The organism is Psychrobacter halodurans (genome assembly GCF_017498075.1).
Taxonomy (GTDB): Bacteria; Pseudomonadota; Gammaproteobacteria; order Pseudomonadales; family Moraxellaceae; genus Psychrobacter; species Psychrobacter celer.
Genome location: NZ_JAGBKN010000001.1, coordinates 173,015 through 230,685, shown reverse-complemented (window position 1 = coordinate 230,685; position 57,671 = coordinate 173,015). Strand labels below are relative to the sequence as shown.

Here is a 57,671-nt window from a genome sequence, read left to right as displayed (position 1 = left end):
CGGCATCTGTATCGGCGATATTATTATACGACAGCGCTTTGCCTTGCAACTGTGTGGCGGTCGCGATAGAGGCTTGCTGGCTCTTTAATGGGTGGTTTTCGACATAAAAAGCGGCGTTTTGATGCGGGTTTTCACCATAACGTAAGTCTTGTGCTTTTTCGAGCTGCACGTTAAAGGTGCGTGGGAAGTTTTCTGGCTCCTGCGTGGGGCTGAGGCGGCTGCCCAAGAAGTTGGCAATCATACCGTCATACTGTGCGGTATGCTCAAAAGCTTTGACCGCTAAGTCATAACGCAGCGCCGAAGTCAGCTCAGTGCTGTCACCGAGAGCGGTAAGGACGCGCTCATAGTCAGCAGGGTCCGTGACGATACCGACATGGACATGGTTTTTTGCTGCTGCCCGTACCATAGTAGGGCCGCCGATATCGATGTTTTCGATAGCATCAGCCATGGTCACATCGGCGCGCGCGATGGTTTGCGCAAATGGATATAAATTTACCACCACCAGATCAATACGCTCGATTTGATGGTCACTCATGACGCCATCATCAGTCCCGCGGCGACCTAAGATACCGCCATGGATTTTAGGATGTAGTGTCTTGACGCGGCCGTCCATCATCTCAGGAAAGCCAGTATAGTCTGATACCTCGGTCACAGCGACGCCATTTTCGGTGAGTAGCCGATACGTACCGCCAGTAGATAACAAACTAAAGCCTGCCTTGATGAGACCTTGAGCAAATTCAACGATATTGGATTTATCAGAGACTGATAATAAGGCGAGTGGGGTTGTACTCATAAAAAAACTTCCATAAAAAAGCCCGACATCAACGTCTGGCAAGATGATAACGACAATGGTGGCAGATAACCTCAAAAAAACTGAGATCATCACCGCTCAATTGCCCTGCATAATGATTGTCAATCAAAATAGATAGGCGCATATAGCTGATGCTACATTAAGTCATAAGTTTTGAGTTTTTTGCGTAGTGTACCGCGATTTAGCCCGAGGATTTGGGCGCATCTGGTTTGATTGCCGCGCGTTTGTTCGAGGACGACCGACAGTAGCGGTTCTTCAACTTGTCTTAAAATCAGCTCGTATAAGTCGGTTGGCACCTCATCACCTAACAAGGCAAAGTACTGGCGCACCACACGCTCAACATGTACACGCAGTGGCTCATGAGCAGTGTCGGTATGGGGTTTGGAGTAGTCGGCAGGATGCTCAGAGCTGGTAGCAAAATGGTGGGCATTATGCTGTGCATGAGGTGCCATAAGATAAAGTCCTTGGGTTAGAGAAAATCAAACCATCAGATATCAGGGTATTATATCAAATTAATGGCCTTTGGCGCTGATAGATTCGAGGTTATATCCGATACCCAGTTATCAAATACATGACCATCAAGTCGCTCAATGAAGCGTTATTTTTCGTAGTATCTGTCAGCGTAGCTAAAACATACCTTAACCATTTGATAAACACAGGTCTTAATACAAAGGCGTTATCTGAACGTCGCGAATCTGAGTATTGGCCACAGGGATGGTAAACAATAACTGCTGCTGACTATTGGCGGCGAGTTGTTTTTGCTTGCTTAATAAGTAATCTGCTGGCGCTGCGATAAACTCACCAATTATAGTATCTTTGCCGTACACACTGACCTTTACGCTCGGATAGAGCTGCGCTTTGGTGCTTTGATTATAAAGGGCGGCACTGACATCGCTAAACGCGCCTGTGGTATTGATACGGCTTTTTTGGTGAGTAATGTGACTAATGCTCAATGCTGTTAGGTCCGCACTAGGCAAGCTACAAACGGCAACGGAGCAGATGCGGTGTAGGCGCTCGGCGTGGGCAGGGTCTTTGACCAAGGTGTCTATATTAAAGATGACATATTGCGCCAATAAGAGCAGCGCCAATACCAAGCAACCAAGGGTCCATAGTAATGATGCCACTGAGCGCCGCGCAGGCGTTGGTGAAAACCTTGCTTGCGCCTCTTTTACACGAGCGTTTTGGCTTTTTTCTTCGTCACTAAACGGCACGCCCATTTTTTGTAAGATTTGTGATAGGTCGGTGTTGTCTGGTGTTTTGTGTGTGTTTTGGCTTTCTTCTTTCAACAACGCCTCAAGCCAAGCATTGTCCGCATTGTCATCGACATTGGCATGAATATCATTGGCGGCGGCAGAGCTTAGCGCTGCTTGTGCCGATGAGTCCGGGCTTGTCTGCGCTGCAGATGGCTGCTGGTTGGAGGTATGGTTGCGATGACTCGCCTGTGTCAGCCATGCATCCATACTGTCGAGCGAATCGTACTCTAATAAGTCGGTTTCTGACTCCCCTATATCCATGTCATCATGAATCAGCTCATCGTGGATGAGGTCGTCATCAATCAGGTCATCATGAATCAAATCGTCGTGAATAAGCTCATTGTGAGCCGCGGCTTTGTTTGCTGTAGAAGTGGCAGTATCGGTCGCAGCGTGAGGGCTGGGGGCAGTGTCGGCGGTGACGATGAGGTGCTGGTTGACTAAGAAGCTCTGATGACACTGCTCGCAGTTGACAGTGGCGTTTACTTTGTTCAATTGGGTTTGTTGTACTTTAGAGCAAGCGTGACAATGGGGGCACTGAGTTTTTATGGGCGTGGTCATAGGGTCGAGTCCAAAAAAGTATGGTGATCAATACCGCTTTTCCACTCACCAACAGCTGCCTATGGGGTATATACTGCGCATTAACAAAATATCTCATGTATGAATCATGGGCAAGGACAGAGTGGCGTCAAACACATAACATTTGACTGCCCTCTATCGTAACAGATGTAATTAAATGTTGCTAGCCTGTAAATGTACCAGATAATCGTTGCCAGTGCTGGTCTTCTTGGTCAGTAAAAGCATGCTTAGGATCCATAGCAAAGTAAGGCTGATAGGCGGCGACGACATCGTCGGTTTGCGATTCAATCAAGCCTGCCAGTACGATACGGCTGCTGGGTTTGACCAATGTAGCAAAGTACGGGGCTAAGCCGATCAGGGGTTTTGCCAAAATATTGGCGACCAGTACTTCGACTGGCACAACCTCATGCTCAGCACAGTATTCATTAAATGCTTCTGGCAAAAATGCTTGCAGACGATCACCAACTTGGTTGCGCTCTGCATTTTGATTGGTGGCCAGCACTGCTTGTGGATCGATATCGACAGCGTAGACTTTTCGTGCGCCTAGCAGCAAGGCGGCGATGCCCAAAATACCTGAGCCGCAGCCATAATCAATCACTACCTTGTCTGTTAGGTCTTGCTCTGTGAGCCAGTCGAGGCATAAACGCGTGGTGGCATGATAGCCAGTACCAAACGCCAAACCTGGGTCCATAATGATGTTGGTCGCTTCAGGGCTCGGCGGCGTAAGCCAGTTGGGCACAATCCAAAGATCGTTAGCGCATTCTATCGGCTGGTAGTTGCTCATCCATTCGCGTTCCCAGTCTTTATCGTCGACAGCGGTCAGCCAAATGCGGCTGGCTTGTACTTGTGCGGCGATTTCGTGGCTTAGCTGCTCGACGGCCTGCCGACTGCCGTCATCAGTGCTCGCATCAAAGAGCCCAGTCAAAATAACCTCGTCCCAAAGCGGCGACTCACCAGGCAGAGGCTCAAATAAAGGTTGATCGCCTGCGTCATCGAGCGCGATTGAGAGCGCGCCTGCTTCTAATAGCAGCGCTTCGGCCAAATCAACGTTTGCCTTTTCGCATTGTAAATGTAGTTGTTGCCATGCCATAACGATACCCTTAAATAAAAGAAAAAAGTGAGAAAAATAAATACGTATTTTAACAAGAAACAGTAGTGAAAAAGCAGCTCATGTATTGCTACGATGGCTACTTGATATCCATTGAGATAGGTGGGCTTTACCTCATTCGCGATATTTTACGCGTGTGCTTTTAGCTGCTGAGGTCATACGTTGACGCCGGATTAACGCAGTGCTCGTTTTGCTTCGTTAATCACTCGGCCATTGCCCTGAGCTTGCCCTGATTGCAGGATGACTTGCCATAGCGCACGTCTACGACTGGCGTCTTGCGACACGCTAAGGCCGCGGCGTGCCATGGCTTCTGCTTTACGTGGTTGGTTCTTTTTTAGCGCAACTTGTGCCAAATAAAAATAGACGGCAGAGGATCTGGGTGCCAAGCGCTGGGCGCGGGTAAAACTGTTTTCGGCATTGGTCAGGCTGCCAGCTTTGAGCTGACTGATACCCGCTTGCATCAGATTGCGAAATGCAGGCAGGTCGCTGTTATTGCTGGTGGTACTCTGGCCGCGTTGTTGTGAGTTTTTTCTAGCGCGCTCTAGCAGCTCATTGTGTGAGGGTGCTGCAGGCTCAGAGATCATATAGTCTTCACGAGAAGGCGTAAGAATGACCACATCTGGCTGACTGACGATGGGATCTTGACTGGGTAGGTGGGTCTGCGGCGTATCTTTTGTCAGTGGGTTTGCTGACTCAGAAGTGCCGTCATTTGGGTAAGCACCAGCGCTGCCTGTGCTGTCTTGTTTGACAATGGGGGCTTGTGTCACCGGATAGGTCGTGTCATGTCGCGCGGGGCTGGCGGTGCCTGATGCTCCTGATGGCGTCTGTTTAGCTGAAGTAGGCGCATCAGCAGGCGTGCTGGGTACCGTTTGACAAGCGCTCAAACTCAGCATACCTATCACAGCGCCAGAAAAAACCAAACGGCGTGTGGACTTAACGGTACTCAATGTGGTTTTTACAGAGGTTGGCATCAGGCGATGGTTACCTAAGACAGTGTGTTTGATCAATGACAGCATAGAGAGCCTCTTTATAAATTACCAAAATGTTAAAACCATTCAACAGCGCGGTCATACCATGTATCTGCACGACTTTGTGCATCATTGCTGTCAGCTTGATCCTCATCATTATCAGAATCGACCGCTTCGCCATTTGGAATCTCCAAGCCTTCGCGGCGACGTTGTTGATTGATGACGCCTTGCTGGCTTTGCCATTGTAGCTGCTCACGCGCTCGCTCTTGCTGGTATAATCCAAGGGCGCAGGCACTGGCTTCTTTTGGTAGGTGCGCGGATAAGACAGGCAAATAGCGTGCATCGGCACAGCGCTCATTAGAGAGTTTGCCTGAGTTGTTTTCTAGCCAGAGCCACTCGATGCCTTCAGGCTCCGGTAGCGCCACGGGCGTCAGCTTCAGGCGTTTCATGTAGTCAATCCAAACGGGTAGTGCGCCAGTACCACCGCTTAAGCCGATAGGTTTGTTGTCATCACGGCCAACCCATACCACGCTGACGTAGTTGCCACTATAGCCGGCAAACCAGGCGTCGCGATAGTTATTGGTCGTACCCGTCTTGCCCGCCAGATTTAAATGACTACCCAGCGACTGGGCGCGTCTGGCCGTACCGTTTGACACCACTTGTTGTAGGGCATAATTGGTCAAAAAGTTGGTCTCAGGCGGGATGCTGCGCTGCGTGTTTAGCCCCGTACGCTGCAAAATCCGGCCACGATTGTCGATCACCGTACGAATACTATGAATGGGCGTACGAAAGCCGCCGGTGGCAAAGACTTGATAAACACCGAGCATATCCATGGGGCTTAGATTGACAGAACCCAATAATGCTGAAGGGTAAGGCGGGATTTTTTCTTGTACACCCAGACGACGCAACTGTCTGGCAAAGGTGTCGACACCAAACTCCATGCCCAAACGTACCGTGCTTTGGTTATAAGACTTGGCGAGAGCGGTGGTCAAGGGGACATAGCCATGATCACGGTTTGAGTAGTTTTTGGGGTTCCACTTGGTGCCATCGCCTAGGGTGACGGTAATCGGCGAATCATCTACTGGACTTGCCAAGTTATAGCGGCCACTTTCGAGCGCGGTCATATAAATGACTGGTTTTAATAAAGAGCCGACCTGACGTTTGGCATCGACAGCACGGTTAAAGCCTGTAAACTCACTGCCACTGCCCACCACAGAGACCAGCTCACCTGTTTCAGGGTTGGCACTGACCAGCGCACCTTGCAGATCTTTGGTTTTGCTACTATTACGGCGCAGCTCGCTCAGTTTTTTATCGACCGCTTTGTCAGCGGCCAACTGAGCAATAGGGTCTAAGGTACTGATGATGATCAGACCTTCGTTTTTGAGATCGTCAGAATAATAAACAGTATTTAGCTCACGCTTGACGATATCTAAAAAGTCGGGGAATTGGCTTTTGCCTTCAACTGGCTTATCCACCACGCCCAGCGGCTGTTCCAAAGCTTTTTCGTAGTCTTCTTGGCTCAAAGTACCCATCGCCAGCATGTTGTTTAGCACGACGTCACGGCGCGCTTTTGAGTCGTTTGGATGACGGCGCGGATTATAGATACTAGGGCCTTTTGCCATACCGACCAGCATGGCTTGCTGATCTATACGCAGCTCTTTTAGGGGTTTGTCAAAATAAAACTGTGATGCCAACCCAAAACCGTTAATAGAACGGTTGCCGTTTTGACCCAAATAAATCTCATTAAGATACGTCTGCAAAATCTCATCTTTGCTGTAGTGCAGCTCCAATAAAACCGCCATCAATGCTTCGTTGGCCTTACGTTTAAGCGTGCGATCTGAGTTGAGATAAAAGTTTTTGATAAGCTGCTGGGTGATGGTCGAGCCGCCTTGCATTGAGCCGCCAGAGAAGTTATTGAGCACGGCGCGCGCGATACCGCGTATCGAGACCCCTTTATGCTCATAAAACGCCCGATCTTCGGTGGCAATCAGCGCATCAATCAATGGCTGCGGCACCTCATCTAACGACACCACCAAGCGATCTTCGTTGCTGTCTGGATAGATACCGCCGATATTTACTGGCTCCAAACGAATGATGCCACTTTTGGCCGGCAGTGTGCTTTGAATAGACGCAATCTTATTGCCTGAGATGGTCATTTTAATGACTTGCTCGGCGTCTTTGTCATTGGCACTGTAGGTAAAGCCGCGCGTGTGAATAAAATAAGTATTGCCCGAGCGGTGATAAGTCCCTGTGCGATCATAGGATTTGTTGCTTTGATAATTGAGCAGCTCAAGCCAAGTCTTCATCGTTTCGCGATCGACATTTGCCCCTTGATATAGCTCAAGCGGCTGCGAGTAGACTTTGGCTGGAATGTCCCAGCGCTTACCCTCAAACTTATGAGTAATAGTGCGATCAAGTTTGATCAAATAGAGCGCCAACAACACCATGCCTGCGATGATAACAAGTAAAATCAGACTACTAAAGACGATACCACGCTGCTGTGAAGGCAGCGTGCCGATAGCAGGTCTAGAAGACTGAGGCAAAGTAGTAGAACGCTTAAAATTGGATTTTTGCACTGATGTCGCACCGTTTTGGGATAAAAAAACTGCCTCATAATGACGCAAATTGACAACTTTTTCAATCTATCATCGTCAACGACAGTATTCATGGGTATTTAGCGGTCAGTAGTTACCGCTGCTTGAGGGAGCTGCTTATAGTATAATCGATAGTCAAACTGCACAGTGATTCTAAGTTGATAGATTCTAAGCTAATAGATTCCAAGCTGATACAGGTCATACTCTCGTCACCAGCAGAATTTTACGGGCAGTCTAAAGAGCATGTCAGCTGCTAACACACGATAGCAGTTTGTCTAGTCGACCATGATGTAATTTTTATGAATCCGCGGCAGCGTGGCCTACTTATATGAGCAAAGCATGGGTTAAAACAGCTATTTTAATCCTGTTTCGCATCGTCAATGCTAGGGCGTGTCCTCAGCTCAATCGGTATGTAATCGATAGTCATTTAAATGGGCTAAATGTGGCTAAACATTGTCATATGGCATCAGATAGCTCACCATTATCTCGGTATCATCTGCGCTCTTTCGTTGTTTGGCGATAGTGTTCGATGACAGTATTCGATGGCAGTGTTGAACAGATCATTGATCTCATTTTTATTAGCATTGTTACAATGCAGACACGACCTAGTCAGTTTATGTAACGCAAATTTAAAGCAAATAAGGTTCGAGCAAACCTGTCTAAAGGAAATAAGGGCGATTATGTCTAGTGTTCCATCACAAACGGCATCTACCAGTCAACGCTATGAAGATAGCTCTATCACCGAAGGTTTGGTATTGCCTCTTGCAGGCCACTGTTTTCACTGCGGAGACCCTGTACCTGAGCCGCCATTTTATACTGAGATATTGGGGCAATCGCGTGAAATGTGCTGTATGGGGTGTCAGCTTGCCTCTGAGAGCATCGTAGAGGCTGGGCTTGAGCAGTATTATTTGGACCGCTCAGAGATCAACCGCACTGCCAGCCTACCTACGCAGCTGACGCGTCTTGAAGCCTATGATCATGAAGAGATCAAGTCACAATTTGTCTACGCACAAGACGGTATGTCGGTGGCTGAGCTGTCGGTCAACAACCTGCGCTGCGCCGCCTGTACTTGGCTGATTGAGTCGCGCTTAGATGAGCTAGAGGGCATTAGCAAATGCCAAGTCAACTTGACCAACCAGCGCATGCGTGTGATCTGGAATGAAAGCCGCCTACCGATCAGCCGTATTTTGGCAGTCATCAACGAGATCGGCTACGAAGCCAAGCCATACCGTCAAGATACTCACGAGGCGATGCTGGCACGTCATAACAATCAAATGCTCCTGCGCTTGGGTATTGCAGCGCTGGGCTCGATGCAAGCGATGATGTATGCCGTTGCGATTTATTTTGGGGAATACAGCGATATGCTGATATTTCAGCGTGATTTTTTGCGCTGGGTGTCGTTGTTTGTCAGTACGCCGGTTTTCTTTTATGCAGGTATTCCGTTTTTTACCTCGGCATGGTCTGCGATTCGCGCCCGTCAGGTGAATATGGATGTGCCCGTCAGTATCGCACTGGTTGTCACTTTTTTTGCCAGTCTGTACGCCACCGTCACTGGACAAGGCGAGACATACTATGATTCGGTCAGTATGTTTATTTTCTTTTTATTGGCGGGGCGTTATATCGAGCATAATGCTCGCCTAAAAGCGGCGACCATGGCCAATGACTTGGTGGTGGTTGAGCCGGTATTGGTACAAAAAATTGCTGAAAACAAGGATGCCGCTGCACAGATATTACAGCATTTTGAGCAAAGCCCCTCGATACAAGATGGCGCGAAAAATCCCTCGAGTGCTGCTAAACTTGGTGACGCGAGCGCAGCAGCGGCCCAAAAAGACACAGGCGACGCATCAGACGCCATCGCGGACTTTACCCAAAGTATGGATACCAGTCTGCAGCAGATGACAGTGCGCATCGCGCAAGCGTGGCAAGCACAGCGCGCAAACGCTGCGTACGATATAGAAGACAAGCAGATGGTCACTGCGCATAGCTTGCAAGTGGGCGATATTATTTTGGTAGAGGCAGGCTCTGAGATCATCAGTGATGGGATATTGCTCAGTCAGACAGCCACCGTCTCGCAGAGTTTGTTGACCGGTGAGGGCGATTTGATTCTCAAAACGCAAGGCGACTATATCGTTGGCGGCGCACAAAACGACAGTCAGCCTTTTGAGATGTTGATTACCGCCTTGCCAAAAGACAGTCAAATCGGCTTGATCGATAGACTGATGAACCGCGCCATGAGCGAAAAACCCAAACTGGCTCAGCAAGCGGATAAGCTGGCACGCTGGTTTGTGGCGCGTATCTTAGTACTGTCGGTATTGGTGTTTGTCGGCTGGTATATCGTCGATCCTAGCCAAGCGATTTGGGCAACGGTTGCGGTGTTAGTGGCGACTTGTCCTTGCGCATTGTCTTTGGCCACGCCCATTGCCTTGACGGTTTCGACCAACCGTTTGGCAAGCTATGGGTTTTTGACCACGCGTGGACATACGCTACAGACGCTTGCAGAGATTACTCATGTGGCGTTTGATAAAACAGGTACCCTGACGTACGGCAAGCCCAACTTATTAAATATTGAGCTGATGACTCTGTTACCAGACAGCGCGCAAGCAGGGCAGACGCGCGCTGAGCAAAAAGACAAAGTGCTGGCGATAGCTGCCGCCTTAGAAGTCGGTAGCCGTCACCCGATTGCCCATGCGCTGTTGACCGCAGCGTATCAGTTGCATTTGCCTACCACTCAGTTGTTGCAGTACTATCCTGCAGGCGGCGTCGAGGCGGTGATTGATGATGTACGCTATCGTATTGGCCATGTGGATTTTGCCTTAGACAGTACAGATCATGGGCGACACATTGACTTGGTGGCTGCGCGAGCAAGCTCGGCGGTGGTGTTGTCTTGTCAGCAAAGTGTGGGCGCGTCATGGCAAGCGTTGGCCTGCTTTTATTTTAATGACAAAGTGCGTGATAGTGCCAAGCCGATGCTCGATGCGTTAAAGGATTTGGGTATCGAATCCGTCATGCTGACAGGTGACCCAAGCCCGCAAGCGCTGCGTATGGCTGAGAGTTTGGGCATGCAGGCCGCCTACAATGGTTTGTCGCCGACAGATAAGGTCGATCATATCCAAAGCCTACAGGCACAAGGGGCGGTGGTGCTGATGGTCGGAGATGGCATCAATGATGCGCCAGTGCTTGCTGCTGCCGATGTGTCAACCTCGATAGCAGGCGCGGCAGACTTAGCACAGGTATCAAGTGATAGTATTGTTTTGGATGGTCAAATCGAAGCCATTACCGCAGCCAAGCGTATCGCTGATAAAACCGAACGCATCATCAAACAAAACTTTCGCTGGGCACTTATTTATAATGGCAGTGTACTGATACCAGCGGCGCTCGGTTATGTACCGCCATGGTTAGCGGCCATTGGCATGTCGCTTAGCTCTTTGTTTGTGGTGTTAAACGCCCTGCGTCTAAAACGCGCGTAGCTGCCACCGAGTCACTGGGACTCTATCAGCTTATGCATAAAAAAACCGCCTTAGCCAAGGCGGTTTTTGTTCACGGTGATAGCGGTATGTATCATTTAGTCTTGTAGGTAGCTTAATAAGCGCATAAACTCAATGTACATCCAGACTAGCGTGGCAAGAATGCCGATACTAAATAGCCACTCGTAATCCTCTGATACGCCCATTGCCACACCGCGATCGATATTATCGAAGTCTAGTAGCAAGGTAAAAGAAGCAATGACGATGACAAATAAGCTAAAACCAATAGCGATAGCGCCGCCCTCAAACAAGAAAGGCAAGGTCGAGCCAAATACCAACGACAACACCCACTGCGCGACATAGACAAGCATAATGGCAATGACCGCTGAGGTGACGATAGAGCGGAACTTTTCAGTGACCTTTACCAGCCCTGAGCGGTATAGCCCCAGCATCACCGCTGCCGTCACAAACGTCGCACACATCGCCGTGACCGGCACGCTTGGGTACATGCGCATAAAAAACAGCGAGATACCGCCCAAAAACACACCCTCTAACAGAGCATAAGGGACCGCAAACGTCTTGGCTTTTTGTGGTTTAAAGGTGATAAAAATGGCAAGACCAAACGCGGCAAACATACTTACCATGGCGGCCATCGTGATAAAGCCTTGTGATAGGCCTGCCATCAGTGCATAAAAGAAAAAACCCACACCAGTGATGGCAGATAACCCGAGTAGCAGACTGGTCTTTTGAATCACGCCCTTGACCGTCATTGGGTTGCCGCCGATCGCAAGCTCTGCGCGACTGACAATAGGATTGGCCATACATATGTCCTTAATTAAATATAAAAATAGTAATGTCAGCTACTTTAGCAAAACCGCCATCATTGTCAACTGTGTTTGCGTGATGAAAAGCAAGGCTGCGCGGCGTTATAAAGCGCTGATCTACACCCAGCGGTGGCGGCATTTTGGTAGCCAAACAAGCACGTCTACAAACTCATTTAGTGGTAGCGTGCGCTGGTTTTTATCTGGGGTCGATTACGACTGTTAACAACGATAATGCATAAACATGCTAGTCTAAGCACGTATTTATCGCTATCATGAGCTGGTATTTTACCGTTATACCGAGTCTTTTTATGGAAAACTCAGCGCAGTCTGCAAGATTGCCACATTTACACGAATCAGAGCTGTTTCACGCCATCAAAAACCCAGCTTTTCGGCGTATTGGCCTCATGGGGCGTGCCGGCAAGCGCAGTGTGACCCAAAGTCTGGTGCAAATTGCCCAAACCATCAATGACATGAACTTGACGTTGATCATGGATGTGCAAACCGCCAATTTACCGACGTTAAACCTTACCGAAATAGAAAAAGTCAAAATCGTCAAACGCAGCTTGATCGGCGAGATTTGTGATTTGGTCATCGTCGTCGGTGGGGATGGCTCTATCCTGCATGCGGCCGAGGCGTTGGCACGCTACCGTGTGCCTGTCCTTGGGGTCAACCGCGGTCGCCTTGGGTTTTTGGCGGACGTCAAGCCGGACGAGGCGGCCTTTAAACTGCGCCAAGTACTGATGGGTAATTATCAGCTGGATCATCGGTTTTTATTGACCATGGAGATACGAGAAGGGCGCAACATCATTCATGAAGACATGGCACTCAACGACGTGGTGCTGCATGCCGGTAAGTCAGTCCATATGATCGATTTTCAGATGAAAATCGATGGTCAAGATGTCTATCGGCAGCATAGTGATGGCTTGATCGCGGCGACGCCAACCGGCTCCACAGCCTACGCGCTATCAGGCGGTGGGCCTATCATCCATCCAAGTATGGATGCCATTTGTCTGGTGCCCATGCATCCTCATACGCTCTCGAGCAGGCCGATTGTGGTGAGCGGAAACAGTGAGGTGTGTATTCGCATACATGAAGACAACCGCACCCAGCCGATGGTGAGCGCAGATGGCAAGCCAAGCGTACCCTTAGATCAAGAGCAGCGCCTATATATCCGTAAGCACCCCGACAAATTGACGCTACTGCACCCGCCAGGTTTTGATTTTTATGAGGCATGTCGCACCAAGCTACACTGGAACGTCCATGCTGAAGAATTCAGTCTGGATGTCGATGATGATATCATAGACGATGAATAAGCGTTTTTAAGACACAAATATCTTAGATGGTAAAAAACACAGTCAGACATAGTGAGAGTAGGCACGATGGATAAAAAAACGATATTAGCGAGTTTGACGCCAGAGGTGGTCGACAAGTTTCGTATGGCGATTGAGCTGGGTAAATGGCCAGATGGTCGTAAGCTCAGCGCGGAGCAGCGCGAGACCTGCATGCAAGCGGTGATGGTATGGGAACACGAGCATCTGCCGCCAGCTGAGCGTACCGGCTATATTCATAAGCCAGTAAAAGACGATGGCTCAGTCGTTGGGGCAGAGTGTGATGTTGAGCATGAGCATCACTATCCAAACATGCCCAATCCCAAAGGCGCGGTACAGCCTGTGAAGTTTCGCAATAAGCAATAAACAAACCGTAATAAACAATATAAGCCCTCAGTTGATTGCGTATTGAAGTTATCTTCGTATTGAGTTGACTGAGAGGGCACACAGCAAAAAGCCACGCTCATGAGCGTGGCTTTTTTTGGTTTGATAGATTAGGTTCTAAAGTGCAGTGGTATCCACACTAGGGCGAACCGTTAGTGGGTTTTTTTGCATCAAAAACCCTTGCCAGCCCCAATGTAAAAAGTTGCGAATATTGGCATGATCTGTGCCGTTAGGCGTCGCTAGGACTTTGGCATAATGCTCGCCAAACAGTTTTAGCGTGTCTAATTGGTTTAGGCCATGATGCTTGGCAAACCCAAAAATCTTGGCACTGCCTTCGTTTTCACCAGCAGCATTATGTACCATACCGTTGACAAAAGGCGCTGGCGCATAACGATAAAAATCATCAATAAAACTGATGACATCATTGAATCCAATGGCTTTTTTGTCCAAACCATTAAGTAGGGCCGATACATCTGATTGGCGGATACTCATAAATAAATGACCTCAGAGCAGATTAAAAAATAAACCTATTAGATTATATAATTATAAAAACGACAGTACTTCTAAAAACACAGCGTATTTATAAAAACACACTTCTACTAGATGCTCAATGATTATTCGTGATTAATCGTTCAGTTTTATGGTTCAACGATTAAAATAGTCTTCGTCATCAAATGAAGGCGCAAAGTTGCCTTGCTCAAGATGCTGCATTTGCGACTGTACAGAACGCTCATGCTGAATACGTTGGTAGATCTCTTCGCGGTGTACGGCAATATCTTTGGGTGCGTTTACACCGATACGTACTTGATTGCCTTTGACACCAAGGACAGTCACACTGACCTCATCGCCAATCATTAGCGTTTCGCCCACGCGGCGTGTCAAAATTAACATGCGTCACACTCCTTATGTCGCATCAACAGATTATTACTCATCAGATTACTTCTCGATTGCAGGACATCGCCGCAGCACAAAACAAACCATGTGTTGATCACAACATAATGATTGTGCCAATAACGGCGATGATAGGTAGATTCATTTAGCCCAAATGAAACCCCCATTATAGGGGGCATAACAGTTACTGTCACGGGTTTTCACAAAACTATTGGGTAAATACGCAGCCTAGTAATAATAAAAAATAAAAATAGGATCTAAAAAGACCCTATTTTATTAAGTATATTAGACAAAGTAATTGATACTGATTTAATTGATAACCGTTGATGCTAAGTTGATAGGTTTAATGGTTTAAAATCAATGACAGTTTCATCAATAATGGTGATATCAATTATAAATTATAGCCCAGCGATTTTACTATCGCCATCGTCGCGGTCTAGACCGAACGCTGTATGCAATGATTTGACCGCTTTTTCTAGATGCTGATCTTGAATCAAGACAGAGACTTTGATTTCACTGGTCGAGATCATCTGAATGTTGATGTTGTGCTCGGCCAAGGTTTGGAACATCAAGCTGGCAACCCCTGCGTGTGAGCGCATGCCCACACCGACCAAAGATACTTTGACCACTTCACTGTTACCCAAAATTTCTTTGGCACCGATGTCGTCTTTGACCTCGTCGTTTAGCACTTTCATGGCTTTGTCTAAGTCAGTACGGTTAACGGTAAAGGTGAAGTCAGTGGTGCCTTGATCCGATAGGTTTTGTACAATCATATCGATTTCGATATTGGCACGTCCAATCGGGCTTAAAATAGCAGAGGCAATACCAGGGTGATCAGGTACGCCGCGCACTACAATTTTTGCTTCGTCTCGGTTAAAGGCGATACCTGAGATGATTGCCTGTTCCATACTGTCTCCTTCGTCTATCGTAATTAGGGTGCCGACATTGTCTTGAAATTCTTGGTCAAAGCTACCGTCAGTATTTTCATCAAAGCTAGATAGCACACGCAGCGGCACGCCATATTTACCAGCAAACTCTACCGAACGAATCTGTAGGATTTTGGAGCCAAGGCTTGCCATCTCAAGCATTTCTTCAAAGGTAATTTTTTCAAGCTTTTTGGCTTTCGAGGTCACGCGTGGATCGGTGGTATAGACGCCATCGACGTCGGTATAGATTTGACACTCATCAGCGCCTAGTGCTGCTGCAATCGCCACGCCGGTGGTGTCAGAGCCGCCGCGGCCTAGGGTGGTGGCGTTGCCTTCTGCGTCGATACCCTGAAAGCCTGCGACGATGACGACATTGCCAGCATCGAGCTGTTCGCGGATGTTTGCGTCATCGATGCTCTCGATACGGGCTTTGTTATACGCGTTATCGGTTTTGATCGCCACTTGGCGACCCGTCAATGAGCGCGCCCCCACGCCCAGCTCTTTTAGCGCCATCGCAAGCAATGAGATGGAGACTTGCTCACCTGTTGAGACCATTTGGTCGTATTCACGTGGGTCAGGTTGGGTACTGATTTGGCGTGCCAAGTCGATCAAACGGTTGGTTTCGCCGCTCATGGCTGAGACCACGACGACCACTTGGTGACCGTTATCATGCCAGCGTTTGACTCGTTTGGCGACGTTTTTTATGCGGTCGATACTGCCCATCGAGGTGCCGCCATATTTTTGTACTATTAACGCCATAAAAATCTACCTATTATTCAATAATGGCCTTTTTTATCATCGCTGTGCATCTATGTGACGCCCAATCAATGTCTGCATAGATAAAGCCGTATTATAAGAGTTGTGCCCTATGCTGTTTGCTATGTTGTGCTGCTGAGCAAGTGAATGAACGATATGTTCAAACGTTGACCTTTATATCATATCTGCTAAGCAACGTTAAGTGCCAGCAGTGCTTAGATGCATGGCGATTGGTTATGAAGGCCATAACCAACCCGCATCATGCGATAAGGATTGCTCTATGACACTCAGATAGCATTTAGGCTGGATAGCATTTGGGTTAGATAGCGCTTGGGTTTTCGTCCCAGCGCCATGCCCGAGATGCCCTAACCTAACTGCTCGGCAATCCAAGCGGGTAGTGCGTCGATGACGGTTTTTGCACTGTCAGATTTTGGTGCGCCGCCTTGCGCATAGTCAGGCTTGCCGCCGCCTTTACCGCCCAGCTCGCCTGCTAGATGACGAATAATATCGCCCGCCTTTATCTTGGCGGTGACAGATTTTGCCACACTGGCTGCCAATGCCAATTGCTCGTTTTTATCACCGATCAGGACAATGACGCTATCTGGCAGTTTGGATTTGATATCATCCATCAGGGTACGGATGGATTTGCCATCGATACCGCTTAGGGTGCTGATGAGTACAGGTGTGTCTGCGATAGTCTGTACTTCATCGAGTAAGTTGGCTGCTTGGGCACTGGCCATCTTTTGCTGCAAACGCTCAAGCTCTTTTTCTAGCTCGCGCTGCTTGTCGACCATCGTACGTACACGCTGTGCCACGTCAGGGCGCTTGGCTTTTAGCTGACTTGCCAGCTCGCTGAGTTGCTGCTCGCCTTGCTGTATGTTTTTGATGGCGTTCATGCCAGTGACGGCTTCAATACGGCGGATACCAGCGGCGATACCAGATTCGCTGGTGATTTTGAGTAGGCCTATATCACCGGTGCGCTGCACATGCAGACCGCCGCACAGCTCGATAGAGAAGGGCTTGCGCTGACTATCGATAATGCGCTCTGTGCCCATCGTCAATACACGGACATCACTGCCATACTTTTCGCCAAACAGCGCCATCGCCCCTTGGTTCATGGCTTCATCGATGGACATATGCTCGATACGGATCGGGGTGTTGGCTTGAATTTGCTCATTGACGAGGCGCTCAATACGGCTAATCTCATCGGGCGTGACAGGTTTGTCGTACGCAAAGTCAAAGCGCAAAACCTCACTGGATACCAATGAGCCTTTTTGGGTGACCGCATCGCCCAGCACTTCTCTTAGGGCGGCGTGCAATAGGTGAGTGGCTGAGTGGTTTTTGGCACTTGCCGCGCGGATGCTTGAGAGTACTTGAGCATTGGCGGTTTGTTTGCTACAAATCTCGCCCATGGTCACGACGCCATGATGAATGATGGCTTGCCCAGATTTTTTGGTGTCTTGCACGGCAAACACGCCCGTTGCGGTGTGGATTTCGCCCAGCTCACCGACTTGACCACCGCCTTCAGCATAAAACGGGGTGCGATCAAGAACCACGACGCCTTCCATCCCTTCAGCCAAACGCTCAGCAGGGTTGCCATCTTGATAAAGGGCATCGATGCTCACGCCATCTTCTTCTAGCTGCTCATAACCAATAAACTCAGTAGGACTCTCAACTTGAATGACGCTGCTATAGTCCACATCAAACTTACCAGCATCCCGAGCCCGCTCGCGCTGTGCTTGCATGTGCTCATCGAACTCAGCCTCATCGATGGCGATACCGCGCTCGCGTGTGATGTCAGCTGTCAAATCAAGCGGGAAGCCATAGGTATCATAAAGCTTAAACGCCGCTTCGCCAGAGAGGATATCACCATCTTTTAGGCCTTCAAGCTCAGAGGCGAGCAGGCGCAGACCTTGCGCGAGTGTCTTAGCAAACTGCGCTTCTTCTTTTTGAATGGCGCTCTCGATCGCGCTTTGTTTGTCTTTTAGCTCGGGATACGCGTCGCCCATCTCCGCCACTAAAGGCGCGACCATTTTATAGAAAAACTCACTATCAGCGCCCAGTTTGTTGCCATGACGTACCGCGCGGCGAATGACACGGCGCAGTACATAACCGCGGCCTTCGTTGCTTGGCGTGACGCCATCTGCAATCAAAAACGCCACTGCCCGGATGTGGTCGGCGATGACTTTGAGTGATGACTGCTGCTGATTGTCAATCTCTAAAATCTCAGCCGCTGCCTCCATTAGATGTACAAATAAATCTATCTCATAGTTGCTATGGACGCCTTGCATAATGGCGCTGATACGCTCAAGCCCCATGCCCGTATCAACACTTGGCGCAGGCAGCGGCAACATGGTGCCGTCTTTTTGGCGATTGAACTGCATAAAGACGCAGTTCCAAATCTCGATATAGCGGTCGCCGTCTTCCTCAGGCGTACCCGGCAGGCCGCCTTCGATATCGGCACCATGATCATAAAACACCTCAGTACATGGGCCACAAGGACCGGTGTCGCCCATGGTCCAAAAGTTATCTGACGCGTAAGGCGCGCCTTTATTATCACCAATACGGATAATACGGTCGCTTGGGATGCCGATGTCATGATGCCAAATATCGAACGCTTCATCATCCGTTTCGTAAATGGTCACATACAGACGGTCTTTATCAATGGCCAACCACTTATCTGAGGTCAAAAACTCCCAGATATATTCAATACCAGATTTTTTGAAGTAATCGCCAAACGAGAAGTTACCGAGCATCTCAAAAAACGTATGGTGGCGCGCGGTATAGCCCACGTTGTCCAAATCATTGTGTTTGCCGCCAGCCCGTACGCATTTTTGCGAGGTCACCGCACGCGTATAGTCGCGCGTTTCCATGCCCAAAAAGGTTTCTTTAAACTGATTCATGCCCGCGTTGGTAAATAACAGTGTCGGGTCATTGTGCGGAATCAAGCTAGACGATGACACTTGGGTATGCTGCTTGCTGATAAAAAAATCGATAAAGGCTTGGCGAATATCGGCTGTTTGAGATGGCTGGCTCACAGCGGCTCCTTACTGACGGATAGAATTGAGTAAAATAATTTTGCAAGCGATTTTAGCACAAACGCCCAAGCTCTTGGTATAAGAGTTATCACTGTTGGGATATTGTGCCAAGGTCAATGAGGCTTTCATTTACAAACAATCAGCGTGAACGTCTTACCGCAAATGACGGCATGAGTCGTCCAACTGCTAACTTGATGTTTGAGCTTGCGCTTGTATAGGCTGCTTGCGGTTGCGAACCCACACCCAAATAATAGCCACGATCATGATGAGACCAATAATGCCCAGCATGGGATACACGGTGCCAATGAGTGTGCTAAAACCGAGCTGGCTTAAACCAAGACCCACGATAGCAAAAAACGCGCTAAGTGCTTTGAAGCGGTTTGTCCCTGGTGTTGCAAAGCGGGTACTAAAGGCAAAAAACATACCCACGGCGGTGCTGTATATCATACAAATGAGCGTCGCTGACATGATGATCGCCAACACGGGTGAGATGTTTGAAGCCAGTCCTAGAGTAGGCATCTCAACACCGATGAGTGTGTCAATGTTAGCAAAAAGGCCAATATTGAGTAAAAATACTAACAAGCCCAAGCCGAGTCCGCCCATCGCGCCACCGCTGGCTGCTGTTTTTTCGGAGCGAGTCATACCGCCAATGACTGCCAGCATAGGAAAGCCAACCGCGATATTAAATGAGGCATAAAGCACTGCCCCAAAAAACCAATTTGAGATCGGCCAGTCTGAGCTGATAGTAGGTATTTCTTGCGCTACCTTATTTAGCGTCTCACTTGAGGCGGTGCTGTTAAAAAATGAGTAGGTGGTAATCGCCAATATCAATAGCAGCAGCACAGGCATGATGATACTGATTAGCCTAATAATGCCTTTTACTTTTAAGCAGAGTGTGGCGACGACCAGTACCGTCATAAAAACACTGCCTACTAGTGGTGGCCAACCGTACTGCTGCGTAAAGATGGAACCACTACCAGCCAGCATGACCACGCCCACACCAAATAAAAAGAATGATAACACCACATCCACAACCAACCCAGCGCGTGTACCAAATAAGGTATACAGTACTTTTTTGTGTGAGTTGGCCTGCATGTTTGAGCTCATGCGCGCAATTTGCATACCCAAAAAAGCAAACAGCGCGGCACTAACCAGCGTGCCAATAACACTTGCCATCCCATATCCGGTAAAAAACTGAAGGACTTCTTGGCCAGAGGCAAAACCACCGCCAACGACTACTGACATATAGGCTGCGGCTATTTGCCAAGATTGTTTGTTCACTATGATGTACTCCTATCCCTGAAGTCTAGGTTGGTGAGGCTAATCTGCCTGAGTTGTTGCTGCGGCGCAAAGTATAGTATCCAATGCTTTATTGACAGACGATTGCGCGTCAGACAACAAAATTATGGCAGTAAGGCTGTAAAAAAAGCCTAGATACTAACACGGCATTGAGAAGTCAGCAATCGAGTACAGCCGATACGTTTGGTTTACACGCCCTCAGCATTAATTGGTCAAAATCGCGGCATCTGTTTTGTCGAGTTTGTCTTGTGTCAGCGGATTGGACTCAATGACCTGTACGGGTAGGTAACGCAGCTGGAGTTTTATCGGCAGATAATAAGGGAAGTTTTTTGCCATATCTTGGGTGATGCGGGTTTCTATTTGCTGCACGTCATAAGCGCTCGGTGTTGTCTCACCGCGGATGACAGCGCGGACTACTTGGTTTTGCTCAGTGCTATCAAACTGAGTGTTGGTCAGCACATTGCCTTTATCAATAAAATAGTGATTGATGGCTTCTTTGACACTGCTTTCAAACACTTGCTGCTTGGCGTTGGTTTGTAGGTTGATGGTTAGATAGGTACCGAGGCCGCCTAACAATAACAACGTCACCGCGTTACGCTGCAAAAAAGTCAGGTAGTTGCTGGACTTGTAGTCGTCATCGACCAGTCGCCGAAACCCAAGCACCCACAGCACCAAGGCGTTGGTAAACTGAATCGCAATGATGTTGGTCACTGCCAGTAACAGCGCGCCAAAGCCTAGCTGCATCTCACCGTTGGCAAACAAAATCCCGCTGGCGGCCAGTGGTGGTACCAAAGCAGTCGCCACCGCCACCCCAACAACGGCAACCGAAAGATGCGGGGATACCATGGCATAAGCGCCGGCTGTGCCACCTGCTAAGGCAATCATCAAATCCATAGAGGTCGGCTGCGTACGCGATAAAATCTCGGCGGTGAGAGGTTGGTCTTTGTGCAGCCAGCCGACGATAAAACCAACCACCAACACCAAAGTGATGCCCAAAAGTACCGTAATCAGCGACTTACGTAGCAGCGGCATCCGGTGATCGATAATGGCCAATGCCACACCCGTGATGGGTCCGAGCATCATAGCCACCAGCATCGCACCAATCACCACCGCAGCTGAGTTGGTCACCAGCCCATAGCTGGCAATGATGGCTGAGAGGATATTCATGATAAAATACATCCTACTGGGCAGGGCGTTGGCCTCTATCTTTACCCGAACCTCAGGATAGTCGACTTTTTGGTTGCTAAACTGCTCCGCTGCAAACTGCTTATAAGACTCTAGTTTGGCTTCTTTTTCTTCTTTTATCTCATCTTCTTGCTGGTCGCTATCATCTGTTGCTGGCTTGTCTGTTGTTTTGTTCGATTTCAGCTGCTCTGCGTCGGTAGTTTTGGTTTGTTGCTCAGCATTCTCTGGGTTTTGCTGCTCCTCATTTACTTCGCTGTTATCGTGTCCTTGGTCATTTTTTTTATCATATTCTTGGTCAGGGGCATTGGTATCTGTCTGTTGCTGAGATACGGGTGTAGAGGCTTGCTCGGCTGTTTGTGTCGGTGTTTGCTCATCATCGGCATCAGGGTTTAAAGGCTCTGACTCTGAGGTTGGCTGGTCGTTTGCTGATGGTGCATTGGGGTCCGTGGTCTCTAAGGTCGCAACGACGACATCAGGTGCGATGGACTCCATGTTAATTTTAGACTCAGGGGGTTTGGCACATGCCATATCGTCATCATCGTCCTCATATCCATTATCATTACTTCTATTGTCATCGCCTCTACTGTTATCAGCGCTATTTTCTATTTCGGCGTCATCAGTGATAGTAGGTTCGACATCAGTGTCTGTCTTAGTCGTTGGCGTCTCTAAGCTTTTATCCGTGCGAGATGGTGCCGTTGTATCAGCGGTGTGGCTGGATGAGTGGTGGGCTTTTTGTTTATCAACAGACGTCATAATAGGTAGCTTTCTATCAAAAAAAGACACTCGTTATTGTAATGATAAATGGCCGCAGCTGTGTGGGTTTTTTGCGAGTCGTCATCGAGCAGCATCAGAGCAGGCAGCATGGAAGGTAGTAATGAATGAGTGGTGGTCATGTAGCGCAATACGGTTGACAACTATGAACTATGGACGGTGGACTCAGTCAGAGACGCGGCAATAGGAAAAATCGGTAGCATAAAAATGCTGTAGAAATAATGATAGAGCGGTTTATTATAAAAACCTTAATAATAGCAAGGGCTTTGCCCGTTATCAGTTGCTATGACTGGCCTGAAGGCTTGTAAGAAACACTTACTTTTTTTGTGGATTTAGTGTATAAAGGAGTTATACCCACAAAAAAAGTAAGGAGTAATTCATGAATTGGCCATTATTCTCTGTTATTTACTCAATCGCTGCGACCGTGACAGTCGGTGTCTTTATCATTGGTGCGTTGGTGACAGGTTTTAATCAAATCCCGCATATACAAATCGCGGTCGTCGCCGGTCTTTTGCTCTCTATTCCTGCAGGTTTGTTTTTTACCAAAAAAGTCGGCAGTATCACGGGTAATGAGGAAGGCTATAATACGTAATCGCATCTTAGCTGAGTTTGTGACTTTCTGTTTTTGGGTTTGTACCAAACATATACCTAGCCACTGCTTTACGCCTCTTGTTTTAGATACGCCAAAAAAAAGACCTTGCAAGCAAGGTCTTTTTTTTGGCGTATACAATACCAGTTAAGTAGTTATTTCAACTCGACGGTTGCGCCATTTTCAATATTGGCATATACCTCGAGCACATCCCAGTTGGTCAGACGCACACAGCCTGCTGATGCTTGACGGCTGATGCCTTCAGGCTTTGGCGAGCCGTGTAGACCATATGATGGCTTAGACAGACCCATCCATACGACGCCGACTGGATTGTTTGGGCCTGGTGGCAGCATGTGTACTTTTTTCTGCGAGCCTTTACCGACAGTCGCTTTGTACCAAGGCATTTTGACCTTATTGATGATTTTGAAGGTACCTTGCGGAGACGGGGTGGCGTCACTACCTACGGTGGTAGGATAAGTGGCCACAAGCTTGTCACCATTATAGGCATACAGTGTTTTGTCGGCTTTGTTGGCGACCACGCGGTTGATACGTTGGTTGAGAGGGTCTCGGGTGTTTAGGACAGTGATGGTCTCGCCCGCTTTGTAGGTTTTGTTTTTATTGAGTTTGTCCAAGTAGCGAATGTCCATATGAAAGCGCTCAGCCAGCATCTCTTTGATGTCTTGGTAGTATAGGCCTTTCATTTTTGACTTGGCTTCTGAGCCTGCAGGTGTACTGGCAAAGTTGGTTTTGATGTCGTCATCAGTCAGTGTGTAAGTCACCAGTACCGGCTTATTGGCGGGGATGTTTTTGGTTAAGGCATCCCACGTTTTTTGATCCATCCTGCCGGTGGCGGGCAAGCCTTTCATGGTTTGAAAGTTGATCAATGCTTTTTTGCTGTTCATGCCCCAGCCACCATCGATAGGACCAGGAGAGGCATGGTTCCAATCTAGCAGCGCCTGCATTTTTATCGTCATCGCTGAGTTGACTTTCATGTTCGGCGACCAAACGGCGTTGTTGACTTGTTTGGCATAGCTTGACAAGTTCAGCGTGGTATAGCGCTTACCGTTTTTGTCTTCGATGCTCTTGATGGTAGGATCGTCGCTGAAGTCTTGGCGTTTTTCGTTGTCTGGTAGCTCAAAAGACAACGGGTCAGAGGAGTCGATAGTATCGATATTGCTGGGCGCAGCAACGGCTTGGCCTTCACTGATGTCATCTGTGCGCTCAGACTGCTCATCCTTTAGAGTCAGCTCGGCGGCACTCATATTATCAGCCGCGTTTGCCTTGGGAGCGGCATCTGAGGCTTGTTTTGAGTCAATCAGCTGCGTCATGCTGTCGCTTGAGGTCGATTTGTTTGGCTTGACGCTGGGCGTCGCATCAGTCGTTCGCGGCTCAATCGCGTGACTCCGGTTTTCTTGCACATCAAGACTGACTTTTTGGGCAAGACTTGGTAGGGTCTCAGCCGTACGTACTGGCAATGTGCGCGCGGTCTCATCGGGCGCGGCAAACGCGCTAACACTGGCGCTAATGATAGCGATTGAGATAGCGGTAATAAGTGGCTTTTTTTTCATCATATGACGTTACTTGTGGTTGCTACTAATGGGGTTATTATGCGCATAATTGTGGCGCTTCGCAAACTTTTGATACATGTTTTTCTATCTTAAGACGTCTAAACGTCAACTGCTGACGTATTCACTACAGTTGGGCAATAATATAGTGAAAATGTGTAGACGGCCAAGTAAGCTGATGAGGCAATCTGATACATAAAAGCAAATAGAAACAAAGATAAATGTGACAGTATAAATGCAAGTATTGGCGCAAGTTACGGTTTGCGTCTATAATGGTAAACGAGATTTTTATTTAGTAAATCGGCTTTTATTATCAGGCGATTTAATCCATCCGCATGCTATCCGTGAGCATGCAATCAGCAAGGTGCGATATGTCAGAAGAGCAAACAATGAGCGCAGAAGCGTTTCAAAATCAGTACTTCAATGAAGAGGGCGCGCAGGTCGCAGAAGGTGATATAGCGTATGATTTAGAGACCGGTCTGCTCGGTGAGCATGAGCAATTTGCCAATTTACATGCTGAGCTTGCAGAAGCACGTGAGCAGCTTGTGAGTATTCGTGATTTTATCCGTTTTTCGGTCACCCAGCTGCGCAATTATGATGTGGTCGTCGCTCAGGGCACCACGGATGAGTTTGCTGAGGCCTCTGCTATCGTCTTACATTCTTTGTCTTTGGACTGGTCGGCCAATGAGCAAATCCTCGATTGTCGCCTGACGTCTTCAGAAAAGCAGCTGGTGCTTAGCTTATTAGAAGAGCGTATCGCTGAGCGCAAACCGTTAAGCTACTTAATCAACTTATCGTACTTTTGTGATTTACCGTTTTATGTCGATGAGCGTGTGCTCATCCCGCGCTCGCCCATCGCCGAGCTGATTCGCCAGCAGTTTCATCCGTACTTTGAGGTCAATGAGCTGGCCAAACCGCTCGGCGTCGATGTCAATGAGCAAACCTCGGTATTTTATGACCATGGTTTGGACATCAAACAGCTATCACAGCCTGAGCGTATCTTAGACCTATGTACAGGCTCTGGCTGTATTGCCATTGCGCTTGCGACCCGTTTTGTCGATGCGTTGGTCGATGCAGTCGACATCGATAAAGGGGCGCTAGAGGTGGCGATGGTCAACGTTGATCATCATGAGCTTGGTCATCAAATCAATGTCATTGAGTCAGATTTGTTTGCCAAGATACCTGCTGAAAATCAATACGAGCTGATCGTTACCAACCCGCCATACGTCGATGCTGCCATCATGGCTGATTTGCCGCCTGAGTTTTTATATGAGCCTGAGCATGCATTGGCGGCAGGTCAAGACGGTTTGGACTTGGTACATCGTATCTTATTTGAAGCGCCAGATTACTTAAGCCCTGAAGGCTTGCTGGTCTGCGAGGTGGGCGATAGTGAATGGGCGCTAAAGCAAGCCTATCCTGATATCAGTTTTGACTGGTTAAAATTTGCTCGTGGTGGTCATGGGGTATTTGCCATGACTTATGATGAGCTGGTGGCAAACCGCGAGCTGTTTGCCGCTTATGTGCAGTTATTGGATAGCGCGCAGTAGTCGTATGTAGGCGGTGCTGTTAGATGACAAATAAAAGCGGCGACCATGCGTCAATACCTCAATAGGATAGCGCGCAATAGATTTTACGGATTTAAGGACAGATATGGCAGGCAATAGTATTGGGCAGGTTTTTACCGTCACGACGTGCGGTGAGTCACATGGCGCTGGATTGATGGCCATTGTCGATGGCGTGCCACCTGGTTTGGCACTGTCGGCAGAGGATTTGCAGGTAGATCTGGATCGCCGCAAGCCAGGCACCTCTAAATACTCAACCCAGCGCCGTGAGGCCGATGAAGTCGAGATTATCTCGGGCGTCTTTGAAGGTAAGACCACAGGCACTTCGATCGGGCTGCTGATTCGAAATACCAATCAAAAATCCAAAGATTATAACGACATCAAAGACACCTTTCGCCCCGGTCATGCCGACTATACATATAGTATGAAATACGGTTTTCGCGATTATCGCGGTGGTGGACGCTCGTCAGCGCGTGAGACGGCGATGCGGGTAGCGGCTGGTGCTATCGCCAAAAGATACCTGCAAGATCGCTTGGGCGTGCAAATCCGTGGTCATGTGACGCAGATAGGCGATCAATATAGCAGCGTCACTGATACTAGCCAAATTGACTGGGAGTTTGTCAATAGCAATCCGTTTTTTACGGCGGATAAAGACGCTATTGGTCGGTTTGAGGCTTTGATAGACAGTCTGCGCCGCGAAGGAAGCAGCTGCGGTGCGCGTCTAGAAGTGATCGCCAGTGGGGTGCCTGTGGGTCTGGGCGAGCCGGTATTTGACCGTCTGGATGCGGATATCGCTCATGCCATGATGAGTATCAATGCGGTCAAGGGGGTGGAGATTGGCGATGGCATGGCGGTAGCAGGGCAGTTCGGTCATCGCTCTCGTGATGAGCTGACGCCAGAGGGTTTTACGGCCAATCATGCTGGTGGTATTTTGGGCGGTATTTCATCAGGACAAGATATCCGCGTGAGCATCGCCCTCAAGCCAACTTCTAGTATCACCACGGCTGGCAAGAGTATCAACACCCAAGGCGAAGCTGTCGACATGCTGACCAAAGGTCGTCATGATCCTTGCGTTGGAGTACGTGCCACCCCGATCGCCGAGGCGATGCTAGCGATTGTGTTACTCGATCATTATCTGCGCCACCGTGGTCAAAACGCCGATGTCGAGCCGCCGGTCTCCTCAATTACGTAATATCGTGAGATAGCATCAGTTATCTAGCGTATCAGCCCTTTAGCGTCTTTAGTATGCCATGACTAAAAATGCTAAAGGGCTTTTTTGTGAGTGGTCAATCAGTTACGCTGCCAGCGGATAGGTATCAATCGCCACGCACTGCTGATGCCGAAATATCAATAGTAGCTGCTTACTGGGTATGGCAAGCCAATGACCAAACGCGATACTATCTATCCCTTGGCCGGATAAAATCTGAGCACAGCACTGACGGCTTTGCCCCACTAAGTTTTTGACAATAGACGGATGCATTAATAACTGTGACATGCGGTCTCTACTCCTAAGATAAGTGATGAATGTGTATAACGTCATCGTAAGACAAGCGAGTAGAAATCCTGTGCAGTTCTGATGAAAAATCTATGAATTGGTATAACGGGTGTGTTTTAAGCCAGCGGTAAGGTAATGCGTACGCTGACACCAGCGTTTGGACTCTTGTCATGTCTAGCAAAGGCTTGCTCTGTGCCGATATTACTGATCTTCACATGACCGCCATGGTGTTCGATCACTTGCTTGACTAAGGTGAGGCCCAGCCCCGTGCCTTTTTTAAGGGCTGTATTAGCCTGATCAGGTGCTGTCTGCGGGCTTTGATGCGAGAGACTAAAATAGCGATCAAACGCTTTAGAGAGGGCATATTCGGGCAGTGGTTTGCCATCATTAAAGATATCAATGGTCACGGTTTTGTCGCTACTATCGTGAGAGTGGCTATACACAGTAAGGGTGACCTCAGTGTTGGCAAAATAAATGGCATTATCTAACACATTTTGTAGCGCTTGTACCAACCAAAACGGATCAGCAAAGACATGCGGATTTGTCAACGAATCGGCCTGTAGTGGAGCCTCGGTGATAACCAAGTCAGTCACGCATTTATCCTCACTATAAATCTTGATAGGTGGTAGGTTTTGCTGTTGTAGTTTGGCGCTATTGTTTTTTGTGAGGGTTTGCAATACTGGCAGTAGAGCTGTCAGCTGCCGATTGAGCTTAAAGGTAGGTTGCTCGACCTTGGCCAGTAGTAATAATCGATCAATCAGTTGCTGCATTTTGATGCTTTGTTCAGCGACCGAGTGGTTTAACATCTGCCGATCTTCTGCATCTAGTTGCTCATCTTCTAATAGCTCGCTACTAGCACGAATGGCGGTTAGCGGGCTTTTGAGCTCGTGAGTCAGGGTATGGACATAGTCGGTGACATAGGCGCGGTTTTCTAACCGATGTTTCATAGATTCGATCGTATCTGTCAAGCTGTTGAGCTCATGACCGAAATAAAAATATGGTTTTTTGGTGTCTTCAGCTAAGGCATTGGTGTAGTGCGTGACCAAAGTAATGCTCTGTTTGAGCCACCATGCCACCAGTCCTGCGAGGATAAGAGCGGCAATGCTCATCAGCAGCGCGGTGATGAGCATGCGATTGCGGGTATTATCAAGATACGGCAGCACACTATCGACCGGTTTGCCAACACTGACGACACCGATCACGGCACCCTTGCTATCGATGATAGGCTGCGCTACATACATAATAGAGCTACCACGAGTGCTATCGATATCTGCCGTGCTCCTCGCGCCGTAGCGACCCTGCAGCGTAAGGTACACATCATTCCAGCGGCTATAGTCCTGACCTTCGGCATTGAGCGGGGTAGGCAGAGAGTCATATATGACCACGCCATTCGCGTCTGTTACATAAACGCGAGAGTTGCTATTGTTTGAGGACTCTTGGGTAGGCTCGAGGGTAGAGCTCGCGGCTGAAGTGTGCTTGAGCGTCGCATCAAGGGTGGCTTGATAAGTATCATCGTACAATTGCCCTGATGACAATGGCAGCTGCAGCGTCGCAGCCAGCAGTTTACTGGTATCTAGCAACGTGTCTTCGATGACTTGTTGGGCGGTGGGTTTGACGTAGCCAAACAGCTGTGTGAAAGCGACCACACCGCAAATGCTTAACACCAATGCGACTGCAAGCCAAATCCGAAAAAATATGCTCAAATTTAGCAGGCGTTTCGGACTGCGGGTTTGTTGCGCGGTCCCAATGGGGTGCAGTTTGGCATACCAATTGCTCTGATTGGCAGGTGTTTTTTCAAGATGACGATGACTCTTATCAGGAGCGTTCATGTCTTTAGCACTTTAGTAATATCATAAATTGAGTATAGCGGATGAGCTAAGCTGGGCATAAGGCATACCCCAAACCGCGATGCGTGTAGATAACATCGCGGCTAGGATCGACGATCGCCAGCTGCTTACGGATGGATTTGATATGACTGTCTATCGTCCGCGCGAGGCGATGATCAGGATAGTCGCTTACCGCATTTAGCAGCTGCTCACGGCTAAAGACTTGGTTGGGCGCTTGTAATAAGGTTAATAAAATCTTACGCTCGGTATTACTCAGCTCCAGTTTTGTATCTTGCCACATCAAAGAGTAATTGAGCGGCTGGTAATGCCAGATGCCAGATTGACACTCAAAGCTCAAGGCTTGCCCTGATAGATGGTGAGCAGGCGTGCTGCCAGAGGAACGGGCAGATACATGCTGATTGGCGTTCTCAGTCGCCTCAGTAACAGTCGCCGTGGCCGCTGATTGCTCAAAGAGCAGCTGCTCACGACGCCAAATGGCTTTTAGGCGTGCGACTAGCTCACGAGGGCTAAAAGGCTTGGCGCAGTAGTCATCGCCGCCCATTTCTAGTCCCAAGATACGATCAACCTCATCGCTACGCGCGGTCAAAAACACCACAGGGATATCTTTTAATCGGCCGATATCCGGTGTATGGCGTATCTGCTGGCAGAGACTGAGCCCATCACCATCGGGCAGCCCAACATCTAGAATAATAGCTGATAAATCTTGCGCATCATTACTGTGTAGCATCGGCAATACACTACTGGCGTTATCGAGCCACGTCATCTGCCACCCCTCACGCTTGCAAGTAACTTTGAGCGACATAGCAATCGCCGGATCATCTTCTACCAGTAAAATATGAGTCATAAACGTAATATCTTTATTAAAGGGTGCCTGCTATATAGGGCACTGGTGATATGAGATTGAAAAATATAAATAAGGCGTCATACAGTAGTGAGCGCAGTGTTTGATATCCGTCGTACTTACTATGTAGCAATTGGTATCAGTAGTAGCAGAGTCTATAATTATCGTAGCACAAAAGCGTGGCTGGATTTTGTCAGTCAGTGCAAAACACTGTGAAAAATTGATGAAAATAATAGGGATAAAGGCGATACAAACGCCATCTCAGTTCTATATTTGATGCATATTTTATGCTTTATAAAAGGAAACTAGTGATAATGAGTAAGTATCTAGACGTGGTCACCGCCGAGCACAATCCGGCACAAAAAAAGATAGACAGAGCGGTCATTTGGCTACATGGCTTAGGGGCCAGCGGTCATGATTTTGAGCCTGTGGTGCCGCAGCTCGGACTGGCTGACGACATGGCAGTACGGTTTATCTTTCCGCATGCGCCCAAGCGTCCTGTCACGGTCAATGGTGGGATGGTAATGCCGGCTTGGTACGATATTTTGGAGATGAGTCTTGAGCGCAAAGTTGATGTGACACAAATTGAGACATCCTCGCAGCAGATTCGCGATTTGATTGCTCGTGAAATTGAGCGCGGCGTCAAGCCTGAACATATCGTTATCGCTGGGTTTTCACAGGGCGGGGCGGTCGCTTATCATGTGGCACTCAGTCATCCAGAGCGCTTGGCGGGTCTGATGACGCTCTCTACCTACTTAGCAACCAATGACAATATTGAGTATAGTGCTGCCAATAGAGACCTACCGATTTTGATTGAGCATGGTACGCATGATCCAGTCGTACCCGTGATGCTAGGCGAGCAGGCGCAGCAGTTATTAGCGAGCAAAGGCTACAATGTTGAATATCATACTTATCCGATGGCACATCAAGTCTGTATGCCGCAGATTCAAAACATCGGCAAATGGCTAAACACCGTCTTGGCTTAAGATGATTCGCTGTAACGTAATGTAATAAGGGTTATGTATAGGTTGAAAAACCATCAATAAATCCTATATAATAGTCAGTCTTATTGGGGATGTTCTGGCTTCGACGCTGGTGATGAAACTCAATGATGCATGTCGAGAGTGTATGTCCTCTCGTTAATCAAACATATATTGTTATAGTCGCAAACGACGAAACTTACGCTCTAGCAGCTTAAACCCTGCTTACTGCGCTGCCGATTACCTATAGTTGGTTAGCCCAGTTGAAGCGTCCGCATATAGGTTCGCCACAAGTGATTGTCTCAATCGCTTGGGTTCAAAAGTAGAGAATCGTCCAATCCATCCTGACTGTCGGATCGGTGCGGATTAAAACCAAAGACAGAAACTAAACATGTAGATTCATGAGCGTAATGCTGGCGGACGCGGGTTCAACTCCCGCCATCTCCACCAAATATTTTAAATAAAGTCAGTCACTTAGGTGGCTGGCTTTTTTTATGACACACTTTTAGGTAATGCTGACAGACGACCGTTGCCTTGGTTTTTTCTTGCATGGTCTGCATGCCAAGTAGGTCGTAGTGCGCGAGGTGATAAATCAGCTCGGTGCTTTGTTGCAGCGGCTGCCAAAAAACCAAAGGGAATGTGTAAAAATAAGCCAATACGGTTACGCATACCAAGCTACCGACTTTTTGATACCCATGCTTGTTATTGAGGGAGAAGGGCGATCTGTTAGGTGATTTTTGATGAATGGGCTAGGAGTGGCGCTGTTCATGATAGCTATTTATGCCCTGTTAATGTAAAAAGCCAGATACACAGGGTATCTGACTTAGTAAAAAACTATTAATTTATTTTAGGATTGGAAAGGCTTTATAAAGATAGCGATAAATCCTTAAAACGTAAGCTAGAGTCAAAATATTGCTCTTATGCCAGTTTATCCGCTCTAGGTTTAGCCCTACTGACTAGGGCTTGAGTTTGGTAATTATCAATAACGATAATTCGGTATTGCGAAAGTTAGTCAGTTTTTCAACTCTTAAACCGTTAAAGGAGAAGCTGGTTTTCTGCCATGTCCTAAGAAAATGCTTATACAACTTATATGACAATACATCTCACTATTTATCTAAATTTATTTTGATAGATCAACGCCTTGTGGGTCTTTTTTAATCGTATAAAGTGTGATTAATGAAATTAAAGAGACGATAGTAATATATAAGCCAATCATCCATGATTGTTGATAAGTTGCCATAACCCATTGCGCAATCATCGGAGCGAATGCACCACCAATAATAGAACCTAATGCATAACTAATGGATACACCTGAGAAACGTACTTTTGCAGGGAACATTTCAGCAAATAGGGCTGATAATGGACCATAAGTGAAACCTAAGGGAATACCCCAAATCACTAATGCGAGCATAAATAAAACAGGGTTTTGTGTATCAATCAAAAACCACATTGGAATTGACCATAACGACAATAAGATATAGCCTAATTTAAAAGTTTTTAAACGACCAATCTTATCACCTAGCATGCCTCCCCAAAGGGTTGATACTAACCAAGAAACAGCCGCCGAAACTACAATTAGCATGGTTAAAGTAGGGCTAAAACCTAAGACTTTTTGGCCATAACCCACCATATAAGCGATGAGAATATAACCACCTGCATTTACTCCCATAAAAATTAAAGCCGCTTTAAGAACTGTTGGCGTATGATCTTTAAATAACAATGACAGTGGTGCAGAGGCTTCTGCTTTACGACGATGCATGGCTTCAAAAACCGGTGATTCTTTAACTGAACGACGAATAAAGGTACCCACGATTATTAATGCGACCGATAATAAAAATGGAATGCGCCAGCCCCACTCGAGGTAGGCTTCTTTACCTAAAATTAAATTTAAAAGTAGCAGTACACTGGTCGCTAAAATCATGCCTATAGGTACGCCAATCTGTGGGTAAGCACCAAACAGCGAGCGTTTGTTAAGGGGGGCATGCTCTACAGATAACAATGCTGCACCACCCCACTCACCACCCGCAGAAAAGCCTTGGATAATACGTAAAAATACTAAAGCTAGCGGGGCTAATATGCCAATCTGCGCATAAGTCGGCAAAAAACCAATTAAGGTCGTCGACGCACCCATCAAAACCAAGGTGAATACCAATACCATCTTACGACCGTACTTATCACCCAAACGACCACACACGATTGCGCCTAATGGGCGAAATAGGAATGAGATACCAACGGTAGCAAAAGCGATGATTTGGGCTAATATAGGGTTGGATTTACTGACTTCAGCGAAAAATAGGGGAGCAAATACGAGACTTGCAGCTTGTGCGTAGATGAAAAAATCATACCATTCAACTGCCGTGCCAACCAAGGTGGCAGTAAGTACTTTTTTATCCTGATGCACAGCAAGCGTGGCATTTCCAGCCATCGTTGTAGTGGTTGTCATTAGTGACTCCTTGTCTATAAGTTATCCTAGAAATAACTGCTTAGCTGTTTTAGCTAAGAATTATCTAGTGATACTTTTTAATCCATTAAATAAAAATTATGTATCACATGTTCCATAATTTAGTCATTCTGTAAGCTGACGTCAATATGTTTTTTCAATAAATTTTACTTTAGTTGAAAAAAAAGGAATCATGACGATTCCTTTTTTTTGCAAATTTGTATGGATATCAAGCACTACGTTCAACTAATGTCAGGATGTCATAAGTTGCGACCAATTCATTATGTTGGTTCTTGACTTTGATATCCCATACTACAACGCCATGAGCTTTTTCAGCTGGGTCGCGTTGTGCTTTTGGCGTTTTTTGTTTACAAGTGAACTCAACTTGGATGGTGTCACCAATCTTGACTGGCTCAACGAAGCGTAGGTTTTCCATACCGTAGTTAGCGATAACCGGACCAGGCGTGCCATCAACAAATAGGCCTGCGGCCGCTGATACGATAAAGTAACCATGAGCGATACGCTCACCGAACAATGAATCTGCTGCAGCAATTTTGTCCATATGTACATAGAAGTGATCACCACTTAAACTGCCAAAGTTTACGATATCCGCCTCGGTCACCGTACGTCGTGCGGTCAATAGACGCTCACCAATACGAAGTTCATCGAATGATTTTTTGAACGGATGGACACGGTCTTCGAACACTTGCGCGCCAGCCGTCCAGCTGTGACTGACTTGAGTCATGGCATCGGGTGAACCTTGAATGGCGGTACGTTGCATGTAGTGTTTAACGGCTCGCAATCCACCAAGTTCTTCACCACCACCGGCACGGCCTGGTCCACCGTGCACAAGTAATGGGATAGGTGACCCGTGACCCGTACTTTCACGAGCGCTTTCGCTATCTAAGATATGGACACGACCATGCCAAGGGGCAATTTTTTTCAATACAGCTTCGATGTTTTCATCTGCATTGCGCACGATAGAGGCAACCAAGCTGCCTTCGCCACGTGCTACAAGTGCGCCGAGTTCAGCTTGGTCCCTGTATGGCATCAGGGTGACAACTGGGCCAAATGCTTCGATGCGATGGATGTTTTCAGCTTGGCTTGGATTATTACAGACCAGTACGGTAGGTGGGTAACAGGCTGATTTTTCCTCATCATCTACTTGTAGGGAGAAGTCTTTACGTAAGTGACTACCGAATATTACTTCGGCCTCTTGACTTAGTTGCTCGACTTTTTCGGCGACATCAAGTTTTTGCTTCACGCTAGCTAATGTACCCATGGTCACCTCTTCACGGCTTGGGTCGCCGACCACGACTTTTTGTAGTTTTTCAACTAGCCGGGTTTGCACTGTTTCCAGCAAGTCGGCAGGGACAAACGCGCGACGAATCGCAGTACATTTTTGACCCGCTTTGGTAGTAACTTCACGGAACACTTCGCGGACAAATAAATCGATAGTTTCATCGTTAGCGGCTGGGCTTAAAATTGCACTATTCACCGAATCGGCTTCCATGGTGAATGGAATTGAATAGGCATTTAAGTGTGGATGGGCTCGTAGTTTTTGACCCGTTGCTGCGGAACCTGTGAAGGTTACAGTGTCTTGGACATTTAGATGATCAAACAAGTCATAGGTTTGACCACATATCAACTGCAATGAACCTTCGGGCAATAGGCCGCTTTCATTGATCGCTGTTACTACAGCATGAGTCAGCTCAGCGCCTTCTGTTGCTGGCTTGACAATACAAGGGACGCCCGCTAATAGAGTTGGTGCGATTTTTTCTAACATGCCCCAGACAGGGAAGTTAAACGCATCAATATGAATGGCCACGCCCGCTTTTGGGCTTAGGATATGCTTAGCGCCGAACGTACCATTTTTTGATAAAGGAATCCAAGCGTCTTCGACTAAGGTAGTTTCATCGCTTAGCTCACGGCGCACGAGGCTTGAATAAGCAAATAAGGTACCGATACCTCCTTCAATGTCAATCCAAGCGTCTTTACGCGTCGCACCAGTTGCTGTAGCTAATGCATAAAAATCTTCTTTACGTTGAAGCAAATATTGTGCAACCAGTTTTAGGGCGTTAGCGCGTTGGTGGAATGTCCAATTGGCAAGCGCTGAGCCATATTCTTTGGCGTAGTCAACCACAGCTTTGGTATCGATACCAGCACTGCTGACTTGATAAATGGGCTCACCGGTGATCGCATGGTTCACGGTTCGAAAGTCGCTTTGTGCGACGTAGTCTTTGCCGAGGACGAGCGAGCTTAAAGTTTTGATGTCTAACATGTAACAATTCCTTTTAAGATACATTTTGGTAAAAAACAAAAATAAAGAGTATCATAATCTGTATCTAAATCACTAAAAAGTCAAGTTTATTTATAATTTAAAAGGCTTTTTTGAAAATTTAATTAGAAATTACTTATATAAAACAACAACTTGGGTTTAATATTAGAGGAAAACAAAGTGATACGTAAAAATAGATGTTGATTTAAAATTGGTATCGCTTTATATTATATGACACTAACACTTAAGGATGAGGGATTATATGAATACGCAAGTAGAATTGTTTGATAACAAGGTTGAAAATGACATTTCAATTGAACCAAAGGATTGGATGCCAGATGCTTATCGTAAAACGCTTATTCGCCAGATTGGTCAGCATGGGCATTCAGAAGTGGTTGGTATGCTACCTGAGGGTAACTGGATTACACGTGCACCAACACTCAAGCGTAAGGCTGTCTTGTTGGCCAAAGTTCAAGATGAAGCAGGTCATGGATTGTATCTATACAGCGCCGCTGAAACCCTAGGTGCAGATCGTGACGATATGATGGAAAAGCTGATTGCCGGCCGCATGAAATACTCATCAATTTTTAATTACCCAACTTTAACATGGGCTGATATCGCTGCTATCGGCTGGTTGGTCGACGGTGCTGCCATCGTCAATCAAGTAGCGCTTTGCCGAACGTCATATGGCCCATACGCTCGCGCTATGGTGCGTATCTGTAAAGAAGAAAGCTTCCACCAACGCCAAGGCTTTGAAGCCATGATGGTATTAGCGAACGGCACACCTGAACAAAAAGCCATGGCACAAGATGCAGTCGATCGTTTCTGGTGGCCAGCGCTCATGATGTTCGGTCCAAATGATGATAACTCACCCAATAGTGCTGCTAGCATGGCTTGGAAAATCAAACTATTTAGTAACGATGAGCTCCGCCAAAAATTCGTCAATAATACCGTCCCACAAGTGTTGCAACTTGGTCTAACCATTCCTGACAAAGATTTAACGTTTAACGAAGAAACGGGCAACTACGAATTTGGTGAAATTAACTGGGACGAATTTTTTGCCGTTATCGCTGGTAAAGGCCCGTGTAACCATGAGCGTATCGAAGCCCGACGTAAAGCTTGGGAAGATGGTAAATGGGTTCGTGATTCTGCTGCTGTCTATGCGCAGAAACAACAAGTCAATGCTCAAAAAGCTGCTTAATATTTTTTAAAGGAAAATTAGCCATGGAAAACAAAAACAATTGGTCACTTTACGAAGTGTTTATCCGTAGCAAGCAAGGATTAAGCCATCGTCATGTTGGCAGTTTGCGCGCACCAGATGATGAAATTGCCCTGCAAAACGCACGTGATGTCTACACGCGTCGTAACGAAGGTATAAGCATTTGGGTAGTGAAATCAGAGTTGATTACTTCATCGCAACCTGAGGAAAAACCAGAATTTTTTGAGCCATCACTCGACAAGGTATATCGTCATCCTACCTTCTATCAAATTCCGGACGGTATTGAGCATATTTAAGGTGGGAGATAATCGATGAATAATCAAGCATTAACACAGTTTTTACTTCACGTTGGTGACAGCCAACTGATTCTATCGCACCGCTTGTCTGAGTGGTGTGGACATGCCCCTGAGCTTGAGATTGATATTGCGTTATCAAATATCGGTTTAGACTTATTGGGTCAATCGCGTACTGTGCTAAGTCTAGCTGGACAAATCGAAGGCTTGGGCCGTGATGAAGATAAAATGGCTTTTTTACGTACCGAACGTGAATATCGCAACCTATTGCTATGTGAGCAACCCAATGGCGATTTTGCCCAAACTATCGTGCGCCAATGGCTGATGGATCAGTACCATGTGTTGTTACTTGATGCTTTAAGCCAAAGCAGCCACTTAGATATCGCAGCTTTTGGTGTGAAATCATTGAAAGAAGCAAAATATCACCTACGTTTCTCACAGGCATGGATGGAGCGCTTAAGCCTAGGCACCGATGAGGCACACCAAAAAGTGCAACAAGCTCTCAACGAACTATGGCGCTTTACTGCTGAATTGTTTGAACTCACCACTGACGAACAAGCTTTGGTTGACAGTGGCGTCTTACCAAAACTCAATTTCCTAAAAGATGAGTGGTCAGCGCAGATTGAAAGTGAGTTGGCACGTTTTAACTTAACGTTGCCTGAGATTGGCGCATACCGCCGTGGTGCGAAACAAGGTGTTCATACCGAACACTTGGGCTATATTTTGGCAGAATTGCAGTACATGCAACGTGCTTACCCAAATATGAATTGGTAAACATACACGACAGGGAGTCAAAGTATGCGTTTAATTCCACAAGTCACAGATGCCTGCTGGCAAGCCCTTAATCAGGTTCATGATCCAGAAGTACCTGTTTTGACCGTGCTTGATTTAGGCATGATTCGTGGCGTTGATATCAACGCAGATAACGAAATCGTGGTGCGTTTAACACCAACCTATAGCGGCTGCCCAGCAACCGATATGCTAAAAGATGAGATTACCAACACGTTTACCGAACGTGGGCTGACCCCTGTAAAAGTGGTGATTGACTTGTCTGAAGCTTGGACGACTGACTGGATGAGTGAGGCAGGTAAGCAAAAGCTGCAAGAATATGGCATTGCACCGCCGCAAGGCGATTCACACAGCTGTGGTACCCACGTGGCGCTAACCGATGGTGTGACCTGTCCCCATTGTCGCAGTCAAAAAACCCAACTAATTAGCGAATTTGGTTCAACTGCGTGCAAGGCATTCTATAAGTGTCTCGATTGCCTTGAGCCGTTTGATTATTTTAAATGCATCTAGAACAAGGATAGTTGCAAGATCGCACGTGACGGTCAGCTCTCTAAATATGCAATATGAAAGAAGGATTTTCGCATGAGTCAATTTTTACCTTTAACCATCAAATCTATCCAACCGCAAACTGAACAAGCGATTTGCATTGCATTTGACCTTGCTCCGGAAGTCGCGGCAACCTTCAAGTACCAACCAGGTCAACACTTGACTATTCGTCACATGACAGATAATGGTGAAATCCGTCGCTGTTACTCAATCTGTAGTGATGTACAAGAAGATATGAGTATTGCCATCAAGAAGATTGATCAAGGTCAATTCTCTACTTGGGCAAATGAACACCTAGAAGTAGGCCAAACCCTAGAAGTTATGCCACCCCAAGGGGTTTTCTTTCAAAAAGCCGCTAAAACGGGTGGTCAAAACTACCTAAGCTTTGCTGCAGGTAGTGGTATTACCCCAATTTTATCCATTGTTAAAACGGTGTTAAACACACAACCAGATGCTACCTTTACTTTGGTATACGGTAATCGCTCATGGAAACAAACCATGTTCTCTGAGCAAATTATGGACCTCAAAGATCGTTTCAAAACGCGCCTACAGCTAGTCAATATTTTCTCACGTGAGATGAGTGACAGTGAAATCTTTAACGGCCGTATCGATGCGAATAAATTACAACAGTTGTTTGATTCACGACTTATCAATGCTGATGTCGATCACTGCTTTGCCTGTGGCCCAGAAGATATGATGGAAGCTGTTGAGACTGTATTACCAAATTATGGTATTGATCGCAATAAAATCCATACAGAGCGTTTTCACACTGGGACCGTCAACAAACCAACCCCACAGCAAATTGAAAAACGTAGCGAAGAGCGCGTTAATATTGTTTTGGACGGACGTGAATTGATAGTTGAAGTATCAAAACAAGATGACAGCATTCTAGAGGCTGCGTTACATGCGGGTGCTGACTTACCATATGCTTGTAAAGGGGGTGTTTGTGCCACTTGTAAGTGTAGGGTAATGGAAGGCGAGGTAGAAATGGCTGTTAACTATAGCCTTGAGCAAGAAGAGTTAGATAAAGGCTACGTACTCAGCTGCCAAGCATTACCTGTATCACCCAACGTACGCTTAAGCTTTGACGCATAATCGTTAGATGTTAGCCAACTTACATATCTATAGTTTTTGTATCCAAAGTAGGGCTTAGCAAAAACTCCTTATTTCATTGTTTGTATTAGGATTCAGGGATGAATTACATTAAAACCTCCAACCCAGAGGAAGGTGTTGCACTGATTGTGCTTAATCGTCCAGAAAAACGTAACGCCTTAAATAACGCCACATTACAAGAAATCGTTGAACAGCTTCAAGCCTATGAAGCTGATACCGATATAAGAGCGGTCGTCATTACTGGCAATACCCAGTGCTTCGCTGCGGGTGCAGATCTTAACGAACTTATTCAACTCGATACCGTTAGCCTACAAACCGACATTCGCCCAACCTTATGGAAGCGAATCGATGAATTTAGCAAGCCGTTATTAATCGCGGTCAATGGCTACGCACTCGGTGCTGGTTTTGAGCTGGTACTGCATGGTGACATCGTGGTCACGGGCGAAAATGCCCAATTTGCGCTGCCTGAAATTGGCTTGGGCATGCTACCAGGAGCAGGTGGGACACAGCGCCTCGCCCGCCTAGTGGGTCAGCAGCTTGCTATGCGTTGGGCGATGACAGGTGAGCGGATTAGTGCGTTGAGCGCGCAACAACATGGGATTACCACCCAAGTTTGCCCAACCGAACTGACCGTACAATACACCATTGATCTGGCGACAAAAATTGCCAAACAAGCCCCTTTAGCCATTCGCGCCATCAAACAATCACTCAAAACTATCCATGAAGTGAACTTAAGCCAAGGGCTTAAGCAAGAACGCCAGCTATTTGTTTGGCTTGCCGCTACCCAAGATCGCCAAGAAGGCATCAGTGCGTTTTTAGAAAAACGTCAACCAATTTTTAGAGGTATATAATGGACTATCAAACGATTCTCGTCGAAGAAAAAAATGCCGTTGGCTATCTTACTTTAAACCGCCCAAAACAGCTTAATAGCTTTAATGAAGCCATGCACAAAGAAGTAGCCAAGGTGCTAAAAGCATGGTCAAAAGATAGCACCATTCGTGCTGTAGTGCTCTCTGCTGAGGGTCGCGGTTTTTGTGCAGGTCAAGATTTAGGCGATCGCGCAGTTGCCCCGGATGCTGATGCGCCAGATTTAGGCTTATCTATTGAGACTTACTACAATCCACTGATTAAGCTGATTACTGACATGCCAAAACCAGTAATCTGTTCGGTAAATGGCGTAGCAGCTGGTGCTGGAGCGAATATTGCCTTGGCGTGTGACTTGGTATTGGCCGCCAAATCAGCCTCATTTGTTCAAGCGTTTTGCCGTCTTGGTCTGGTACCCGATTCAGGTGGTACATGGTTTTTACCACGCGTTGTTGGACGCGCTCGAGCGATGGGCTTAGCCATGTTAGGCGATAAGCTATCGGCTGAACAAGCGTTGGCGTGGGGCATGATTTGGCAAGTGATCGAAGATGACGCGCTACGTAGCGAAGCCAGTACGTTAGCCGAACACTTGGCCAGCCAGCCGACCTATGGCCTAAGCCTAATTAAAAAAGCCATCAATACATCCGCGGACAATAGCCTAGAAGACCAGCTATGCTTAGAGCGGGACTTGCAGCGCCTTGCTGGTCGCTCAGCCGACTATAAAGAAGGTGTCCAAGCCTTTATGCAAAAACGCACCCCAATTTACCAAGGACGTTAAGCATGGAAACGAGGGATTTATCAAAAGCTGCCATTGCCGTTATAGGGGCAGGCACAATGGGGATTGGCATTGTACAGCTAGCTGCCATGCACGGTCACACGACCTATCTTTTTGACGTGGATGCTGCCAAAAGCCAAGCCGCCTTAGCGGGCCTAGAAGGCCTACTTGCAAAAAGGGTCGAAAGAGGAAAAATGTCTCAAGCGCTACTCGATAGCACCCTAGCGAATTTATCGATTATTACAGATATTAATGAGCTGGCAGAGGTGCAGATGGTCGTTGAAGCAATTGTTGAACGCCAAGAAATTAAGCAGCAGCTCTTTGTCCAATTGGCTGATATTTGTGCGTATGATACGATTTTTGCCTCAAACACCTCATCAATATCGATTACAGCGATTGCCTCAGCAATACCAAACCCTGAGCGAGTGGTTGGCTTACACTTCTTTAATCCAGCCCCAGTGATGAAACTTGTTGAGATTGTTCGCGGTTTACGAACTGCGCCTGAAATTGTAGATGGCTTGTTTAACTTGATGCGTGCTTGGAAAAAAGTGCCAGTAACTGCCAAATCTACCCCAGGCTTTATCGTCAACCGTGTGGCGCGTCCATACTACGCCGAAGGCTTTCGCGCATTACAAGAAAATGCCACCACGCCAGAGCAGCTTGACTTTATCATGCGTGAATCAGGTCGTTTTGCCATGGGCCCATGTGAGTTGACCGACTTGATCGGTCAAGATGTTAACTTCTCGGTGACCCAAAGCGTATACCAAGCCTTCTTCTATGAGCCTCGTTACCGCCCATCATTGGTACAGAAAGAATTGGTCGATGCAGGTTGCTTTGGCCGCAAATCCGGTCAAGGGTTCTATGACTATCGCCAATCCACAAAAGCCTCCACCTATGAGTTACCAGCTGTTGAGGTAAACGATGCTGAGTTACCTGTAATTAGCGTGCGCGGTAATTGGCTTTATGCCAAAGGTTTGGTTGAACGCCTACAAGCTGCTGATAGTCTCACAATGACCTTTGAAGAGGCAGACCAAAACAGTATCGAAATTGGTGATGTCAGCATCCGTTTATCACTTGGTGAATCAGTGGTGATTGATCATAGCAATGCCAAAGTCATGCTAATGGACTGGCATGCGGACTGGTCACAAGCCCGTGCCGTTGTATTGGCTGCTTCTACGGCCTGTGATGACAACGACCGTGAGCAAGTGGCACAAGTCTTTGCCCGTCTTGATTTGGGTGTTATTTGGTCTGCCGACCATCCCGGTCTATATGTTTTACGTACCATTGCAATGCTCATTAATGAAGGCTGTGAAGCAGTATTACATAACATCGCCTCTGAAGCAGACATTGACGCTGCTATGAAGTACGGCGTGAATTACCCCCAAGGTCCGTTCGAATGGGCGCAAATGCTCGGTTACGACACCGTTCTTAACACTCTCAATAACTTGCAGCGTATTTATGGGGAAGAGCGTTATCGTGCCAGCATGTATCTAGTAAAAAAAGCCGTCACCTGTCACATGGCGACCGCTTAAGCTTATTGGTTTATTGTAAAGGGAAATTATGATGCAACAAGTATATATCTATGATGCCATTCGCACCCCAATCGGGCGTTATGGCGGTGCTTTAAGTAGTGTTCGTACGGATGATTTGGCAGCCTTGCCGATTAAATATCTAAAAGATCAAAACCCAAGCTTGCCATGGAATAAAATCGATGAGGTAGTACTTGGCTGTGCTAACCAAGCCGGCGAAGACAACCGTAACGTAGCGCGAATGGCAACGTTACTTGCAGGCTTGCCTGATAGCGTGCCTGCTATCACGGTTAACCGTCTCTGTGCCTCTGGTATGGACGCGATTGGCATAGCCTCACGTGTGGTAAAAACCGGTGAGGCCGAGTTTGTATTGGCCGGTGGTGTTGAGAGTATGAGCCGCGCCCCATATGTCCAATCGAAACCGACCAGTGCCTTTCACCGCGCACCAGAGATCTTTGACACTTCAATCGGTTGGCGCTTTATTAACCCATTAATGAAAGTAGCATATGGCGTTGATAGTATGCCAGAAACTGCCGAAAACGTTGCGGAAAAATACCAAATAAGCAGAGAAGACCAAGATCTATTCGCGCTACGCAGCCAACAAAAAACTGCCGCTGCCCAGCAGGCAGGTATCTTAACCGAAGAAATTTTACCGGTTGAAGTCAAAGTCAAAAAAGACATAGTGATTGTTGATAAAGACGAACACCCACGTGCAGATACTAGTATAGAAGCTCTTGCAAACCTCAAAACCCCGTTTCGAAAAGAAGGTGGTTCAGTGACGGCAGGTAACGCATCAGGTGTCAATGACGGTGCAGCTTGTGTGCTGATGGGTAGCGAACGCTTTGGTAAAGCACACAATCTAACGCCGCAAGCTAGTATTGTTGGTATGGCGAGTGCTGGTGTCGAACCACGTTATATGGGTATCGGCCCTGTGCCTGCGGTAATAAAAGTACTTGAACAAACCGGACTAACGTTAGATCAAATGGATGTTATCGAGCTTAATGAAGCATTCGCAGCGCAATCCCTTGCCGTAATTCGTGAATTAGGTCTTGCTGATAATGACGTACGCATTAACCCAAATGGTGGTGCAATTGCACTAGGTCACCCTTTAGGAATGAGTGGTACACGTTTAGTCATCACCGCAATGAAAGAGTTAAAACGTCGTAACGGTAAGTATGCGTTATGCACCATGTGTGTGGGTGTGGGCCAAGGCGTGGCACTGGTGATAGAAAACATCTGATCACGGCTTTCACGAATTTTTTAATTGGAAATGTAGTCAGGATGACTACGACAAGGAGTTTTACATGAATCATAACGTTATGGAACACATCGAAACCGCGTCAGTAGACGAATTACGCAGCGTACAGTTGGAACGTTTGAAAGAAACACTCACACGCGCCTACGAAAATAGCTCTGTTTATAGAAAGAAGTTTGACCAAATCGGTGTCCACCCAGATGATTGCCAATCATTGGAGGATTTAGCCAAATTCCCATTTACCAGCAAGTCAGACTTGCGCGAAAACTACCCATTTGGTATGTTTAGCGTGCCAAATGAACAAATTGTCCGTGTTCATGCATCATCAGGTACTACTGGCCAACCTACGGTTGTTGGCTATACTAAGCAAGATATCGTAACTTGGTCAGATGTAGTAGCACGCTCGTTGCGTGCAGCTGGCCTTACTAGCAAAGATACTATCCAAGTATCCTACGGCTACGGCCTGTTCACCGGTGGTTTGGGTGCGCACTATGGTGTTGAGCGACTAGGTGCAACGGTTGTACCTATGTCAGGTGGCCAAACTGATCGCCAAGCTCAGTTAATCCATGACTTTAAACCAACCGCCTTAATGGTTACTCCCTCCTACTGCTTAAACATCGTTGAAGCGTTAGAGAAAAAATTTGGTACGGCCAAAGAGTGTTCTCTCAAAACCGGTGTCTTCGGGGCAGAACCGTGGACTAATGCTATGCGCCAAGAAATCGAAGCGCGCTTAGGTATTGACGCTTTAGATATATATGGCCTGTCAGAAGTCATGGGTCCAGGCGTCGCCATGGAATGCTTAGAATCTAAAGACGGCCCAACCATTTGGGAAGACCATTTTTATCCAGAAATCATTAACCCCAAGACTGGGGAAGTACTGCCAGACGGAGAGCTTGGCGAATTGGTGTTTACTACCATTACTAAAGAAGGTATGCCCGTCATTCGCTACCGTACCCGAGATCTGACCCGCTTATTACCAGGCTCTGTACGCACTATGCGTCGTATGGACAAGATAGTTGGCCGTAGTGATGATATGATGATCATCCGTGGCGTTAATGTATTTCCCTCGCAAATTGAAGAACAGATTTTACAAATACCAAAGTTACTGCCAAACTATCAGATTAATATCACCAAACACGGCCACTTAGACACCCTGCATGTCCGTGTTGAGTCGCGTATTGATACCAGTGATGTCGAAGCAACGCAATTGGCTAATAAGCTTAAACAAAAAATCAAAACCATGGTGGGTATCAGCATTCATGTAGAAGTCTTACCACAAGGTATGTTACCTCGTTCTGAGGGTAAGGCTCAACGTGTTATTGACTTACGACATACCGCTGTGCCTGCTTAATGTAGTTAACTCCGCGCGATCGTCTCTTGGATATTATCGCGCGCTTTTTAGATAACGAATAAATGATATGAATGCTAAACTAAAACACTGTCTTAATGAGCTTACCTGTGAAAACGTATTAAGTGGCACCTCGTTAATTATGTCAATCTTTGGTGATTGTGTCTTTCAACGAGGCGGGGTGATTAGTTTAGCTAGTCTGATTCAACTTATGGATGTGTTCGGTTTTAACGAACGCTCTGTGCGTACTGCAGTGTTTCGCTTGGTGCAAAATGACTGGTTAAGCTCCGAAAAAATCGGACGTACCAGTTACTACCGCATTACCGAAGTTAGCCGTGAACGCTTTGCTGCTGCCCACGAAAAAATTTACGACTTAGATCAGTGTGAGTGGGATCGTAAATGGGACTTAGTGTTATTAAGCTCGGTTGATCTTGAAAACAAAGCCTTCCTTAAAAAAGAGTTGGAGTGGTTAGGGTTTGCCAATATTGCCACCAATCTTATGGCCTATCCGGGCTGTGATGAATTACAGCTACAAAACTTACTACTTAATCTCAACATGACTGAGCAAGTGGTGGTGTTTCGCGCCGAAGCCTTGCACTTGTGGCAAGAGTCATACCCAACACTCAAGCGTATGGTTGAGGTGAATTGGCCCATTGAGCAGCTGCACCAACGCTATGATAAATTCATTAACGACTTTCGTAATGTTTTAAGCCTCATCGAAGATGGTGAATTTAATGCACTACAAGCGTTTCAAATTCGAATTCTACTGATCCACCAGTATCGCCGTATCTTATTAAAAGACCCGAATTTACCTCTAGAACTATTGCCATCGGATTGGCTAGCACTAACCGCGCGTAATTTGACCAGTAATGTGTATCAAATGACTATTAGTTCGTCTGAAGAGTTTTTTCTTAATGTTGCTCGCACTGCTGAGGGGACCATGCCACCAGCACGCCCACAGTTTTATCAGCGCTTCGGCGGGTTAAAGTTTGCTGAAGGAACTTAAGAAAATGATGACTTTGAACTTTGTTTGATATTTCTTGATAAGGAGGCGATTATGCCTTGCTATGCCATTGACGGGGTAATACCGGTTATTAGTCCAGATGCTTATGTTCATCCAACAGCTGTAATTATCGGTGATGTTGTGATTGAAGCAGGTGTATATATTGGTCCGTTCGCTTCATTACGTGCTGATTTTGGTGGTATTCGTGTCAAAAAAAACGCCAATATCCAAGATAACTGCATTATACATGGCTTTCCTAACAATGTAGTGGTGGTTGAAGAGTATGGCCATATTGGACATGCAGCCATTCTCCATGGTTGTATTGTAAAAAAGAATGCACTGGTTGGAATGAACAGTGTAATTTTAGACTTAGCAGAAGTTGGTGAAAATAGCATTATTGGTGCTAATAGTACAGTCAAGGCGAAGATGGTCCTTCCGCCAAATGTCATGGCATTAGGCAGCCCTGCAAAAGTGATAAGAGAGCTTGAAGAAAAGGAGCTGGCTTGGAAAGCTCATGGTACTCAGCAATATATAAATCTGACCAAACGTTGTTTGTACTCTTTAGAGGAAGTTAAGCCCTTAACCATGGATGCAGATGAGCGGCTAACACATGAGCAATTTAATACCCAACATAAAATTAAATCAGAGCTTTGATAATAAGAGCCATTATAGCTAGCGAACAGATTAGGACGTGAATTAACTTTTGTTATATCGGATGTGTTGGACATTTATAATTTCAAACTGCAGTTTCGATAAACTTACTTGAGTAAACCTCCTAATCTAAGAAGGATGCTAACAATATGCTGTATAGAGTATTAGCGTTTTTTTTGCTACTAACTATATCTAATTAATTTTACTTAAACCTTCTATATTGAAATTTTGTGCACGGCTAGAATTATGTCTAACTCTGTTATTATGAGTAGGACATGTTGACTACGTGGTATTACATCAATGGTGTGCTGTTGATGATGGGAGTGATCAACAAACAACAAGTTATCTAACTGGCAATGACTTTACAGCTTATATCATAGAGTCTCAGGACGGATATTTCTATTGTGAAAGCGGAATGCAATGGTTACATGCTGTACCGATTGAGGTAAGAGCTATAACATACGCAGAAGCAATTTTCATGACCAGCTAACTATAGCGGGTTTTTTGTCGCCTAAATATAATTTTCGGATAGATAAACCACCTTGAATGCTTCCTGATCATACGGGATTGAGCTCTTTAACCATCAAGGCTTTCTATTAATAACTATCACTCATTCAAATAAAGCTCAGCCATGCTATCAAGCTCGGTTTTGACCGCTTTCCAATGCGGCATAACTTGCGACAGCAGTCGCCAAAACCGCTCACTATGGTTGTGCTCTTTGATATGACACAGCTCATGCAGTATCACGTAGTCGATACATTCTTTAGGGGCTTTAACCAAATGTGGATTGAGGACTAAGTTGCCTTGAGCCGAGCAGCTGCCCCATTGTTTTTTCATTGACAGCAGCTTGAAGGTAGGGGAGTGATGCACCCAATCAGCTTGCGGCAATACGGCAGCAAGGCGCTCTGCAAATATCGTTTTAGCCTTAGCATGATACCAAGCATCTAACATTGTCTTAACTTTAACCGCTCGGTCGCTTCCGTCACTGGAATCATGAGTCAAGGTAACCGTCAGCTTGCCACGAATCAGCTTCACATTAGCAGCTTGCTCAGGGTCGACAATTACTTTGAGCACGTATCTGCGACCCAAATAAAACTGAGGCTCACCACTGACATAGCGTTTTGGCAGCACATCAGTTTTTTGCTTGGCAAAGTCTTGCAGGTGCTGCCATATCCAGCGCACCCGTTTTTGCACTGACTGATAAATAAATTCATCTGTCACCTGCATCGGTACGCTGACCACCACCCGCTGATCCGGATACACCTTAATACGTAGCTTACGAGCTTTGTCTTTCCGTATCACCTCATAGCTGATTTTGTCCTGTCCATAGTACAAATGGTGTAGTAGGCCGTCAGCTTTGGTGGGCTTGCTATCTACGATAGGCTTCTTGTCATTGTTTGCTGTAGTGTGCTCTAAGCGACTTGCCATGATTAGTTGCCTCTAGAGATGCCATGGCGAGTGATACGGATCACTTCATCAGATAGCTTCTTGGCATTATCGGTACCGATGGCTTTAAACAGTAGCTTTAGTAGCCCAACCTTAATGTCTTTTTCCATCTGTGACGGGTTTAAGGAGTTGACTGCTACCGCTTTATCGACGACGTCATCAATAGCGTAAGCGAAGCTGACGAGTGTGTCCTTGTCTAGGCCGTTTTCTTCTAGAAGACTTGGATCAAATAGGTGCTTGAACAGTCCATAATAGGCTTGTGCATGCTTGTTATGCTTACCTGACTCATCGATAAACTCATTAGGAACATCAGGCACTTTACGAGCTTTGACGTCTTGCTCAAAGCCTGCGAACATCATGTACTGCTTGACTGGTGCATCAAACATGGCTTTGGCGTCCTCAATGGCTTTTTTTAGCAGCTTGGAGAAGTGCTCTTGCGCATGAGGGTCGTCAGCCAAATCCTCTTCAATCATTTTAGTGACGCGGCTGGTGATCTTGTCCGTTTGGTTACGTGCCTCATCATCACTCAGCGCTTCAGGCTTAATGTTTTTGCCCATATTGCCGACTAGGTAAGCGCCTTTTGGCTCTCTGACTTCTATACCTGCGATATGCTTGTTGAGCAGGCTACGAATATCATCCTCAAACTCATCAAAATTGATGGTCTCATTGGCATCTTCACGCGCCTGTTTACGTAGCTGCACAAAGGCTTTTAAGTCCTTTTTATAACGCTCTCGCTTACCCTCAAAAAAGCTGTCTTCAAAGTAGGAAGCCGATTGTAATGCGACTTTCATCACATTAGCAAACTCAGTTAACGCGGCATAAAAATCATCACGCTTCTTTAGGTGCGTATCGACGAACGTGCCCTCTCGCTCTTCTATTTTAGGCGATAACGACTGACGCAGGGCATTGCCATCTTGTTTGTTGGTCACATCAGAGAAAATACCCCAGACCTTTTTGTGTAGCATGGGCAGTCTTTTGTACTCAGAGTCCATGGCATGGTACATACCCGCTAAGTCTTCAATGTCAAAGCCACCTTGGGTACGTTCCGCTAGATCTTGGTATTTTTCAATCGTGGTATCGAGTTCCTTTAGGATGCCACGATAATCAATCAAATAACCGAACTGCTTTTTGTTATGCAAGCGGTTAACGCGAGCAATGGCTTGAATCAAGTTATGACTCTTTAGGGGTTTGTCGATATACAGCACGGTGTTTTTTGGTTCATCAAAGCCAGTTAACAGCTTATCCACCACGATCATAATATCTGGACCAGCATCCTCACCAAAAGCATCGATGATGTCCTTGGTATATTGCGTATCGTCCATACCATATTTGGGCGCGACGTTATCCTGCCACCAGTTTTGTACGATGTCTTTACTCTCGGCATCGACGACTTCATGACCTTCACGGGTGTCAGGTGGTGACATAGCCACGACTGAGCTGACCTTACCAATGGCATCTAAGGCTTGCTTGTAGCGAATGGCAGACACTTTAGAATCACAAGCCAGCTGACCTTTTAAGCCTTGCTGCTTGAAGTTCTGGAAGTGGTCGGAGATGTCATGGGCGATGAGTTCTATACGGCCTTCAACTTGATAGACTTGGCCTTTTTTAGAAAACTTACGTTTAAGATCTGCTTTTTGCTCACTGGTGAGCTTTTGGGTGATACGCTCAAACCATTTATCGATTGCGACATCGTTGGTGTTCAGCTCAGGGATGCGCTCTTCGTAGAGTAGGGGCGTGACCGTTTTATCGGCTACCGCTTGCTGCATGGTGTAGGAGTGAATGATGGTGCCAAATTTGTTTTCGGTCTTATCGTCTTTAAGTAGTGGTGTACCCGTAAAGGCGATAAAGGCGGCATTGGGCAGTGCTTGCTGCATACGAATGTTATTCTCACCGTTTTGGCTACGGTGCCCTTCATCGACCAAGACAATGATATTCTCACTGGGATTATAAAACTCATCGTACTGCGCCGCTGCACCAAACTTATTGATGATAGAAAACACAATACGCTCGTTACTCTTGCCGATCTTTTTGGCTAGGTCACGCCCAGAGAGCGCTTTGGCAAGGCGACGGTCTTTATCACTCAGCGCACCAGCTGAGATAAAGGTACGGGCGATCTGGTTTTCCAAGTCTATTCGGTCGGTCACGACAAACACACGGCATTTGGCAAGATCCTCAAGCCAAATCAGCGCTTTGGATAAAAATACCATGGTAAAGGACTTACCACTACCTGTGGTATGCCAAATCACGCCACCCTCACGGCTTCCTTGCTCGTCAAAATGGCTGATGCGCTTAACTAAGGCTTTGATGCCGAAGACTTGCTGATAGCGCGCCACGATCTTGCCTGCCTTACTATCAAATAGGGTGTAGTAGCGGGTCATATCGAGCAGTCGGTCGGGACGCAATAAGCTGATAATCAAACGGTCTTGATCGGTAACGACAAGCTTGCCAGCATCAAGCAGCGATTGATATTCACGTTTATCAAAAGCGCTACGCTGTGCAAACAAATGGTCGATTTGAGGATCATCTAAGCGCTGATTCTTTAATTGATGGAACTCAGGCTCGCTGATTTCTTCTTCAATCCACTTAGACCAGAACTTCTCAGGGGTGCCGCAAGTACCGTACAAGCCTTCATGACCATTGATAGCAAGCAGCAGCTGACTGTAGGCAAATAGATGCGGAATGTACTTCTGCCCTTGATTGCGGATGTGCTGTGATATAGCTTGGCTATTGGTGGATCGATGGGGATTATTTGAGTGTGGGCGTTTGGCTTCTATGACTACTAGCGGTAGCCCATTTACAAAGCAGACGATATCGGGGATGACGTTACCAGTGGCGTCGGTATTTTGCACGACCATCTCTTCGGTCACGTGATAGGCATTGTTTTCGATATTTTGCCAGTCGATGAGCTGAATAGTCGGCGAGGCTTTTTTGCCATCGATAAATTCGGTGACGCTGATGCCATAGAGTAGGGCGTCATATAGTTTCTCATTAGCACGGGTGAGTCCTAGGTTCATCGCAGGATTTAGCTCGCTGATGATCTTGTCGATACCAGCGTCAGATAGATGATGCTGCTGACCTTCAAAGGGGAAGGTTTGAGTGGTTAAAAACTCACGCAGTATAGGCAATAGCATCACTTGATTGGTGCTATTGGTTGGTATCTGTAGACTTGAGCTTTTAGGACTGCGTAGCTGTAAGGACTCTTGTGGGGAGAGATAGCGATAGCCTAAATTCATCAGTAGGGTAAGGGCGGGAATTTTGGCGCTGAATTCCTCGGCGAAATTAATACTGTTAGTCATCTAACCACCCTCGTAATATGTTGATAACCACAGGTGTAAAGGCTTCAAGCTTGCCATCTTGTGGCTGTGCTAAATCATTAATAACCATTTGAATCAAGTCGCTATCATCTATGACGTCATCAGGATCAACGCCTCCTCCTAATAGCAAGGCTTGTACAAACTGACTCCTTTGTTCAATCAAAGACTTATTATCTAAGTTCAAAACACGAATAGTCTCTTTGGCATCATCAGTTAGACCCGTCACTCTACCACTGAGCTTAAACACTAAGTCCGTCTCACACTCAGCGTCAAAAGGCGTTAGCGGCAGTGGTTGAGATCCATGGGCATCATCGCACTGATTGGGCGTTGTGCAGCTGGCAACGATATTGGTGTAATCAAGGCTTCTGTTTGGAGCAGTTTTTCTTGCTTCAACATGCTCATTCATCGTGTCACGACTGTCACCAGAGATTGGCTTGCAGCAATAAGCACACAAATAAAACTGCTCTGTGGTACAGGCCAAACGGATATCCTGTCTTATCTCAGATGTCAGATCGCTATAATTGCCTTGTTTATGACGACGCTTAAACTGACGCAAGCTTGTTGGCTCAAAACCTGCCTGCTTATCTATTTTTCGCAAGCTGTAGCTCCTTTTTACGAAGCAGTAATCTTGCTTTGGCAAGCCCCATATTGCCTGCTGGCAGCTCGCACTCTAGTGTTTGCATAAGCGCCTTGGCGTCATCGACGTCGCCATCTTGAATGGCATCTAATAAATCATTAAGCTGATCATTAATATCGGGGTTACGGACGTCTGTGTCCATCGCCTCAAGTAATACAGTATTGACGTCTGCACCATATAAAGGCGGCAAGGCACCAATCTCACCATCATCTAATAGATAGACTAAGATGTCTTTTTGATCACTGATGACCAAAGGCGAATGGGTACTTAGGACGATCTGACAATTGGGGAAAGTAGCGGTAAAGCGTGGTACAAGATTACGCTGCCAACTGGGGTGCAAGTGCATGTCCACTTCATCGATTAAGATGATACCATCGCCTTGTAGCGGATCATCCAAGTCAGGATTCATCATCGCCAAACGCCGAGCAATATCACCCACCAATGCCATGAGCGATTTCTCACCTTGCGAGAGTTGCATCACATTCAAGGATTGACCATTTTTATCGACTGCCATATGCAATCGCGGTTTACGCTGTACGCGGATATTGCTGAGATCAGGCATAAACGCGCTAATGGCAGTTCTAACAGCGGTTAGTTGTTTGTCTTCAATTCGACTGTCATTTATCTTATCTATATTTTTAAAATTTTCACGAAAAGTCGTTACTTCTTCAATGAATTTCGTCAACTCTTTTAAATTATTAATTCTTTCTTCAGTACTTAAATTTTCATCTTGACGCTTTCTTAACTCCTCCGCTTTTTTCTTATATATCTCTGTCAGCTCTTCTTGTCGTTTAACTTCTTGTATCTGTTCAGACCAAGAGTTTTCGCGATACCTGAGCCGCTCCTCATTCTCAATATCTTCGCGCTCACGGAACCATTCAAAAAACCGCCGAAAGTCCACACCTTGATTGAGCGCACTATCGTAGCCGTCTATTTGGTCAAAATTATGCTTATTTCTGATCTTTAGGGGAATATCTAAAACTGAACGCTCAACAGGGTAGTAAGCGATCAGTGGCAGACTGGCATTGTCATTATCGGTAAGCTGCTGCCGATAGCTGTCTACCAGTTTATTGAGCTGACTCAAAGCGCTAGATTTGTCGCTCTTGCGACCCTTACGTGCTTTGGCAAGTGTCCACTCATAGAGTGACAGCTCGCTATCATTGCTGCTCTGAGCCTGATCGGATAGCTGTAATGTGATGCTAGCGGCGGGTGCATTATCGAGGATAGACAGTTCATTAATCGTATTGCCGCTGCCTTTTTCATTTCGCAAGCGCGCGACAAACCAGCTGAGCGATGTTGCCAGTGCCTCGAGTATCGAGGTCTTGCCAGCACCATTGTTACCAATGAATATCGTGACGTTTGAAGGATGCTCAGCCGTGGGCGCAACATCAATCTCAAGGCTGTCAAAGCGTCCTAGATGATTGAGCGTGAGTTTTTTTATGTCCATGAGTGTGTCCAGTCGCTTTTTTTGTACTTTATAAGAACCCTTGTGGCTTGTCAGTATAACAGTCTGTTATTGTTTGTCGCTTTAAGTCGCCTATCCAAATAACAATAACATCCTGCACACACCGCACCGCTGATACCGACTGCCAAGCTGATCCAGATAGAAAGCCAAGTATTATGATCAAACATGAGTGGTATCAGCCCATACAAAAAACCGCTGATCATGGCAAGGGATAAACTCAGTTTACCTATTTTTTGTAAAATGACGAGGTAAATAAAAAATACCACATAGGCCAAGGTGTAATAAACATAAAAGGTCACTATAGTTCCTGCCAATAGAGTTATAACTATCCTGATATTTTCAAACAGCGTGGCATATCCCCAAAGCACGGTATCAAATGTAAAGATAGTATAAGCCAACGCCAAAAACACCGCGCCTACTAAGGGCGGTACAAAAAACTTGAGTGGCCATGCCAGCACTATGCGGTATCCCCATCAACCACCACCCGTTTCTTACCCGTCAACAACACCTGCATCAGCGCCTTTTTCTCTTGCTGCAAATCAGCCAATTGCCGCTCAAGTAGTTCAATCTCTTTATCAGCATTGGTTAACAAGGTGGCGATTCTTTGTTGTTCTTCGAATGGAGGGCAAAGTATCTTTAAGCTTCCTACATCCGATGAATTAATTGCTGGATAATTGGAACCAACAACCAAAGCATTTATCTGACCTGTTAGATGATGACTAAATAAATAATGATAAACATAGTCACTTGATACATCTTTTTTAGCAGATAAAACCGCAAAGCCAGTTGAAGCCACAAGCCCATCGTGCTCTTTTCTAGCTTTAGCAAATCCTTTTAAGTTGGGACGAACTGTTGCTAGTAGTAAATCATTTTCTTTTACTATTCTTCTTGCGCGAGAAGGAGCAGAACTAAAAACGTGACGCTCTAATGATTTTGATATTGTGCCAGTTGAAACATCTGACAGAGAAATATACTCAAACTCATAATCTTCAGGTGTATTTTTCCCTAAAGATTTTTTATCAACATTAACTAATTCACTTAATCGATGTTGATTAAACTCACCCTCAAACCGCTTACCATTCTCATCAAGCAAACGCTTTTTACCGGTCAATAACTGCTGCATCAAGGATTTTTTCTGCTGTTTGCTGTTATCAATCAAACGCCCAGTGACATTAATCGCTTTATCCCAAGTGGTTAGGATTTTGGCGATTTTTTGTTGTTCGGGGAGAGGTGGTGTAGGAACTAAAATCTCTTTAATAATAGTAGAGCTGAGATTTTTTTGCCCTCCACTATTAGCTAAATGACGAATTCTTTTATATTGAGATGCCAAAAGCTGATAATAGAAATCCACATTAAAATTATCTTTTAATTGAATAGCGGCACATGCTTGATTAGTTGAAGCTTCAATACCAAGTTTTGCAACTTGACCACGTGTTTTACCTTGTCCGTACATTGCCATTAGTATGGTATCTTTTGAGTAAAGCTTAGCAGATGAGTTATCTAAACCTTCTTTAGTTATCTTCTGTTCAGTATCAATTATTGTTTGATAATTGACTTCCGCAGTTGTAACCCAAGGTATAGTTCCGTTTTCCCAGTAACTAGGCTGGCTACGGCTAGGCGTACCTCCAGAAGAAATAGTTGCAATATCTTGTAAGGATTTAACCTTCCATCCATTAGGCACCATAACCAAGCTCCTTAAGATAACCATCCATCTCAGTCTCTAAGCTGGCAAGCTCAGCTTTCAATGCCAAACGCTGCTCACGCACCGCCACAAGGTCAATCTCTGCCTCAGGCTCAAAGGTATCGACATAACGAGGAATATTGAGGTTAAAGTCGTTTTCCTTGATCTCATCAAGACTGGCAACATAGGCATATTTATCGACAAACTCACGGTTTTTATAAGTCTCAATGATTTTTGCCAAATTCTCATCCGTCAGCTTGTTTTGATTCGAGCCTGATTCAAATTCACGACTGGCATCGATAAACAGTACCGTATCGTCAGCTTTGTTTTTCTTAAATACCAATATCGCCGCCGGAATCCCCGTCCCAAAGAACAGCTTTTCTGGTAAGCCAATCACCGTATCAAGCAGGTTCTCTTCAATCAACTGCTGACGGATTTTACCTTCACTAGACGCACGGAACAGCACGCCATGCGGCACCACCACACCCATACGACCTGTGTCGTTCTTAAGCGTTTCAATCATGTGGGTGATAAAGGCATAGTCGCCTTTAGTCTTCGGCGGTATGCCGCGATGAAAGCGACCGTGTGGATCATCGCTGGCATCGCCATGACCCCATTTGCTTAAAGAAAACGGCGGATTGGCGGTTACCACATCGAAGCGCAGTAGCGAGCCTTTATCATCAAGCAGCAGCGGATGACGCAAGGTATCGCCCCATTCGATACGGTGGTTATCCTCACCATGAAGGAACATATTCATCTTTGCCAGTGCCCACGTCGAGCCAATCGCCTCTTGCCCAAACAGCTCGTAATTCTTTGTGCCTGAGTTTTTACGTGCCATCGCCCCGCACTTAATCAGTAGCGAACCTGACCCGCAAGCAGGATCGCAGATCGCATCACCTTCGACAGGATTTAAGATAGTCGCAAGTAGGGTAGACACCTCAGGCGGGGTATAGAACTCGCCCGCACTAGCGCCCGCATCAGCCGCGAAGTGCTTGATCAGATACTCATAGGCATTACCAATCACATCCAAGCTACCGACCCGTGACGGGCTGAGGTTCATCACCTCTTTACCGTAGTCCTCTAATAAATGCCGCAGTAGCTCGTTTTTCTTCTTCTCATTCCCCAAGCGATCGGTGTTAAAGCTAATGTCTTGAAAGACGTTTTTCAGCTTATTGCCATTGGCTTCTTCAATCGCATGCAGCGCCTCATCGATACGCTGACCGTTGCCAGGCTGATGACGCAGCTCGTATAAATCCCAAAAGCTGGCACCATCGGGCAACACAAAGCGCTGGTTGCTCATCAGCTCTTTGACCAAATCGGCATCGCCATACTCGTCCATCAGGCTGTTGTATTCGTCACGGTACACGTCCGATAGATACTTCAAAAACAGCATGGTCAAAATAAAGTCTTTATAAGTATCGGCGCTGATCACACCGCGAAAGGTGTCACAGGCGTTCCAAACCGCTTTGTTGATCTCAGCTTGACTGATAGGGGAGATAGGAGTTGCAGCCATGTCAGGATGTTTCCTTAAATGAGTCTATGATTTATAGTTGTAGGAACTGATAGTTATCGTGTTATTGGTTTAATGCATCTTGCGCACTATATTAGTTTACTGACACGCTTTAGTCTATCGCCATTGTATCAGTGTCCGACATTGAGCGTCGCATGGATAAAGAGGTTTTCTGACTTAACGTATAGGGAGGGGAGGAGCGTCATTCTAAGAAGGCTGCTTAAAAAATAACAGACACAAAAAAACCGCAGACCATAGTTGGTTTGCGGTTTTTTTGTACTGCTATAATGGTACCCGGAGCCGGACTTGAACCGGCACGCTATTGCTAGCGAGGGATTTTAAATCCCTTGTGTCTACCAATTTCACCACCCGGGCAAAACTTGTGTTATCTATACATTAAAAAGCGTTGATAGTGCTTTTCGCTGGTGAGATAAGTGGTCGCTATTATAAGCGGTTATGC

The 57,671-nt window shown here is 46.5% G+C and carries 44 protein-coding genes, 1 tRNA gene, 1 other RNA gene and 1 pseudogene (1 of these 47 cut by a window edge); 21 read left to right on the top strand and 26 right to left on the bottom strand.

From position 1 onward, the window contains the following. The 6 genes from purH to mrcB form a co-directional block, all read right to left on the bottom strand. Positions 1-793: the 5' portion of a bifunctional phosphoribosylaminoimidazolecarboxamide formyltransferase/IMP cyclohydrolase gene (gene purH, locus J3491_RS00920; RefSeq protein ID WP_207968893.1), read on the bottom strand. The gene continues 788 nt to the left of window position 1, outside the view; 793 of the gene's 1,581 nt are visible here — the first part of the coding sequence; the start codon lies at positions 791-793; its stop codon lies off the left edge, out of view. A gap of 152 nt (positions 794-945) precedes the next feature. Further along, positions 946-1,263 (bottom strand): DNA-binding transcriptional regulator Fis, encoded by a 318-nt coding sequence (gene fis, locus J3491_RS00915; protein ID WP_105243801.1) that lies wholly within the window; start codon positions 1,261-1,263, stop codon positions 946-948. A gap of 210 nt (positions 1,264-1,473) precedes the next feature. Continuing rightward, entirely contained in the window at positions 1,474-2,622 is a 1,149-nt protein-coding gene (locus J3491_RS00910; RefSeq protein ID WP_207968892.1) for a DUF3426 domain-containing protein, read from the bottom strand. Between the two features lie 181 nt (positions 2,623-2,803). After that, a complete protein-coding gene (gene prmA, locus J3491_RS00905; protein WP_105243799.1) occupies positions 2,804-3,730 on the bottom strand; it encodes a 50S ribosomal protein L11 methyltransferase in 927 nt (308 codons plus the stop codon). Between the two features lie 191 nt (positions 3,731-3,921). Next, positions 3,922-4,764, bottom strand: a complete 843-nt coding sequence (locus J3491_RS00900; RefSeq protein WP_243456000.1) for a tetratricopeptide repeat protein — start codon at positions 4,762-4,764, stop codon at positions 3,922-3,924. A gap of 29 nt (positions 4,765-4,793) precedes the next feature. After that, entirely contained in the window at positions 4,794-7,292 is a 2,499-nt protein-coding gene (gene mrcB / locus J3491_RS00895) for a penicillin-binding protein 1B (RefSeq protein ID WP_207968891.1), read from the bottom strand. Between the two features lie 698 nt (positions 7,293-7,990). Between mrcB and J3491_RS00890 the strand changes: the two genes are divergently transcribed. Then, the gene (locus J3491_RS00890; RefSeq protein ID WP_207968890.1) at positions 7,991-10,777 is read left to right on the top strand and encodes a heavy metal translocating P-type ATPase; all 2,787 of its coding nucleotides are present in this window, start codon (positions 7,991-7,993) and stop codon (positions 10,775-10,777) included. Positions 10,778-10,872: 95 nt separating this feature from the next. Here J3491_RS00890 and J3491_RS00885 read toward each other — a convergent pair whose 3' ends face one another. Beyond that, positions 10,873-11,595 (bottom strand): Bax inhibitor-1/YccA family protein, encoded by a 723-nt coding sequence (locus J3491_RS00885; RefSeq protein ID WP_075102647.1) that lies wholly within the window; start codon positions 11,593-11,595, stop codon positions 10,873-10,875. 4 nt (positions 11,596-11,599) lie between these two features. Here J3491_RS00885 and J3491_RS00880 point away from each other — a divergent pair, with 4 nt between their 5' ends. The 3 genes from J3491_RS00880 to J3491_RS00870 all read left to right on the top strand — a co-directional run bounded on the left by J3491_RS00880 (position 11,600) and on the right by J3491_RS00870 (position 13,292). Then, positions 11,600-11,821 (top strand): hypothetical protein, encoded by a 222-nt coding sequence (locus tag J3491_RS00880; protein WP_075102646.1) that lies wholly within the window; start codon positions 11,600-11,602, stop codon positions 11,819-11,821. A gap of 85 nt (positions 11,822-11,906) precedes the next feature. Then, positions 11,907-12,911: an NAD(+) kinase gene (locus J3491_RS00875; RefSeq protein WP_075102645.1), complete on the top strand. Its 1,005-nt coding sequence runs from the start codon at positions 11,907-11,909 to the stop codon at positions 12,909-12,911. A 66-nt stretch (positions 12,912-12,977) separates the two neighbouring features. Further along, complete coding sequence (locus J3491_RS00870; RefSeq protein WP_207968889.1) at positions 12,978-13,292, top strand: YeaC family protein; 315 nt, start codon at positions 12,978-12,980, stop codon at positions 13,290-13,292. 135 nt (positions 13,293-13,427) lie between these two features. On the opposite strand, the gene J3491_RS00865 is transcribed toward J3491_RS00870, so the two are convergent. From J3491_RS00865 to J3491_RS00840, 6 genes and pseudogenes are all read right to left on the bottom strand, one after another. Beyond that, complete coding sequence (locus J3491_RS00865; protein ID WP_075101716.1) at positions 13,428-13,802, bottom strand: HopJ type III effector protein; 375 nt, start codon at positions 13,800-13,802, stop codon at positions 13,428-13,430. Positions 13,803-14,033: 231 nt separating this feature from the next. Next, positions 14,034-14,201 (bottom strand): annotated as a pseudogene (csrA, locus tag J3491_RS00860) (carbon storage regulator CsrA); the annotation flags it as partial. Between the two features lie 398 nt (positions 14,202-14,599). Further along, a complete protein-coding gene (locus tag J3491_RS00855; protein WP_207968888.1) occupies positions 14,600-15,886 on the bottom strand; it encodes an aspartate kinase in 1,287 nt (428 codons plus the stop codon). A gap of 362 nt (positions 15,887-16,248) precedes the next feature. Next, positions 16,249-18,921 (bottom strand): alanine--tRNA ligase, encoded by a 2,673-nt coding sequence (gene alaS, locus J3491_RS00850; protein ID WP_207968887.1) that lies wholly within the window; start codon positions 18,919-18,921, stop codon positions 16,249-16,251. Between the two features lie 186 nt (positions 18,922-19,107). Further along, entirely contained in the window at positions 19,108-20,202 is a 1,095-nt protein-coding gene (locus J3491_RS00845) for a YkvI family membrane protein (protein ID WP_207968886.1), read from the bottom strand. Between the two features lie 222 nt (positions 20,203-20,424). Then, positions 20,425-22,158: a TIGR00341 family protein gene (locus tag J3491_RS00840; protein WP_243455998.1), complete on the bottom strand. Its 1,734-nt coding sequence runs from the start codon at positions 22,156-22,158 to the stop codon at positions 20,425-20,427. Positions 22,159-22,555: 397 nt separating this feature from the next. Here J3491_RS00840 and J3491_RS00835 point away from each other — a divergent pair, with 397 nt between their 5' ends. Next, positions 22,556-22,768 carry a hypothetical protein gene (locus J3491_RS00835; protein ID WP_075101712.1) on the top strand — a complete coding sequence of 71 codons (213 nt, stop codon included), beginning with the start codon at positions 22,556-22,558 and terminating at the stop codon, positions 22,766-22,768. A gap of 152 nt (positions 22,769-22,920) precedes the next feature. Here J3491_RS00835 and J3491_RS00830 read toward each other — a convergent pair whose 3' ends face one another. Then, positions 22,921-24,336, bottom strand: coding sequence for a L,D-transpeptidase family protein (locus J3491_RS00830; protein WP_207968885.1), 1,416 nt, complete (start codon positions 24,334-24,336; stop codon positions 22,921-22,923). Positions 24,337-24,701: 365 nt separating this feature from the next. Between J3491_RS00830 and prmB the strand changes: the two genes are divergently transcribed. Both prmB and aroC read left to right on the top strand, forming a co-directional pair. Continuing rightward, a complete protein-coding gene (gene prmB / locus J3491_RS00825; protein WP_207968884.1) occupies positions 24,702-25,877 on the top strand; it encodes a 50S ribosomal protein L3 N(5)-glutamine methyltransferase in 1,176 nt (391 codons plus the stop codon). Between the two features lie 103 nt (positions 25,878-25,980). Next, positions 25,981-27,084 (top strand): chorismate synthase, encoded by a 1,104-nt coding sequence (gene aroC / locus J3491_RS00820; RefSeq protein ID WP_207968883.1) that lies wholly within the window; start codon positions 25,981-25,983, stop codon positions 27,082-27,084. Between the two features lie 102 nt (positions 27,085-27,186). Here the strand turns inward: aroC and J3491_RS00815 are convergent, their stop codons facing one another. From J3491_RS00815 to J3491_RS00805, 3 genes are all read right to left on the bottom strand, one after another. Next, complete coding sequence (locus J3491_RS00815) at positions 27,187-27,387, bottom strand: hypothetical protein (protein ID WP_207968882.1); 201 nt, start codon at positions 27,385-27,387, stop codon at positions 27,187-27,189. Positions 27,388-27,503: 116 nt separating this feature from the next. Then, on the bottom strand, positions 27,504-29,216 hold the full coding sequence (gene creC, locus J3491_RS00810) for a two-component system sensor histidine kinase CreC (RefSeq protein WP_207968881.1): 1,713 nt from the start codon (positions 29,214-29,216) through the stop codon (positions 27,504-27,506). Positions 29,217-29,262: 46 nt separating this feature from the next. Beyond that, a complete protein-coding gene (locus J3491_RS00805; RefSeq protein WP_207968880.1) occupies positions 29,263-30,078 on the bottom strand; it encodes a response regulator in 816 nt (271 codons plus the stop codon). A 311-nt stretch (positions 30,079-30,389) separates the two neighbouring features. Here J3491_RS00805 and J3491_RS00800 point away from each other — a divergent pair, with 311 nt between their 5' ends. Together J3491_RS00800 and ssrA are read left to right on the top strand one after the other, a co-directional pair. Continuing rightward, positions 30,390-31,061 carry an alpha/beta hydrolase gene (locus tag J3491_RS00800; RefSeq protein WP_207968879.1) on the top strand — a complete coding sequence of 224 codons (672 nt, stop codon included), beginning with the start codon at positions 30,390-30,392 and terminating at the stop codon, positions 31,059-31,061. An 85-nt stretch (positions 31,062-31,146) separates the two neighbouring features. Beyond that, positions 31,147-31,505: a transfer-messenger RNA gene (ssrA, locus tag J3491_RS00795) on the top strand. A 670-nt stretch (positions 31,506-32,175) separates the two neighbouring features. Here ssrA and J3491_RS00790 read toward each other — a convergent pair. Next, positions 32,176-33,498: an MFS transporter gene (locus J3491_RS00790; protein ID WP_207968878.1), complete on the bottom strand. Its 1,323-nt coding sequence runs from the start codon at positions 33,496-33,498 to the stop codon at positions 32,176-32,178. 226 nt (positions 33,499-33,724) lie between these two features. Then, on the bottom strand, positions 33,725-35,776 hold the full coding sequence (paaZ, locus tag J3491_RS00785; protein ID WP_341534367.1) for a phenylacetic acid degradation bifunctional protein PaaZ: 2,052 nt from the start codon (positions 35,774-35,776) through the stop codon (positions 33,725-33,727). Positions 35,777-36,035: 259 nt separating this feature from the next. Here paaZ and paaA point away from each other — a divergent pair, with 259 nt between their 5' ends. The 12 genes from paaA to J3491_RS00725 all read left to right on the top strand — a co-directional run bounded on the left by paaA (position 36,036) and on the right by J3491_RS00725 (position 47,161). Then, positions 36,036-36,974 (top strand): 1,2-phenylacetyl-CoA epoxidase subunit PaaA, encoded by a 939-nt coding sequence (gene paaA / locus J3491_RS00780; protein ID WP_207968877.1) that lies wholly within the window; start codon positions 36,036-36,038, stop codon positions 36,972-36,974. A gap of 23 nt (positions 36,975-36,997) precedes the next feature. Continuing rightward, positions 36,998-37,288, top strand: a complete 291-nt coding sequence (gene paaB, locus J3491_RS00775) for a 1,2-phenylacetyl-CoA epoxidase subunit PaaB (RefSeq protein ID WP_207968876.1) — start codon at positions 36,998-37,000, stop codon at positions 37,286-37,288. 15 nt (positions 37,289-37,303) lie between these two features. After that, positions 37,304-38,059: a 1,2-phenylacetyl-CoA epoxidase subunit PaaC gene (paaC, locus tag J3491_RS00770; protein WP_207968875.1), complete on the top strand. Its 756-nt coding sequence runs from the start codon at positions 37,304-37,306 to the stop codon at positions 38,057-38,059. Positions 38,060-38,083: 24 nt separating this feature from the next. Further along, on the top strand, positions 38,084-38,584 hold the full coding sequence (paaD, locus tag J3491_RS00765; protein WP_207968874.1) for a 1,2-phenylacetyl-CoA epoxidase subunit PaaD: 501 nt from the start codon (positions 38,084-38,086) through the stop codon (positions 38,582-38,584). A 72-nt stretch (positions 38,585-38,656) separates the two neighbouring features. Beyond that, positions 38,657-39,715: a 1,2-phenylacetyl-CoA epoxidase subunit PaaE gene (paaE, locus tag J3491_RS00760; protein ID WP_207968873.1), complete on the top strand. Its 1,059-nt coding sequence runs from the start codon at positions 38,657-38,659 to the stop codon at positions 39,713-39,715. 98 nt (positions 39,716-39,813) lie between these two features. Next, positions 39,814-40,584, top strand: coding sequence for an enoyl-CoA hydratase-related protein (locus J3491_RS00755; protein ID WP_207968872.1), 771 nt, complete (start codon positions 39,814-39,816; stop codon positions 40,582-40,584). Beyond that, positions 40,584-41,375: a 2-(1,2-epoxy-1,2-dihydrophenyl)acetyl-CoA isomerase PaaG gene (paaG, locus tag J3491_RS00750; protein ID WP_207968871.1), complete on the top strand. Its 792-nt coding sequence runs from the start codon at positions 40,584-40,586 to the stop codon at positions 41,373-41,375. Before J3491_RS00755 ends, paaG begins: the two co-directional genes overlap by 1 nt. Before the next feature lie 2 nt (positions 41,376-41,377). Next, on the top strand, positions 41,378-42,904 hold the full coding sequence (locus J3491_RS00745; protein WP_207968870.1) for a 3-hydroxyacyl-CoA dehydrogenase: 1,527 nt from the start codon (positions 41,378-41,380) through the stop codon (positions 42,902-42,904). A gap of 31 nt (positions 42,905-42,935) precedes the next feature. Next, positions 42,936-44,141, top strand: a complete 1,206-nt coding sequence (gene pcaF, locus J3491_RS00740; RefSeq protein ID WP_207968927.1) for a 3-oxoadipyl-CoA thiolase — start codon at positions 42,936-42,938, stop codon at positions 44,139-44,141. Positions 44,142-44,205: 64 nt separating this feature from the next. Next, on the top strand, positions 44,206-45,507 hold the full coding sequence (paaK, locus tag J3491_RS00735) for a phenylacetate--CoA ligase PaaK (protein ID WP_207968869.1): 1,302 nt from the start codon (positions 44,206-44,208) through the stop codon (positions 45,505-45,507). 67 nt (positions 45,508-45,574) lie between these two features. Then, positions 45,575-46,510 carry a PaaX family transcriptional regulator gene (locus tag J3491_RS00730; RefSeq protein ID WP_207968868.1) on the top strand — a complete coding sequence of 312 codons (936 nt, stop codon included), beginning with the start codon at positions 45,575-45,577 and terminating at the stop codon, positions 46,508-46,510. 51 nt (positions 46,511-46,561) lie between these two features. After that, complete coding sequence (locus J3491_RS00725) at positions 46,562-47,161, top strand: acyltransferase (RefSeq protein WP_207968867.1); 600 nt, start codon at positions 46,562-46,564, stop codon at positions 47,159-47,161. Between the two features lie 603 nt (positions 47,162-47,764). Here the strand turns inward: J3491_RS00725 and J3491_RS00720 are convergent. The 7 genes from J3491_RS00720 to J3491_RS00690 all read right to left on the bottom strand — a co-directional run bounded on the left by J3491_RS00720 (position 47,765) and on the right by J3491_RS00690 (position 57,586). Beyond that, positions 47,765-48,586, bottom strand: a complete 822-nt coding sequence (locus J3491_RS00720; RefSeq protein WP_207968866.1) for a M48 family metallopeptidase — start codon at positions 48,584-48,586, stop codon at positions 47,765-47,767. Between the two features lie 2 nt (positions 48,587-48,588). Then, entirely contained in the window at positions 48,589-51,900 is a 3,312-nt protein-coding gene (locus J3491_RS00715) for a type I restriction endonuclease subunit R (RefSeq protein ID WP_207968865.1), read from the bottom strand. After that, on the bottom strand, positions 51,893-52,516 hold the full coding sequence (locus tag J3491_RS00710; protein ID WP_243455997.1) for an HNH endonuclease family protein: 624 nt from the start codon (positions 52,514-52,516) through the stop codon (positions 51,893-51,895). Before J3491_RS00710 ends, J3491_RS00715 begins: the two co-directional genes overlap by 8 nt. Further along, complete coding sequence (locus tag J3491_RS00705; protein WP_207968864.1) at positions 52,500-54,002, bottom strand: AAA family ATPase; 1,503 nt, start codon at positions 54,000-54,002, stop codon at positions 52,500-52,502. The genes J3491_RS00710 and J3491_RS00705 overlap by 17 nt, the downstream gene beginning before the upstream one ends. A 475-nt stretch (positions 54,003-54,477) precedes the next feature. Next, a complete protein-coding gene (locus tag J3491_RS00700) occupies positions 54,478-55,704 on the bottom strand; it encodes a restriction endonuclease subunit S (protein WP_207968863.1) in 1,227 nt (408 codons plus the stop codon). Further along, on the bottom strand, positions 55,694-57,214 hold the full coding sequence (locus J3491_RS00695) for a type I restriction-modification system subunit M (RefSeq protein ID WP_207968862.1): 1,521 nt from the start codon (positions 57,212-57,214) through the stop codon (positions 55,694-55,696). The genes J3491_RS00700 and J3491_RS00695 overlap by 11 nt, the downstream gene beginning before the upstream one ends. A 285-nt stretch (positions 57,215-57,499) precedes the next feature. After that, positions 57,500-57,586: transfer RNA gene (locus J3491_RS00690), tRNA-Leu, on the bottom strand. Positions 57,587-57,671 lie beyond the last annotated feature (85 nt).

What these genes read in the sequence shown, in the direction of transcription:
- fis (WP_105243801.1), bottom strand. Translation starts at nt 1,263, where the DNA reads ATGGCACCTCATGCACAGCATAATGCCCACCATTTTGCTACCAGCTCT.
- J3491_RS00910 (WP_207968892.1), bottom strand. Translation starts at nt 2,622, where the DNA reads ATGACCACGCCCATAAAAACTCAGTGCCCCCATTGTCACGCTTGCTCT.
- prmA (WP_105243799.1), bottom strand. Translation starts at nt 3,730, where the DNA reads ATGGCATGGCAACAACTACATTTACAATGCGAAAAGGCAAACGTTGAT.
- J3491_RS00900 (WP_243456000.1), bottom strand. Translation starts at nt 4,764, where the DNA reads ATGCTGTCATTGATCAAACACACTGTCTTAGGTAACCATCGCCTGATG.
- J3491_RS00890 (WP_207968890.1), top strand. Translation starts at nt 7,991, where the DNA reads ATGTCTAGTGTTCCATCACAAACGGCATCTACCAGTCAACGCTATGAA.
- J3491_RS00885 (WP_075102647.1), bottom strand. Translation starts at nt 11,595, where the DNA reads ATGGCCAATCCTATTGTCAGTCGCGCAGAGCTTGCGATCGGCGGCAAC.
- J3491_RS00880 (WP_075102646.1), top strand. Translation starts at nt 11,600, where the DNA reads ATGTCCTTAATTAAATATAAAAATAGTAATGTCAGCTACTTTAGCAAA.
- J3491_RS00875 (WP_075102645.1), top strand. Translation starts at nt 11,907, where the DNA reads ATGGAAAACTCAGCGCAGTCTGCAAGATTGCCACATTTACACGAATCA.
- J3491_RS00870 (WP_207968889.1), top strand. Translation starts at nt 12,978, where the DNA reads ATGGATAAAAAAACGATATTAGCGAGTTTGACGCCAGAGGTGGTCGAC.
- J3491_RS00865 (WP_075101716.1), bottom strand. Translation starts at nt 13,802, where the DNA reads ATGAGTATCCGCCAATCAGATGTATCGGCCCTACTTAATGGTTTGGAC.
- J3491_RS00855 (WP_207968888.1), bottom strand. Translation starts at nt 15,886, where the DNA reads ATGGCGTTAATAGTACAAAAATATGGCGGCACCTCGATGGGCAGTATC.
- J3491_RS00840 (WP_243455998.1), bottom strand. Translation starts at nt 22,158, where the DNA reads ATGACGTCTGTTGATAAACAAAAAGCCCACCACTCATCCAGCCACACC.
- J3491_RS00835 (WP_075101712.1), top strand. Translation starts at nt 22,556, where the DNA reads ATGAATTGGCCATTATTCTCTGTTATTTACTCAATCGCTGCGACCGTG.
- J3491_RS00830 (WP_207968885.1), bottom strand. Translation starts at nt 24,336, where the DNA reads ATGATGAAAAAAAAGCCACTTATTACCGCTATCTCAATCGCTATCATT.
- prmB (WP_207968884.1), top strand. Translation starts at nt 24,702, where the DNA reads ATGTCAGAAGAGCAAACAATGAGCGCAGAAGCGTTTCAAAATCAGTAC.
- aroC (WP_207968883.1), top strand. Translation starts at nt 25,981, where the DNA reads ATGGCAGGCAATAGTATTGGGCAGGTTTTTACCGTCACGACGTGCGGT.
- J3491_RS00815 (WP_207968882.1), bottom strand. Translation starts at nt 27,387, where the DNA reads ATGTCACAGTTATTAATGCATCCGTCTATTGTCAAAAACTTAGTGGGG.
- creC (WP_207968881.1), bottom strand. Translation starts at nt 29,216, where the DNA reads ATGAACGCTCCTGATAAGAGTCATCGTCATCTTGAAAAAACACCTGCC.
- J3491_RS00805 (WP_207968880.1), bottom strand. Translation starts at nt 30,078, where the DNA reads ATGACTCATATTTTACTGGTAGAAGATGATCCGGCGATTGCTATGTCG.
- J3491_RS00800 (WP_207968879.1), top strand. Translation starts at nt 30,390, where the DNA reads ATGAGTAAGTATCTAGACGTGGTCACCGCCGAGCACAATCCGGCACAA.
- J3491_RS00790 (WP_207968878.1), bottom strand. Translation starts at nt 33,498, where the DNA reads ATGACAACCACTACAACGATGGCTGGAAATGCCACGCTTGCTGTGCAT.
- paaZ (WP_341534367.1), bottom strand. Translation starts at nt 35,776, where the DNA reads ATGTTAGACATCAAAACTTTAAGCTCGCTCGTCCTCGGCAAAGACTAC.
- paaA (WP_207968877.1), top strand. Translation starts at nt 36,036, where the DNA reads ATGAATACGCAAGTAGAATTGTTTGATAACAAGGTTGAAAATGACATT.
- paaB (WP_207968876.1), top strand. Translation starts at nt 36,998, where the DNA reads ATGGAAAACAAAAACAATTGGTCACTTTACGAAGTGTTTATCCGTAGC.
- paaC (WP_207968875.1), top strand. Translation starts at nt 37,304, where the DNA reads ATGAATAATCAAGCATTAACACAGTTTTTACTTCACGTTGGTGACAGC.
- paaD (WP_207968874.1), top strand. Translation starts at nt 38,084, where the DNA reads ATGCGTTTAATTCCACAAGTCACAGATGCCTGCTGGCAAGCCCTTAAT.
- paaE (WP_207968873.1), top strand. Translation starts at nt 38,657, where the DNA reads ATGAGTCAATTTTTACCTTTAACCATCAAATCTATCCAACCGCAAACT.
- J3491_RS00755 (WP_207968872.1), top strand. Translation starts at nt 39,814, where the DNA reads ATGAATTACATTAAAACCTCCAACCCAGAGGAAGGTGTTGCACTGATT.
- paaG (WP_207968871.1), top strand. Translation starts at nt 40,584, where the DNA reads ATGGACTATCAAACGATTCTCGTCGAAGAAAAAAATGCCGTTGGCTAT.
- J3491_RS00745 (WP_207968870.1), top strand. Translation starts at nt 41,378, where the DNA reads ATGGAAACGAGGGATTTATCAAAAGCTGCCATTGCCGTTATAGGGGCA.
- pcaF (WP_207968927.1), top strand. Translation starts at nt 42,936, where the DNA reads ATGCAACAAGTATATATCTATGATGCCATTCGCACCCCAATCGGGCGT.
- paaK (WP_207968869.1), top strand. Translation starts at nt 44,206, where the DNA reads ATGAATCATAACGTTATGGAACACATCGAAACCGCGTCAGTAGACGAA.
- J3491_RS00730 (WP_207968868.1), top strand. Translation starts at nt 45,575, where the DNA reads ATGAATGCTAAACTAAAACACTGTCTTAATGAGCTTACCTGTGAAAAC.
- J3491_RS00725 (WP_207968867.1), top strand. Translation starts at nt 46,562, where the DNA reads ATGCCTTGCTATGCCATTGACGGGGTAATACCGGTTATTAGTCCAGAT.
- J3491_RS00720 (WP_207968866.1), bottom strand. Translation starts at nt 48,586, where the DNA reads ATGGCAAGTCGCTTAGAGCACACTACAGCAAACAATGACAAGAAGCCT.
- J3491_RS00715 (WP_207968865.1), bottom strand. Translation starts at nt 51,900, where the DNA reads ATGACTAACAGTATTAATTTCGCCGAGGAATTCAGCGCCAAAATTCCC.
- J3491_RS00705 (WP_207968864.1), bottom strand. Translation starts at nt 54,002, where the DNA reads ATGGACATAAAAAAACTCACGCTCAATCATCTAGGACGCTTTGACAGC.
- J3491_RS00700 (WP_207968863.1), bottom strand. Translation starts at nt 55,704, where the DNA reads ATGGTGCCTAATGGATGGAAGGTTAAATCCTTACAAGATATTGCAACT.
- J3491_RS00695 (WP_207968862.1), bottom strand. Translation starts at nt 57,214, where the DNA reads ATGGCTGCAACTCCTATCTCCCCTATCAGTCAAGCTGAGATCAACAAA.